We start from the raw sequence: 57,671 nt of genomic DNA, 5'->3' as shown, positions 1-57,671 counted from the left end.
TACGAAACAACCAGTGCCGTAAGTGTATAAAAACCCAGCAGCAGAATAAACTGATCGTAAGAGACGGTTATCCGGTCGATCGCATGGCGGCGGAAAGCCAGTAATTGAATACCGCAATAAAGATTCAGAAAAAGTATCCGGAATCCCTTGATTAACGCCGAGTGCTTTGATTCTTTGGGAATGCTCGTATATACATCCATTCTTCTCTCCGGATAACAATCAGTTACTACAGCGTGCTATGTACGGCATTAATTGATTTGAATATAGGTGTCGTGACTGCCGATTCCGGCAAAATTACCGCCCAGCCTCATTGGGTCTACGTTCTATTAAATCATGAAAAAACAAGGAGAATCGGCCTTAATTCAGATAATCCCCGTAAAATAAAGTTCAGCCCCGAAATGACATGCTTCATTGACCCTGTAGTATCGCTGTCAGCCTTACAGTAAAACGAATCTATGTTTATTTTGCAGAATTCATACACTTTCTGAAAACGCAAAGAAGCGGGCATTTTATAGCGTTGCTATCGTTTTTCCATTAATAATCGATACGATACACTGCCCCTATTGATTCAAATTCTCTACCGGATAGATGGATAGTCCGGATTTAACACATTCGATACTTGCGGAGCGTATTTTATGAACACAGCATTGCACGAAATTGACGAACGCACTAATTTGACTACCAGTAATAAGTTTGAACTGTTGCTGTTCAGACTGGGCGAAGCTTCCAACAACGGCCAACGGGAATTATTCGGTATCAATGTATTCAAAATTCGTGAAATTCTGGTCATGCCCACCATCACTGAAATCGCCAACGCACCTCCTGAAGTGATGGGCGTAGCCAATATTCGCGGCCAAGTGATTACCGTGATCAACTTACCTAAAGTGGTCGGCTGTACGCCGAAAAAAGGACTTCCGATCATGCTGGTCACTGAGTATGCACGCTCGACCCAGGCATTCGCCGTCGAAGAAGTCAATGAAATTGTACGTCTGGAGTGGAATCAAGTGATTGCTGCGGAAGGCAAAGGCGGCAAATCGGTCACCAGCATCGCTCGTATCGACGGTAACACAGAAAACTCCCGGCTGGCGCAAGTATTGGATGTTGAACAGATACTGCGTGATGTGCTCCCTTCGCAGATTGCGGAAATATCACTCGATAAAATCGGCCCCGAAATCAAATTGCCCGATGGACAAGTCATTCTGGCTGCCGACGATTCGCCACTGGCACGCAGCATGGTTGAGAATGAACTTAAAGCGCTTAATATTCCTTATGTCATGACCAAAACCGGACTGGAAGCCTGGAATCGCATTCAATCCATGTCGGAGGCTGCCGCAACCGAAGGCAAGACGATTCAGGACAAGGTTGCGCTGGTCCTGACCGATTTGGAAATGCCGGAAATGGATGGCTTCACACTAACCCGTAATATCAAGAGTGATCAACGATTCAAATCAATCCCGGTCGTGATTCATTCTTCATTAACGGGTGAAACCAATGAAAAACACGTCAAATCGGTCGGTGCTGATGCTTATATCGCCAAATTTGTCGCTGAAGAATTAGCGGAAACAATCCGCAAGGCATTGCGATAACAGTATTTCCCAATGATCCGCTGGCTTGCGCATTTGAATGGTAGGGTAAGTACACTGAAATCATTATTCAGCATCTTACCCTTTCACTGCCATGGTAAATCTACAGAAAAGTGAATACAGTGGAGTTCCGCTGTCTACCACGCTCAACCGCTTCTGATTGCTTTAACCATTCATCCATCAAGGCTCATCCGTAAATAGCCTTGATGCATCATTAGCCAACCGGTCAAACGGTTTGTTGTCCGCGGCGCAGCACGAAACCCAGCAATCCCAAGCCGGCTAACAGCATGGCGTAAGTTGTGGGTTCTGGTACTGGGGGGGTAGTAATGAAAGGGAATACCGTATCGGGACTAAATGAAAGCAAAAATGCTTCGTAGTGGCCTCCATGAGTTCCCCATCCAACTATTTGTCCATTATTGTTGATGGCACGGGGGATAAGATCAGTCCATCCAGATGCCACTACGATAGGCAACCATGAAAGTTCGGTTATTCCGCCATTGCTGTAAAGGAAGGCGTGACTTATATAGCCAGGTATTTGGAGTGATCCCACTACCTGTCCGGAATCATTAATATGTAAGAAATCTCAGGGTTGTTTACAGAGAGATTGATTGAAATAAGCGTTGAGTATTTCATAAGGGGTGGCATTATTCAAACTCTTATGAGGGGCTTAACGGTATTGTAGAAATTAATGAAACGGAGAAGCTGAATGCGTCGATCGGAGCAGTCTTTAAAGTGAATCTTGCTGTGCCACATGTCCATCAGGGTGCGGATAACCCGCTCAGCTTTACCGTTGGTTTGCGGACGATTGATACGGGTAAACTTCTGACCGATACCGTGCTGCCTACAAGCCTTGATGAAAGCATGGCCGTCGGTTCCTTTAAATTCTTTGCCGTTGTCAGAATAAGCATAGTCGATCTGGTAAGGACATTGAGCAACAGTGCTTGTGAGAAAGCAAGCTGCACTATGCTGGGTTTTGTTGGGAAGAATATCGGCATACAGCTCCCTGGAGAAATCATCGATAGCCACAAATAGATACTCGCGAGGTTCATTGGCAAACTGTCCTTTCAAGAAGGGAAGCCGCTTGGTATCGAAGTGAACAAGCTCGCCCGGGTAAGATTTGTTATAGCGCTTCGCTTCACCTTTGAGACGTTCCTGGATGGTTTGCTCGACCTTGGTCAGACGTTTAAGGCCATACTGCAACGTCTTGAACCGTTGGTTGGTACTGTCACGCGGAGTAAATTCCTGGAGTCTGGCGCGTTTCAGTACGTCATAAATCGTTGGACAGCTGACGTGGAAGTGTTCTGCCAGCTGAACTACCTTCCAGAACCGGGTTTGATAAAGCCGCCAAATTTCCTGGCGATCCAATAATGTTAAGCGAGTGCGTTTGTGTATATTCATCTACAGTATTCTCCTGAATACTGTAAACAACGCTAGGAATTCTTACACTTAAACTTTGGACTCAGATTTAAGCTGATCTACTACAGCCCCTAGTTTAATAGTAACATCAATAAAAATTTCCAGTGATTTTTCCTATATTTTCCTATAGTCAGCTAAACTTACTAAAACTTGAAATTCGCAGACCATAAAATGGCTTTGAAAAGGAAATGTGAAGGATCCATGCATCAAATTATTATTTCAATCTTGTTTACCCTGACGATAGTTACTTCCAGCATGGCTCACCAACACATCCGTCCAGGATTATGGGAAATCACCACTCGCTCCGATTTGTTGGCACTAGTGCCTCATATTCCTTCGGAACAGATGCAGCAATTGCATGACCTCGCCAGCCGCTATGGTTTTAAATTGCCCAAAATAGAAAACGGGGCAGCTGCAGCAAAAATCTGCATCACCCCGGAAATGGCCAAACAAGAAATTCCCGTATATTTTTACGAAAATCGTTCCGGTTGCACGGTACAGAATGCAACGCGCAAGGGTAACAATTATCAGTTGGAGCTCGTTTGCTCAAACCAATATTTTCAGGGAGATGGCGTAGCGCAAGGTACTTTCACCAGTCCTGAAAGTTTCTCAGGAAATACCGAATTCGACAGTACCGTGGGCGGCACTCCAATGCATGCAACGGCAGAAACGCAGGGGCGTTGGATTGGCGAACACTGTACTGCTGTTAATCCATTAACCGTAAGATAAAAAAGAAAATTTTACTGAGAGATTGTGATGGCATGACCACATGTCATGCCACAGGGAGCGTGAGTATTTGATACCATCGCTATTACAGTACGTGCAATGTAATGACTTGCTTTCTGCGTCGCGCGAAGAAACCCAGAAAAATCAACCCGGACAACAACATGGCATAGACTCGCGGTTCTGGGACCGGAGAAATAGACATATTGAATGCAGCGCCGCCAAAAATCGCAACATCGCCTTTGGTTGAAGCGGGATTATGCAGGCCAAGTTGTACAATTTTTAACGAATGTACAGCGGCATCCAGTTCAGTAACTACTAAAATCCTGTTTCCTCCACGGTACATATCATAGGTGCCGACATCTATGCCATCCACAAAAAACTGCGCAAAACCATCGTTATGATCTCCAGCCATAACGAAACCGACACTGTTGCTAACTACCGAAAATGAAGTAGTTGCTTGACTGGTTCCGGGTATGCCTGCGGCCGAGTCATCAAACAGCCACAATTCCCGTATTCCGCGCCCGCCTGTTGGTCCATCGCCGGTGACAGTCCAATCGATTCCGCCTTTTCCGGCATTTCTATATTCAATAACCGGATTTCCATGGATGTTCAATGGATTTCCATTGCGCTCCGCTGCACTCAATGGAATCCACTCTACGGAAAAAGCGGATGCGTGTGAACTGAGCAGCAGTAGTGCGATTACTAAAATTCGTGTCATTTTCTATCTCCGGTAACAAGGCAATACAGCTTATCAATGGTAGGCACATCAAACTTGAAGGAATTACCGCTTTTCTACAATAAAAGTTAACAAGTTTAACTACCTAAAGCTTTGAGTTTATTTTAACTGTTCAAAGGTACAGTATAGGTTTGTTATTTTATTAAAACTATAAGCAATTATTCCCTTTTTGCTAGGACATCCGTATCACTTGATCCGGTACATTTGTAATGATACCTCAAAGCTATAATGAGCATTATTAACTCGATACTTGAATCCAATTTTAAGAATACAGAGGGATTTCCCTGTTATTTCTGAAAATCAAAACAAAATTCATCCGAACCAGATAACTATACTAAATGCGCGAATTCTACCCATTTTGATGGTTGAGTTTCGACCTTGATGTATAAAGCGCAATACCCGATAAGCTTAGTGTAAAACCTGAAAATATGATTGGAACCTTGGTTATACTAATTTGCCCTATAGGGGTAATCGATTTTATTTAGACAGTGTCGCAGTCTAAGCAAGATACGAAAATTTGAAAAACTAATCTACCCTCTTTTTAAATGAAAATTATCTTGGAATTAATTATATTTATTGTTGTTTTAAATATTTTTTTCAAAATATTTGCGGAACTACTTGGCGGCATGATTAAAACAGGCATTTGAGATCAACTAATTACTTATGGTTCGTTTCTAAGTACATCAATAAAGTAAAAGTGGAAATAAAAAGCCGGTGTTCTCAATTTTATAGAACACCGGCAAAATATAAGGAGTAAAACTAATGAAACAACTGACAGACTATATTTCTGATTAAAGAAATGAGTATGACACAGAAAAATACTTCTTATTACACTTTAAGAGCTTGCACTCTAATTCTAATGTATTTTCAGAAGACTTTACTCAGCATTTGAACTCAATGCTAAATTCATGCTCGCAATAACCCCAGGCAGATAAGCAAAGGACGCGCATCGTACCCAGTGAGTACAACGATGACTATTGGTAAATCTATTGTTTTTAAATAAGGAAAACCTTTAGATCTTGATGCGGCAAAATATAATCACATTAATCTAATGCGAAGATCAATGCAGTATTGACTCCACTACACGCCGATACACAGGTGAAAGCAGCAACAAAAGCGCAAAGCCGATTGGAAAAGCAATACCCCATGAATACAGCCACTCTTCAACAAAAGCTCTGGAAAAACCAAGATTCACTGCGGTGACAGTGGCCGAAACGCAGCCGGTCATTGTCGCCGACATAATGAAACAATACAAACAATGTGCTAGAAATTTTTGTTTCATGTCAGTTCTATCAATTCATACGGAATGCTCGACGTTACGCTTTGCTGCAAAGCTTGTTCTGTAAAATCACGTAAAAATATCATAATTTAACCGCTATGGTTCTGCCGGGTGCGTAAATGACTGTTATAAATTTCCCCGCGGTAACTTTGTAACACTTCAATTGCCTCCGGCCGCATCACCTCCCGCGTCACGCGAATGCCGTTTTGCCGCAACTCCGTTTCCCAGTTCGACGAGCGTGGTCCTTCGTTAAAGCCGATAGCTTGCGCATCTTCGGAATGCGCGCCGCAGACAAGTGCAGCAACACCGCTCCATAACAACACACCTAAACACTGGCAACACGGCTCCACGCTGGTTACCAGTTCAAACGAGCCTTGACCGGCTAACTCATAACTACCCAGCAGTTGTTCCGCTAAAGCGAGTGCCATAACCTCCGCATGCAGCAATGAAGACTTTCCCGGAACAACCCAATTGACACCGGGCGCAATGAGCTCATCCGTGCGTTGATCAAAAACAGCGGCAGCAAACGGCCCTCCACCATGCTCCACGTTGGTGCGTGCCAGATCAATAACCATCGCCATTCGCTGGTTTATTTCAGGAAAAGTCTGCGGAATACCGGCAGCCCAAGTATTGAGCCAATCCGGTATTGGCAATTCGATAGTAGTCCAGTGTTTCACAACGCGCATTCAATAAAAACGCCTAGACTAGCAGATACAATTTGTTAGTCCATAGTTCAAGCAAAATTTAACCGGTTTTTACTTAAAGCATGAAACTTTACAAAGCAACGAATCACAGCTTGACAGTCCCTGACCGGATCAAGTCTACTATCAACCAGCTGTTAAATTTATTGATCCACCCTGCTGCGAAACATTTATCCCCAGTTGTCAATCATGAAGGAATCACGTGGTGTTCTCTGCACTTAAAAGCTTTAGTTTTGTGAGATTTATCGGTTATCTGGCTTTCGCCGCAAGCTGGCTGGCATTTGCGTATTTCTTGGGCCGCTTGATCCCGGATCGGCAGTTGTGGTTTGCTTTATTAGTGACACTGTTTTTTGGTTTGCCGATTTACGTTGCGGCAATTTATGCGGTGACGATTGAAAGAATTTATTTGTCCAGTCAATTTAAAAAACTGGGCATCCTGCATTGGTTTTTTACCCGGCGGATTCTGTCGTATATCGGGTGGTTGTTGTGGTCAGTTATCTTCTCCTTTTTACTGTTGTTTTATCTCGGCTCCGCTGAAAAACAGGAATGGGTTGTATTCTTTGCCGCCATTCCGGTTTTTGCCATCATTTATGCGTTTTTCTATCCCATTGCGGCACGTGAATACAAACCCTACATTGCTGTGCATAAATCACTGGCTTGGTCGCGTTGGGCAGCTGCATTAACCATGGCGGTATTTTTTGTCCTATTTGCCGATCCTAGTGATGTGAATCGCCAATATGCATCATTAACGGAAGCCATTGCGCAGGAAAGCCAGCGGCTGGATGGCACCACAAACAGCATCTTGATTCTTGAAACCAACCGGCTGCTGGGTTTCATCGAAGGCTTGAAGCGTTACGCGCTGGGCAGTCTGCATTCATTGAGCGACCCGCTTTATCTCGGCGCTGTTTTCCTCGGCAGTTTGCTGTTCTTTTATAATGTGGCGCTGGGGATATCCAGTTTCATGGTGCCCCTATCGGAATACCGTCGTGTATTTGCACCGTTGCAGGATAGTGATGAACCGCCCGCCGTTTCACCGTGGGCTTGGGCAATCACCTCGGCATTTGCCACTTTCTTTGTTTTCTTCATCTATGTTCCATCGACGGTTTATGTCGATGCTTGGTTGCGTTCCAACCCTGAGACTATCGAAGAGATTCACGCTTCAAGGCAAATTGTCGTGCAAAAAGTGGAAATGATCGGTGATGAATACTATAAGCCCGGAACCGCCGCGCAGATTGAACAAGCCTATCTCGATAGCCTCAGCAAGATGGAAGCATCGCTGGGAAAACTGCGCGAAACCACCGGCACCGGTTTTCAGCAAATGACCGACAACGTCGATGCCTATCTCGACTGGTATTACAGCCTGCCGGGGGAATATGAGCGGATTGTGGCATTGGCAACCGGCGTGCTGGAAAATTGGATGGCTGAGAAACTGCAAAATTATCTGATGAAAGGCAATGTGTTCGGTCCGGTGCAACAATCCATCGAGGAAGTTTTGCAGAGTAATCAGCAGTTACGCACCGAGCACATGCAGAAAGTGGAGCAGATTCTGGCCGAGAATCGCGTTGAGCGTCTCGATAATTCCCAGCTTGAAGTCGTACGGCACGCTTCGTTAAGTGCGCTCAAGGAGCCGCCGGCACATAGCGTAATCGTCAATCTGGAAAATCGCATGCTGATTTCCGGCGGCATTGGCACCGCCGGTGCGATTACCGGCGCCATCGCCGGTAAAATTACCGCCAAAGTGGCCGGGAAAGGCATTATCAAGCTCGGTGCGCAAGCCCTGATCAAAGTAACCGCCGGTAAAGCGGTCAGCGCTTTGGGCGGTGCTGCGGCGGGCGCAGCAACGGGAGCCGCATTGGGATCATTCATCCCCGGCATCGGCACAGCCATCGGCGCGGCTATCGGTGGTATCATTGGGGGTATTACCATTGGCTTGACCGTAGAGAAACTCCTGCTGATGCTGGAAGAAGCATTTTCACGCGAAGAATTTAAACTTCAAATCCTGGAAGCGATCGAAGAAGAGCGCATCGAATTTGAAAAATTCTTGAACACACCGGCTTTGTCGGATAAAACTCCCGGCAACACCGTTACAATAGAAACACCCTGAAGTTCAAGCCAATAAACCATAACCTTGGGATTTGAATGGAACATAACGTTGCCCTGATTACGACGATTGCAGCCGGCTTTGGCTTGGCTTTGATTTTTGGTTTCATTGCCGAAAAGCTTAAAACGCCCGCATTGGTTGGGTACCTCCTGGCCGGGATTGCCATCAGTCCGACCACACCGGGATTTGTCGCGGATGTCGAGATTGCCTCGCAATTGTCTGAAATCGGTGTCATGTTATTGATGTTCGGCGTCGGATTACACTTCTCGCTGGATGACTTACTGTCGGTCAAGCGCATCGCAGTACCCGGTGCAATCGTGCAAATGGCCGTTGCAACCGGTCTGGGCATGGCTTTGGCGTCCTGGTGGGATTGGAGTCTGGGCGCCGGATTGGTGTTGGGTTTGTCGCTATCATGTGCCAGCACGGTCGTGCTGCTCAAAGCACTCGAGTCGCGCGGTCTTTTGGAAACAATGAACGGTCGTATTGCCGTCGGCTGGCTGATCGTCGAAGATCTGGTTACCGTTATGATTCTGGTATTGTTGCCGTCGTTTGCGACCATGCTGGGCGGTACGAATGAAAGTGGAAGCCCAGCCGATCCGCTATGGCGCACCATCGGCATCACATTATTGCTGGTTTCTGCGTTTATCGCTTTGATGCTAATCGTGGGCCGCCGCTTCCTGCCTTGGCTGCTATGGCAGGTCGCTCGCACCGGTTCGCGTGAAATGTTCACCCTGGCCGTCGTCGCGGTCGCCATTTGTATCGCCTACGGCGCCGCCGCGCTATTTAATGTGTCGTTTGCGCTGGGCGCTTTCTTTGCCGGTATGGTCATGCGCGAATCCAAATTCAGTCAGCGTGCCGCCGAAGAATCCCTGCCATTGCGCGATGCGTTTGCTGTACTGTTTTTTGTCTCGGTCGGCATGCTGTTTGATCCGGCCGTGCTGATCGAAGAACCGATACGGGTTTTAGCGGTAGTCGCCATTATTATCGTCGGCAAATCGATGGCAGCCATGCTATTAGTTCTTTCTTTGCGTTATCCGCTCAATACTTCGCTGACCGTTGCCGCCAGCCTGGGGCAAATTGGTGAATTCTCCTTTATTCTCGCCGGACTGGGCTTATCGCTTGGATTGATGCCAGCGGAAGGAATGAGCTTGGTGCTGGCTGGAGCGTTAATTTCCATCGCGTTCAACCCGATTGCATTTGCCGCGGTTACGCCGTTCAGAAATTTGATATTAAAGCATTCCACTGTGGCACGAAAATACGAAAATCGCGACGATCCCTATGCGGAACTGCCGATGAGCACGGAACGTAAGTTTCTTAAGGGCCAGGTGGTGCTGGTGGGTTACGGGCATGTCGGTCAAAGTATCGCCCTGGCGTTGAACGAAAAAAATATTCCCTACATTGTTGCGGAGCAAAATCGCGAGCTGGTGCAGGATTTGCGTAAAAAAGGCACTACCGCCGTATCCGGCGATGCCACGGAACCTTCCGTGCTGATCCAAGCGCATATTAAGGATGCTGCCATGCTGGTCATTGCCACGGCGGATCCGCTGAATGTGCGGCAAATGATCGATACCGCGCGCACATTGAATCCGGATATCGAGATTGTGTTACGCAGCCGCAGCGAAGACGAGACCGCATTGCTGCGGAAAGATCAGATCGGCACGGTATTTTTTGCCGAGGAAGAGCTTGCCAACAGCATGTCGTATCACATCCTGAACCGATTCAACAAAAAATCGGAACCGGTGCCGGAATCGGCATCGTCGCATCAAGTTTGATTGTTACGTATTAACAGCTTCCCGTGAATTAAAATTTTTATGAGATTATTGCAATGACAAATCAGCGATATGCCGGTATCAATCAAGATGAAAATGAAGGACTCACGCACTTAGGCCGCATTGTACGCGACGCCTGGATATTTGGTATTCTGCCGGAAACGGAAACCTGTGTAGGCTGGAGCGGTGCACAGATGCAGACTTTGTACGAAAAAGTTCATGCGGCATGGGAACCTTACGCACATTTACCCAGCCGTTTGCCGGATGACTTGCGAGAGCGTCACATGCGGCTGTATTCCGAGGCGATAACAAGCGCCAAGGCGAAAGGCTGGGATGCCGAGTTGAAAGAAGACGATTAACTTCTCGCCGGGAAATGAATAATCCGCGCCGGACCTTCAAGCATCGTTTTATTGACCAGCAGCTGCAACGCCACGGGAAATTCACTTTGTAAGCGCTTCATCACAGCTGCCATGTTCTCGCGGTAATACACGGCATCGTACGCAACCGGTTGATCCAACGCATCACGCGCTTGCCGTTCAAAATTCCGCCACGCGATATCGACCCAGCATTTACGTTCGCCATCGATGAATACAAATTCTTCATGGTCGACGATTGCCATGTATTGCATGCTGCGGATGGGAACGAACAAATGCCGTGTCGGACAGCGCGATAATAAGGTAATCGCCAGGTTGTAAGTACTCGCCGGCAAGTGGCGCGCTTCCCGGCTGATTTCAAGATCTCGATAACAAGTAATTTCCATAATGAATGCGACACAACCTATTAAAATTTCATCGGAATGGCGCTTTGTTCATACTCAATACAACAACGAAAAAGCAGAGTGACCGTACTTATGTTACCTTAATGCCGTAGCGCAAAGAAACTCAATTTACAAAACACATTTATTTTCAGTTACTTCTACACTCTACATCGTTGATCCTTGCAATGCGCCCCACCCGTCTTGAGAAACCTGCCGCCACACGCAATAACCTGAAAACCATCGCCGCACTATTACCCTATTTGTGGGAATTCAAAGTGCGGGTGATCCTGGCGCTCAGCCTGCTGGTATTGGCCAAACTGGCCAATGTCTCGGTACCGCTGGTTCTGAAGGAAATCGTCGATGCTCTGGATCAGCCGCGCGCGGAACTGGTGCTACCGGTTTTTTTGTTAATCGGATATGGTGTTTTGCGTTTGTGCAGCACTTTGTTTGGTGAGCTACGCGACGCAATATTCGCCAAAGTGACTCAACGGGCGATCCGGCGAGTAGCGAACAGAGTATTCAGCCATCTGCATTCGCTGTCGCTGCGATTTCACCTGGAACGCCAGACTGGCGGTGTTTCACGCGATATTGAACGCGGCACTCGCGGCATCTCCTTTTTGCTGAATTTCATGCTGTTCAATATTCTGCCGACGTTACTGGAAATCGGTTTGGTGCTGGCCATCCTGATCAAGCAATACGATATCCGGTTTTCCATCATCATTTCCCTCACGTTGCTGGCTTATATCGCACTCACCTTGATCGTCACCGAATGGCGCATGATTTTCCGCCGCACCATGAATAATATGGACTCCAAAGCCAATACCCAGGCGATCGACAGTTTATTGAATTACGAAACGGTAAAATATTTTGGCAACGAAGCTTGGGAAGCGCGACGCTACGATGAGCATTTGCAATCGTGGGAAAAAGCCGCTGTCCGCAATCAAACCTCACTGGCCACGCTGAACGCCGGGCAAAGCGCAATCATCGCAATCGGTGTTACTTTACTGATGCTGCTGGCGGCTGATCAAGTCATCGATGACGTCATGACATTGGGCGATTTGGTACTGATCAATGCTTTTATGCTGCAACTGTACATGCCACTGCATTTTCTCGGTTTTGTTTACCGCGAAATCAAGCATTCGCTAGCCGATATGGAACGCATGTTCACATTATTGGATGAAAACCGGGAAATTCAGGATCAACCGGATGCCAAAGTTCTCGCTGCCGATCAGGCAACCATCCGCTTTCATCATGTCGATTTCAGCTATGAAACTAACCGTCAGATACTGTTCGACGTCAGTTTCGATATTCCCGCCGGGCAGAACATTGCCGTCGTCGGTCACAGCGGTTCTGGTAAATCGACGCTGGCACGCTTACTGTTCCGTTTTTATGATGTGCGATCGGGGTGCATTCAAATCAATGATCAGGATATTCGCGCGGTGACCCAGCAAAGCCTGCGCGCCGCGATGGGTATCGTGCCGCAGGACACCGTGTTATTCAACGACTGTATTTATTACAACATCGCGTACGGACGGCCGGAGGCCGCGCAAGAGGAAGTGTTTGCTGCCGCTCGTGCTGCCCATATCCATGATTTCATTGAAAGCCTGCCGGAAAAATATGCCACGATTGTGGGCGAGCGCGGCTTGAAGCTATCCGGCGGCGAAAAACAACGCGTCGCGATCGCCCGCACCATTTTGAAGAATCCGGTTATTCTGATTTTTGATGAAGCAACATCGGCGCTCGATTCCAATTCCGAGAAGCGTATTCAGGCGGAATTGAAACGCATCGCCCAAAACCGCACCACACTGACCATCGCGCACCGGCTGTCGACGATCGCCGATGCCGATCAGATTCTGGTGATGGATCATGGCCGCATCATCGAACGCGGCACGCATCAGCAATTGCTAGCAAGCGGTGGCACGTATGCGCAGATGTGGGAATTACAACAGCAGGAAGAAATCGATCAAAACAAAGGGAAAAACCCCACTCCCGATTAATGATCAGTGGCAAGATTATCTTTCCAATGAATAAATGCTCAGAATCTAAAAATCTCAAGAAAATTCCCAACAAAAAACCCAGCCGAAGCTGGGTTGCTTTTAACTAACACGCATAAAAATCAAGCCGCTTCTTTTTGCTTTCTTCGGTATGTCATGAAACCCATCAGGCCTAATCCTGCCAGAAGCATCGCATAGGTTTCCGGTTCGGGAACTGCGGTGATCACCGTCAAAGAAATTTTGCCACCTTCGCTGTGAAGATCGATACCCAATCCACTCCCTAAACCGGCATAAGTGAAATTGACCGTTCCAAGACCGTTTAAACTATCCGCAACCAGGAAATCCCAATGATCGCCGACTGAAGGAATAAAACCATCGATGAAATCGAATTTGAAATTGCCGCCGGTGAAGAAAGCATTGCCGTCAATATCCAGCACATCGTATTGACCGCTATTCAACCCTGCGATTTCAAAAACATAATTCCCGCTACTATGCAGATCGCCATCGATACTTAGGGTTCCCGGCGATGACCCTGGAATTACGGTTGCACTTGAACCTATAGTCACGTCGCCCATGAGCACACCTGTTCCGCTCAAGCTGCCTCCTAAAATTTCTATTGACAAGAACCCAAGCTGACCGTGATTGATAGTTTGTCCATTAGTTTGAATGTACTCTAAACCGAAGGTCCACTCTTCATGCTCATTTAGATTCATGAAGGATCCAGTATTTTTAAAGGTGCCTGAATTTGTAAAAGTCTTTGCAAACATAAAAGACGCACCATCAAAAGAACCAGAATTTGTAAGAGTTTCAGAAAATACCGCACCCGTTCCGACAAAAAAACCGGAATTGGTTATTACTGAACTTTTTAATACAAAAGAACTATAAAAATCACCAGAGTTATTAATTGAGGAAGATGAGATATTTTCTGAATTGTAAGCATCTAAATATCCAGAGTTATTTATGGAGCCGTCCCCGCTAATCTCTGCGTCGTAACCCAAATGCATAAATCCAGCATTACTAAGACTACCCAGATTTTTTATCACAGTTAAAGCATCGCTTGGGCTGTCTCCTCCTAATAACCACAACTGCCCGCCAACATTGTTTTGCAAATCCCCGTAATTCAGCAAACTCGCATTAGGATGAATAAATATAGAACCAAAATTCTCAAAAGGAGCTAAATAATTTTCATAAACTTCAGATGAGGAACTAAGATGTATCGTTCCATAGTTCGGATTCGGTGAGATTTGATCAGCAACAGCAAGCGAGGATGTGCTTGCCGCAATGATACTCGCCGCTATCAAGCTATGAGATTTGAGATTTGAGATTTGAGATTTTCTTAACATATATTTTCCTGTTTTTATTATTGTTTCAAGTGCTAATTTTACATTTTCAAGTATCAGTTATTGTTTTAAACTCTAGAATTACAGTAAATCATGCAAGCTAGAGTTTTACATTTTCTCACATTTGTGAAGAAAATTTTCAAAAGCAAATAAATAGAAGTTATTTATTTTGTTGAGCAACTTTTCTAATTTCTTAAGCGAAAATCTTGCATTAATACCTGCGCTGCCTTTTTTATTGAAGGTAGGCTATCGAAGTAAAATTCAATTCTCCAGGTTATCTAAATACATTGCTATTCATGGAAGATCATCTTTCCGATGAATGAAAGACAATACCTTCATAAACAATTTATACCTTGTTTTCGTGAAAGAAATTCTTAAGTAATACAAAAAACCCGGAAATACCGGGAAAAAACCAACCTTATCCCCAAGAATGAATTCCGGAGTGATGTGTTAACTTCCCACTCCAGAATTTGCCATCAAAAAATTGCGTAATTACATTCGAGGGAGTCATCGCAATGCTTGTATCCGTTGGTTATCTCATCATCATTATTTCTGTTTTTGGCGGCTTTGCACTGGCAGGCGGGCATCTCGCTTCGCTGTGGCAGCCGGTCGAATTGCTCATGATTGGCGGTGGTGCAGTGGGCGCTTTTGTCGTCGGTAACTCGAACAAAGCGCTCAAGGCCACGTTGAAAGCGTTACCGACCGTTTTCAAAGGCTCCAAATATACCAAAGCACTGTACATGGATTTGATGACACTGCTGTATGAAGTGCTGGGAAAAATCCGCAAAGAAGGGTTGATGTCGATTGAAGGCGATGTTGATGATCCCGCCAGCAGCCCTATTTTCACCAAATACCCGGATATTCTGGCCGATCACCATATCACCGAATTTATCACCGATTATTTGCGTTTAATGGTCGGCGGCAACCTCAATTCGCTCGAAATCGAAAGCCTGATGGACAGTGAACTGGAAACACACCATCAGGAAGGCGAAGTGCCGATTCATGTGGTCGCCAAACTCGGTGATGGATTACCGGCTTTCGGCATTGTCGCTGCGGTGATGGGGGTGGTGCATACGATGGAATCCGTTCATCTTCCACCCGCCGAGTTGGGTATTTTGATTGCTGCGGCGCTGGTCGGGACATTCCTGGGAATTTTATTGGCGTATGGATTCGTCAGTCCGCTGTCAAGCAAACTCGAACATAATCTCCATGAGTCCAGCAAGATGTTTGAGTGCATCAAAATCACACTACTGGCCAATTTGAACGGTTATTCACCGGTTCTGGCCATTGAGTTTGGCCGCAAAGTGCTATTCACGACCGAAAGACCGTCTTTCCTGGAATTGGAAGAGCATGTCAAACAAAGTAAATCAAAATAACCGCTTCGGAATGACGTTCCATTTGAATTGCGAGAATAATTATGGCTGATGATCTTTCACAACGCCCGATAGTCATCAAGCGAATCAAGAAAGTTGCCGGTGGTCATCACGGCGGCGCTTGGAAAATTGCTTATGCTGACTTTGTCACCGCCATGATGGCATTCTTCTTACTCATGTGGCTGCTGGGATCATCCACCAAGAGTCAATTGGAAGGCATCTCGGAGTATTTCAAAACACCACTCAAGGTCGCCATGACGGGCGGATCGTCCATAGGCGAAACCAGCAGCATATTGAAAGGTGGCGGCACCGATCTGACCCGGCAGCACGGCGAAGTGAAAAAAGGTGAAATTAAAGACGACATCCAAGCCAAGAAAATTATCAAGGAACGCATTGAGCGCATTAAATTGGAAGGCTTGAAGAAAAAAATCGAAGAAGCGGTTGAAAACAATCCCACTTTGAAAAAATTCGCCAATCAGCTTTTGCTGGATATCACGTCCGATGGCTTAAGAATTCAGATCGTCGATGAGCAAAATCGCCCCATGTTTGCACTGGGAAAAGCCGATTTGCAGCCGTACACCAAAACCATTTTGCGCGAGATTGGCAAAATGCTCAATGACGTGGAAAACAAAATCAGTCTCTCCGGCCATACCGACGGAAAACCTTTCCCTACCGGGGACAAAGGTTACAGTAACTGGGAATTATCGGCGGATCGCGCGAACGCTTCGCGCCGCGAGCTGATTATTGGCGGTATGGATACCAACAAGGTTCTGCAAGTAATCGGTTTATCGTCTGCGGTGTTGTTTGACAAGGAAGACCCTGTGAATCCGATCAACCGCCGGATCAGCATCGTCGTCATGAACGAAAAAGCCGAGAAAGCCGTGACCATGGATGGCCAAACCATTGATGTTGATATGCAGGCCGAGCCGAGTAAAGAAATACTGCAGAATCCATAACTCATTTAATTCTTTATCATGTTAAAACGAATCCACCCGGGTATTGCCGCATTAGTTGTTCAGATTGTGACCATTCTGACGGTTTATCTGATTATCCTGTCACAAGCTTTTCCCGGTTTGGGTGTATTTGAATGGAGTTTGGCGCAAGGATTATTGGCGGGATTACTCAGTTACTTCATTCGCATGCCGGTATGGTGGGTTGCTATTCATCTGGGTTTCATACCGCTGGTTGTTGTTGCGCTGGCATGGAATATTTCCTCGACATGGTTCCTGGTTTTTTTTCTCGGCCTATGGCTGGTCTATGGAAAAACCTATAAAACCCAAGTACCGCTGTATCTTTCCAGTCAACGTGCAAATCAAGCGTTGGAATCACTACTGCCGGGCAAAGAGCGATTTTCTTTTGTCGATCTGGGCAGCGGATGTGGCGGTCTGTTGAATAATCTAGCCAGAACACACAAGAATGGTCAGTTTCACGGCATTGAATCCGCTCCCTTACCGTTCTTGATCAGTAAATTAAGAAGCTTTCTGGGTGTTCCAAACTGCAAAATCGTGTGGGGAGATTTCTGGCAGCAGGATTTCTCCCAATACGATGTCGTTTATGTTTATCTGTCGCCGGTGCCGATGGCCGCGTTGTGGGAAAAGGCCGGTAAGGAAATGCGCCCGGGAAGTCTGTTGATTAGCAATACATTCACTATCCCGGGTGTGGTAGCGGATGAAAGTATCAAACTCGATGATTTCTCCAATTCCACGCTATATCTGTGGAAAATTTAGCTTGAGTGAAATGGTGCGCTAAGTGCGGCGCCAAGTCGTTCCTTGCGCGCCGTCTTCGAGGATGATGCCCTGTTGTTGCAGATTTTTACGAATGGCGTCGGCATCGGAGTACCGGCCTTCTTTACGCGCGCTGATACGCTGTTGAATCAGCAGCTCAATGCCATCCGGCGTCAAAGCATCCGATGATCCGGTAGCGATTGTATTCTGCAAATACTCTTGCGGATTCTGCTGCAAAAGACCGAGTAAACCACCCAGTGTTTTCAGTAGCCCGGCATTCTCTTTTGAACCCGATTTATTGATATCGCTCGCCAAATCAAACAAAACAGCAATTGCATCCGGCGTATTGAAATCATCATCCATGGCAATTTTGAATCGTTGCGCGTAGGTGTTATTCCAATCCAGTGCTATCGCATTGACCGGACCGGCATCTTTGAGTGCAATATACAAGCGATCCAACGCAAGCTTGGTATCTTTAAGATGTTGATCGGAATAATTCAGCGGACTGCGATAGTGCGCGCGCAGAATAAAAAAGCGCACGACCTCCGGTTGGTAGAATTTTAAAATCTCACGGACAGTAAAGAAGTTACCCAAAGATTTCGACATCTTTTCGTTGTCGACGCGGACGAATCCATTATGCATCCAGTAATTGACAAAAGGATGATCATGCGCGCCTTCACTTTGCGCGATTTCATTCTCATGATGCGGGAACTGCAGATCCTGCCCACCACCATGAATATCAAAGTGAATGCCTAATAACTGTTCGCTCATCGCGGAGCATTCGATGTGCCAGCCCGGACGCCCCCTGCCCCAAGGAGATTCCCAGAACGGCTCGCCCGGTTTGGCCGATTTCCACAACACAAAATCCAGCGGGTCTTTTTTATTTGAATCAATTTCCACACGCTCGCCAGCGCGCAGGTCGTTCAGGGATTTACCGGAAAGTTTTCCATAATTGGGAAAATCATGTACGGAATAATACACATCGCCATTTTTCGCATGATAAGCCAGACGTTTTTCCACCAGCGTGCTGATCATTGCAATCATATGCTCAACAAAATCCGTCGCGCGCGGCTCATGGCTCGGCGGCAAAACACCCAACGCGGCCGAATCCTCATTCATCGCTTGAATGAAACGTTGTGTCAGTGTTTCGATTGATTCATTATTTTCCTGTGCGCGCTTGATAATTTTATCATCAATATCAGTCACATTCCGCACATAGCTGACTGCGAAATTATTGGCTGTGAACCAGCGGCTAACCGTATCGAAAACCACCAAAACTCGCGCATGTCCCAAATGACAATAATCATAAACCGTCATACCGCATACATAAATTTTTACTTTTCCAGGCGTTATTGAAACAAAATCTTGTTTTTCCCGGGCGATTGAGTTATAAATTTTGAGCATAAGGTCAACAGATAAAATTGTAGAGTCAGCCATCTTCTTGATAGAATCTGGCCGTTCCCGCGCTTTTTGAAATAGCCTTCGAGTATAACATAACGTAGGCGCAAAGCCCTTACCCGCTACTTGCCAATTAGGAAACTTAACTATGCATCGCTGTCAAATTCTGATTTTTTTATTGTTAATTGCACTGTGCTTACCTGTTCACGCCTCAGAGACACGGGTTGAAATGAAAACCAATTTGGGCAGTATCGTTCTCGAGCTTTATCCGGAAAAAGCACCGAAAACCGTCGAGAATTTCCTGCAATATGTTGACGATGGATTTTACAAAAATACCGTCTTTCACCGTGTGATTGCTGGCTTCATGATTCAAGGCGGCGGATTCGATACAGCATTGAAACAAAAACCGGCACGATCGCCGATCCAAAACGAGGCCGATAATGGTTTAAAAAATGAACCCGGAACCATTGCGATGGCGCGCACTTCGGATCCACACTCGGCATCGGCGCAATTTTTTATTAATGTCGCCAATAATGCGTTCCTGAATTACAAAGCGCCGACTCAGAATGGCTACGGATATGCAGTATTCGGCAAGGTGGTTTCCGGCATGGAAGTTGTCAATAAGATTGCATCGCTGCCGACCGGATCTGGTGGCCCTTTTGGCGGTGATGTACCCAAAAATAGCGTCGTTATTGAAGATGTGATAAAACTGCCCGCGCTTGAGAAAAATACGCAATAACAAAAATCATCACTTTACATAGGATAGATATGGTCAGATTACAAACCAATTATGGTGTTATTACGCTTGAACTGGATAGCGAGAATGCGCCGGAAACCGTGCAGAATTTCTTAAATTACGTTACCAGTGGATTCTATGACAATACATTGTTTCATCGTGTTATTGACGACTTTATGATTCAAGGCGGCGGATTTGAGCCTGGAATGAAGCAAAAAAAGACACAACCACCTATCCAGAATGAAGCTGCCAACGGGCTTAAAAATGATTCGTACACTATCGCAATGGCTCGTACCGCCGATGTTCATTCCGCAACGGCGCAATTCTTCATCAATGTCACTAATAACGGCTTTTTGAATTACAAATCTTCAACACCGCAGGGTTTTGGTTATTGCGTGTTCGGTAAAGTAATTGAAGGTCAGGATGTTGTGGATAAAATCAAGAAGGTCAAAACGGGTGATCACGCAGGCCACCAGAATGTTCCACTTGAAAATGTCATCATCGAAAAAGCCGAAGTGATTTAACCGCAATCCGGCAGCCGCTCATCACGATGACATCGTGCCATTATGTCAGTCCGCGGTGCAGATCAGCTTGCAGATCCTGCACCGCTTCCAATCCAACTGCAATACGCAACAATCCATCGGTGATACCGGCAGCATCCCGTGCTTCTTGACTGATACGCGCATGGGTTGTTGTGGCCGGGTGGGTCAGCGTGCTTTTCGCATCGCCCAGATTGGCGGTAATCGATATCAAACGTGTCGAATCAATGACACGCCAAGCGGCTTCTTTACCGCCTTTGACTTCAAACGTCACAATCCCACCACCGGATTTTTGCTGACGTTGCGCTAATGCATGCTGCGGATGCGAGGCTAAGCCGGGATAAAAGACACGCGTCACATTCGGTTGTGCTTCAAGCCATTGTGCCATTTGCAACGCATTTGACGAGTGCGCTTCTATGCGCAACTTAAGCGTTTCCAAACCCTTCAGTATCACCCATGCATTGAAAGCACTGAGTGTCGGCCCGGCAGTACGCAAGAATCCATAGATTCCGCCATCCATCAGCAATTCGCGCTTACCGAGCACAGCACCGCCCAACACTCTGCCTTGTCCGTCCAAATATTTAGTCGCGGAATGAATAACGATATCGGCGCCTAACTCAAGCGGCTTCTGCAGAATAGGGGTACAAAAACAATTATCGACCGCCAGCCAAACGCCTGCTTTCTTGGCAATTTTACTGAGTTCCGCAATATCGGAGATTTCCGTTAACGGATTAGACGGTGTTTCCAAAAAAAACAGCTTGCTATTGGGCTGTATAGCGGCTTGCCATGACTTTACATCGGTCGCCGACACAAAAGTTGTGTCGATATTGAAGCGTTTCAATATGTTATTGAATAAATTGACTGTTGCGCCGAACAAACTGCGCGATGCAACGATATGATCGCCTGCCGACAATAACCCCATTGTGCAGGCCAATATGGCCGACATACCGGAGGACGTCGCGATGCAGGCTTCTGCTCCTTCCAATGCAGCCAGCCGTTCTTCAAACGCGGTCACGGTGGGATTGGTAAACCTGGAATAGATGTTACCCGGTTCATTGCCGGAAAATCGCGCAGCTGCTTGAGCGGCGCTCTCAAAAACGAAACTTGAAGTCAGATACATGGCTTCTGAGTGTTCGTTGAATTGACTGCGATGAACTCCCGTATGGAGCGCCAGCGTTTCAGGCTGTAAGTGATCTGACATAGAATGAACCTTGAGCGAAAACGATATTTATAGAAATCAGGAAAAGTTTATTATGAACAGAGAATTGGGCGACAAATAGCAAGACTCAAAATGACATGATGTTTATTAAATGCTCTGCTCAGTGCGTTATTCGGAAAAAACCAAGCTCAAATCCAATTGTGTATTGAGTTTAGTCTGTAATATCGAATGATTGGAATTGCGCTGTGATTCCAGGGTTTGTAAATATTCGGAAGTAATATCCCCGGTTATATAATTACCGTTGAAACATGAAGTTTCAAAACTTTTAACCGCAGGCAATACTTTTGAGACAGCATGATTTAGTGCATCCAAATCTTGAAAAATCAAATAATCTGCGCCAATTTCATTACAAATTTCTTCTGTCGTGCGATCAGTCGCGATCAATTCCTGGCGCGTCGGCATGTCAATACCGTATACATTCGGATATCGCACCGGGGGCGCTGCGGAAGCAAAGTAAATTTTATTTGCGCCCGCCTCGCGTGCCATCTGAACAATTTCCCGGCTCGTTGTGCCGCGAACGATGGAATCGTCCACCAACATAACATTCTTGCCTCGAAATTCGATACCCATGGCATTCAGTTTTTGCCGCACGGATTTACGTCGCTGCTGCTGACCCGGCATGATGAAGGTGCGGCCGACATAGCGATTCTTGACAAATCCTTCACGAAAATCAATTCCTAAACTGTTGGCAAGCTGTAAGGCGCTGGGGCGGCTGGAATCGGGAATCGGGATGACCACGTCAATATCCAAATGATGCATCGTACTTCTGATTTTCTCAGCCAGATGTTCCCCCATGTTTAATCGCGTTTCGTAAACTGAGATACCGTCAATGACGGAATCGGGCCGGGCTAAATAGACATATTCAAAAATACAGGGATTCAACGAAGCATGGGGGGCGCACTGCTTATTGTAAAAATTGCCGTCTTCATCGATAAAAATAGCTTCCCCGGGTTGTATATCGCGTATCAATTTAAAACCCAGTGTATCCAGCGCCACACTTTCCGATGCGATCAAGTATTCATCGCCCAATTCACTTTCTGCAGTACCAAAAACCAACGGCCGTATGCCATAGGGGTCGCGAAAGGCCAGTAACCCATAACCTGCGATCATCGCCACCACCGCATAAGCGCCTTTGCAGCGTTTATGAACACCCGCCACCGCAGCAAAAATAGTAGCGGGGTCGAGCTGGCCATTGCGCGTGCTTTCCTGCAATTCATGCGCCAGCACATTGAGCAAAACTTCCGAATCGGAATTGGTGTTCACGTGCCGCAAATCGGTTCTGAACAATTCTTGATTCAGTTGTTCCGCGTTGGTTAAATTACCGTTATGACTTAATACAATCCCAAACGGCGAATTGACATAAAAAGGCTGTGCCTCGGCTGAAGAGTTAGCTGACCCGGCGGTAGGATAGCGCACATGACCGATACCGATATTACCTGCCAATGCACGCATGTTTCGGGTACGAAATACGTCACGCACCAACCCTAAACCCTTATGCATGTGAAAAGTATTCCCTTGCGCTGTTACAATGCCGCTTGCATCCTGTCCGCGATGCTGCAACATGAGTAAACCATCATAAAGTAACTGATTGGCGGGTGATTTTGCAACAATGCCGAGAATTCCACACATAGAACTGCTCCGTTAATTTTGTTGTCCTTGGCCCATCTTAAGAATTTTCTTTTCTTTCAAAACTAATGCGTTTTGAAAGATCGGTTGGAAGCCAAGGTAACACTTGCAGTGCAATCGCCTCCAAAGGGCGGCTCAAAACTGCTTGCTGCCAAAATACCTGATTGGGAATTGTCGTTAATCCGGCAATTAAAGTCAGTAACGTTACAATCGCCATCGCCCTTAAAAGACCAAAAATAGAACCAAACAATCGGTCGATGAATCCCAACCCGATACCTTTGATCAATGAAGTCAGCAACATAGTCCCCAGTGCAGTGATCAACAGTACCGCAAGAAACGTTAAAACAAATGCAATCGAAATACGCAGTGTCTCACCGACAATTTCAACCGGTAAAAACTGTTCAAAAAACGATCCATACGCACTGGCTACTATAAAAGCAACTACCCAACCGGCAATGGATAGTGTCTCCCGGACAAATCCCCGGAAAATACTTAAAAGTATTGAAACAAGAAAAATACCGGAAACGACATAATCAAACGCAGTCATCAGTTAAAATCAATCCAATTCTCGTTGATTCATAACAGAAAAATAAAAACCATTCCATTATCAGCTTATTTGGGAGCCACTACACCGTCAAGCCCAATCTTTTTTAGTTTTTTTAGTTCGGTTTCTGCGGCGCTTCGTGTCGCGAAAGGGCCAATCCGTACACGCGTCACTTCATTATGATCGACTTTCAGTGTTTCAGTGTAAGCTTTAAACCCGCTCGATAATAGATTGGCTTGCTGCTGCTTGGCTTTTGCTTGATCGGAAAATGCCCCCAGTTGCACGACAAATGCTTTAGCTGCATCCCCCGGTACTGCTGCGGATGGACTGGCTGAAGTTGCCGCAGGTGCGGGTACGAGTGCAGGTGCTGGGGTATTCACTGCTGCATTATTTTTCACTTCAGGAGCGACAGCTACCGGACGCCGGTCAAATTTTGGTTTAATACCTGGGATTGGAATGCGTTTCTGGTCATTTGACATTCCGGAGTATTCATCATGAGGTTGCAGACCTACTTTCGATTTTCCGGGTAACTCAGGCGATGCCTCATCGTCTATACCCGAAAATTCGCGGCTCACAGGCTCTTCTTTGAGCGCCAAATCATTCCTATTGTTCTTAACCGCCGGCAAGTTGATTGCAATTTCCTGTTTTTCACTTCCGCCTTTTGGCTCATCGAATATAGCCGGCAGTACAATTACAGCAGCAAGTACCAGCATAATAGCGCCAACCAGGCGCCGCCTTGCGCGTTTCCTGAGTAATAATTCTTCTTCACTGATATTTTTATTCATTTGAAATAGCCGATTATTACCTGCTTTGTTGTGTGCTTAGATACTGCAACACCCCGCTTACCGTATAGAACGATCCGAATATGCAAATTCTATCATTTTTACCGGCTTGTTCACAGGCAAAAACAAAAGCCGCGGCACTGTCGGAAAACTGGTGAATGACATCCTTATCGCTTGAAATACCCGCTTGATGAATTTCATCAATCAAATAATCGGCCGATGCAGCGCGAGGAGATGGTATAGCCGATACCAGCCAAAAATCGATATCGTTTTTTAATGCCTGAATGACACCCTGGATATCTTTGTCTAGCAGCATGGAAAATACCGCATAAGTGCGGCCGGATGGCTTCGTAGCTGCTAAATTTTCCGCTAGAACAGCGGCTGCAGCGGGATTGTGAGCGACATCCAAGATAATCATCGGCTGTGTCGAAACCATTTGAAATCTGCCCGGTATGACCGCTTCGCCCAATCCTTGCCGGATGTCTTTCATACTGACCGGTAACAATTCGCACAGGGTATCCAATGCAGCCAGGCAAGCACTTGCATTCTGCAGTTGCTTGGCGCCCCGGAGCGCGGGGAATGGAAGAGAATGCCGCCCCCCTTTCGGTCCCCAGTAATCCCATTGCATGCCTTTATTTGAGAAACCGAATTCTTGGGTCAAACGGAAAAATTGGGCACCGGAAGTTTCAATTTGCTGATAAACAGAATCGGGTATATCAGCTTCCGCACAAATAGCCGGTTTGCCTTTTCTAAAAATCGCGGCTTTCTCAAAACCTATTTTTTCCCGCGTATCTCCCAGATAATCCATGTGATCAAGATCGATACTGGTTACGATTGCACAATCCGCATCGAATATGTTCACCGCATCCAGGCGTCCGCCGAGACCGACTTCTAAGATCGCCACGTCGACACGCGCTTGAATAAATATTTGCACCGCCGCCAATGTGCCAAATTCAAAAAAAGTCAACGACGTATCGCATTCCTTTCTGGCAGCATCGATGTGCGCAAAGGCATCACATAGGCTTTTATCAGCCACTTCATTCTTATCGATGCGGACACGTTCGTTATAGCGCAGCAAATGCGGTGAGGTATAACATCCCACTTTGTAGCCAGCGCAAAATAATATCGATTCCAGCATTGCACAAACCGAGCCCTTACCATTTGTACCTCCCACCATGATTATGGGAAATTGCGGTGTTAAAGCAAGTTTGGATCGAACCCGGTTGACACGCGCCAATCCCATTTCAATCGTTTTGGGATGAAGCGATTCCAGATATGTTAACCAATCAGCAAGCGAATCAGCTTCCATTTGGCGTGCCTGTATTAAGCAGGAAGTGAAATGATCAAACGGTATTTAAGGAATGGGCGCAGGAATACGCATCAGTTGCGTGCAGAGATTGACAATCTTGTCACGCATTTGCCGCCGGTCCACGATCATATCGATCGCACCGTGCTGCAATAAAAATTCAGCGCGCTGGAAGCCATCAGGAAGTGTCTGGCGCACCGTTTGTTCAATGACACGCGGACCGGCAAAACCGATCAGTGCGCCGGGTTCGGCAATCACCACATCGCCAAGAAAGGCAAAACTGGCGGATACACCACCCATCGTCGGGTCGGTCAGAACCGATATGAACGGTAATTTCCGATGACTCAGTTTAGTCAGCACGGCCGTTGTTTTCGCCATTTGCATCAAGGAGAACAAACCTTCCTGCATGCGAGCGCCGCCACTGGCGCTGAAACAAATAAAGGGCAGGTGGTGATCAATACAAGTTTTGACACCGCGCACGAATCGTTCGCCTACGACTGAGCCCATCGAACCACCCATAAAACCGAATTCAAATACCGCGACAACGACCGGCATCGTTTTGATGGTGCCTTGCAGCACCACTAAGGAATCTTGCTCGTCAGTGTTTTCTTTCGCTTGTGCCAGGCGATCCGTATAACGTTTGCTGTCTTTGAATTTCAGTGCATCAGTGGCAACCACTTCAGCACCGATTTCATAACGCCCTTCCGGATCAAGCAGTTGATCGAGACGATTTCTTGCCGAAATACGGTTATGAAAATCACATTTAGGGCAAACATTCAAATTCTTGGCTAGGTCCGTGTAGTATAAAACCGCTTCACAGGTGCGGCATTTACTCCACAAGCCTTCCGGCACTATTTTCTTTTCACCTGCTTCTTTTCTCTTGATCTTTGGCGGGATAATGTTCTGAAACCAGCTCATCTGTGACGTTTCCTAAAACGTGTTTTAAACATTGTTTCAATTCTCATCAATGGCTTTACGCAAGGTGCCGATCAGATTTCCTACGTTTCCGAGCAACTCAGCTTCCGGAGATTTTTCGATTTCCTCGATGATGCGGCTGCCAACCACCACGGCATCGGCCAGATCAGCGACTGCCTTGGCTGTTGCGCCATCGCGAATGCCAAATCCGACACCGATCGGCAATGCGATATATTGGCGTAACCGTGCCAGCATCGCGCTAACATCCTGAAGATTGAGGTGGGATGCGCCGGTCACCCCTTTTAGAGAAACATAGTAAACGTAGCCTCTGGCCATTTTCGCCACTTGTTCAATGCGTGCCTGCGGTGTTGTTGGGGACAGCAAAAAGATCGCGTCGATTTCCTGTTGCTCGAGGCATTGCACCCATTCGGCCGATTCTTCAGGCGGATAATCGACAATCAAGACACCATCGACACCGCTATCTTTTGCCTTGGCTGCAAAGGCTGCATAACCCAGAGCTTCAACCGGATTGGCGTACCCCATTAAAACAACCGGTGTCGTGCTATCCGTTTTTCTGAATTCACTCACCATGTGCAAAACATCATGCAGACTGACGTGATGCTTTAATGCACGCTCCGATGATCTCTGAATTGTCGGTCCATCCGCCATGGGATCGGAAAAAGGCACGCCCAATTCGACGATATCAGCACCCGATTGAACCAGTTGGTGCATCAATTGAACGGTTATTTCCGGATTAGGATCACCGGCGGTAATAAATGGAATGAGTGCTTTCCGGTTTTGATTTTTTAGTGCAGCGAATTTCGTGGCAATACGATTTATCTTTTTAGCGTCATTTTGATCGCTGAAAATATTCATTAAACTCTTTATAAAGCTCATGTGGTCATCCGCTCTCAATTCTTCTCAGAAAACTGCAAAATACTGCTACTCAAGTTACAGCGTTAAACCGGACATTTGCGCAACCGTTGCCATATCCTTGTCACCTCGTCCGGACAAATTCACCAGCAGCAGCTTATCTTTGGGTAAAGTAGGCGCATATTTGGCAGCGTAAGCCAGCGCATGGCTTGACTCCAATGCCGGCATAATACCTTCATACCGGCATAGCGTATGGAATGCTTCCAATGCTTCATCATCAGTGATTGCGACATATTCAGCACGGCCGCAATCTTTAAGCCAGGCATGCTCCGGTCCCACGCCGGGATAATCAAGGCCGGCAGAAATGGAATGGGTCTCAATGATCTGACCATTCTCATCTTGGATCAGATAAGTACGGTTACCATGCAATACGCCCGGTTTCCCCGTTGATAACGTTGCTGCATGCTGATGCGTATCAATACCTTTTCCCGCTGCTTCCACGCCAATCAGGCGCACATTGGTATCGTTAATATAAGGATAAAATAAGCCGATCGCATTCGATCCACCACCGACGCAAGCAATCAGCGCATCCGGCTGACGATTGAAATCCTCCTGCATTTGTACTTTGGCTTCGTTTCCGATCACTGCCTGAAAATCTCTCACCATCATTGGATAAGGATGCGGTCCAGCTACGGTACCGATAATGTAAAAAGTATCTTCAACATTGGTGACCCAATCGCGCATCGCTTCATTCAAGGCATCTTTTAAGGTTCGTGACCCGGATTCGACCGGCACTACTGTGGCGCCCAGCAATTTCATGCGATAAACATTGGTGGCCTGCCGTTTCACATCTTCGGAACCCATGTAAACCACGCATTCCATACCGTAACGCGCGGCTACTGTCGCACTTGCCACGCCATGCTGACCCGCGCCGGTTTCTGCTATGACTCGTTTTTTACCCATGCGCCGCGCGAGCAAAGCCTGACCGATGGTGTTGTTGATTTTGTGCGCGCCGGTATGGTTTAAATCCTCTCGCTTCAAAAGTATCTGTGCGCCCCCTAAATGCTCCGACCACCTTTTGGCGTGATAAATAGGACTGGGACGTCCGACATAATGTTTTAATTCATAAGCAAATTCTGCTTTAAATTCGGGATCATCGCGATAAAATTCATATTGCTTGCGCAAATCTTCCAAAGCTGAAATTAACGTTTCAGCGACAAATATGCCGCCATAGGGACCAAAATGGCCTTCTTTATTCGGCAGGTCATAAGCACTCACAATTGTTTAACTCCTTGCATGAAAGCAATAATTTTTTTCTTATCCTTGATACCCTTTGAGGTTTCCACACCACTTGAGACATCAACCGCCCAGGGTTGGGTTTGTTTGATCGCTCTTGCCACATTATCGGGATTTAAACCACCGGAAAGAATGAGCGGTAGAGACAATTGCTGTGGAATAAGTTGCCAATCAAAAGCGTGTCCAGTACCTCCGGGCATGTCCGCAGCATAAGTATCGAGTAACAATCCTTTTGCTGCCCCGTAACGTTGGGCGTATTGTAGCAAATCTGTATCCGGTTTGACTCGAATCGCTTTAATATAAGGCTGGGAAAATTGATTGCAGAATTCCGGCGATTCATCACCATGAAATTGCAGCAGATTGAGTTTGGCAGCACGAGCGGTTTCTTCGACCCAAGCCGAATCTGGATCGACATAGACACCGACCGTACAAATGAAAGGTGGAATCACTTCGGCAATCCGGCGCGCGGATTCCGGATCAATATAGCGCGTACTGTGTGGCCAGAAAACAAAACCGATGGCATCAACACCGTTCTGAACCGCTGCAATTGCGTCTTCACTACGGGTAATTCCGCATACTTTTACGCGCACTGACATGGAAATCTATATCGTCTTGTGTATAACTTAATTATGTATCGATAGCCCCGGAATGACCGGGAGCTGGGAAAACTCCGGCATCCCCCAGTCAGCATCGTATTTCACACCCGCCAGATACAATCCTGCAGGAGAAAATGTCGGCGCCGCATATGTCCGGTTACGGCTGTCCAGCAATGCATGCATCCATTCGACAGAATACTTGCCTTTCCCGATATAAACAAGGCAGCCGATAATATTTCTCACCATGTGATGCAAAAATGCATTTGCACATAGCTCAAAAACAAATAAATTTCCTTGTTGGGAAATAGTCAACCGGGTGATTGTCCGTACCGGAGACTTCGCTTGACACTCCGCCGCCCGGAATGCGGAGAAATCATGTTCACCCACCAGGATTGCGCCCGCGCTTTGCATTTGCTCCAATTGCAGCGGGTGATGGTACCATCCCACCTTGTTGTTATTGAGACCGGGACGAACCGATTGGTTTAATAACAAATAGATATAGCGCCGCTCTACAGCGCTATATCTTGCGTGGAATTCGCTGGATACCTCTGCCGCCCATAGAATGGCAATATCACTGGGCAAGAGCGCATTGACACCACGTATCCATGCATTGACCGGGCGTTGCGCTGATGTATCAAAGTGAACGACTTGATAAAGTGCATGAACTCCGGTATCGGTGCGGCCCGCAGTGATGATGCGAATTTTTTCCTGTGCGATCTTGGATAGGGTTGCCTCAAGCGTATCTTGAATCGAGCAGCCTTGCGGTTGGCTTTGCCATCCGCAATAACGGCTGCCGTCATACTCTAAAACCAGCGCTATCCGCACAAACTAGAATTGCCATACAGGTTGATTGGGTGCAATGTGCGTTAAGAAGCCATTACAGGCTTTTTAGCATTTTCTTTGCAGCTTTCTTCTGCTTATCGTCGCCATCTCGGATGACCTCCTCAAGCATTTCTTTGGCGCCTTCCTTATCGTCCATTTCTTGATAAGCTTTTGCCAAGTCGAGCTTGGTTTCCACTTCCTGCCATTGCTCGCTCTTTTCACCCAAATCAGGATTCTCATTCTTTTCACTCTCTTGGGTGGAATCTTCAAGATTCAAATCAATGCCGGCTAAATCGGGAATGCTGGATTCCAATTCCGGTTCAATGGCTTCATGCGCAACTTCCAGCGATGAATCAAATTCCAAGGGTTCATCTAATCCAGAGAATTTCTCACTGCTGTCAATCGCTATTGATTCGTCATCTAATGATGGCACTTCAATTTCATTCACTGTTTTATCTTCAGTAAAATCAATATCAGAATCGCCTAAATCAAAATCCAGTTTTTCATCGTCATTTAGATTGACAGAATCGAGAGATTTTTCCGAATCGTCAAAATTAATTTCCAGTGCATAATCTGAAGTGCTCTCAGGCGCTCTCAAATCTTCTGCAGCGCTCGATAATCCAGCTTCATCTCCAATCGATGATTGATTTGCAGCCACTTGATGTTTAGCATCAGTAGCCTCGTCACTCAAATCGAAATCAATCTGATTGGCTGGAGTGGTCGAATCCTGATCGGAATCATCCGATTGACCATATTCTTCTGCAAAATTATCCTGCACATTTTCATCAATGGGCTGCTCATCCTGTTGCAAATCATTTGCCGATTGTTCATCGTCAACTGGCGATTCTGAAACAGAATCATATTGCGCGACATTGTCTTCGTAATATTGAGCATCCTTATCAAACTCTTCATCCTCGGAAGAAGCATTAATATTCTGATAAGTTAAATCATCCTCTTCACGCTCTGCGGTAGGTACATCAGCGGCCGCATCCGTAGCTGCCTGGGCAGCAGTCATTGTCGCCATACGCGATCGCATGGCTGAAGAGAAATTCTCTTTCTTGTCCTCTTCTTCCTCACCGGCTTCTTCCAATTGGTTGCGGCGTCTTTTCATCATGAGCAAAATCAGCGACAACCCTAGCACCGATGCAGCAGCAATATACTCAATGTAATTGAGTAACAGATCAATCCAGGACTGACCCTCAGCATCTTCTGGCGGCAAGGGTAATGGAGTCACTGGCGCAGTCTTTGCTGCTTCGGGCGCCGGTTGAGTAACTGGAATCTCTTGCGCGGCGGTGGATTCCGATTCCTGCTTCGGACCTTTTTCAGCTACCGTATCTACTGCAGTTGCAGTTTGGATTTCCGGTTTAACAGTAGTTTTTGAAGCCGGTTCCGCTTTGAGTTGGGCTTGCGCCAGAACGGAATCCTTCAGTTCTAATAATTGCTTAAGATTATCAATGCTTTTTTCCAGCATCGCCACACGTTCATTGGCTTCCTTTAAAGCTAGGTTTCGTGCGATGGCATCCTCTTCCATCATGCGCAGACGATCGACAAGATTTGCGTCAGGAGTCTTACCGTCCTTATCCGGCAATTGAGCACCACTGGATAGTTTCAGAACTTCTTTAGATGCACTTGGCGCTGCAGCGGATTTCTTATCCAGCGTGGTTGTAATCTGACCTTGATCCGATTGGCTGATCGTGCGGGATGCCGGTGATTCTCGGCTAATATCCGCCAGTTTTCCTCGATAACTGCGCCAATCCGCAGTTTGCATTTTAATTTCTGCTTTTGCGGTTGTTGTATCAATCGATGCAATTTCGTTTTTCTCGGGTATTTTCAGAACTGCACCGGCTTTGAGCAGGTTCATGTTGTCTGCAATAAAGGCATCCCGGTTTGCATGATAGAGCGCCACCAGCATTTGATTAAGATCGACACCGACTGGTGATACCTGGCGCGCGATGGATGATAGGGTATCTCCCCGTTTTACCGGTCCATAGGATTTTTTCGTTTGCCCGGTAGCATGATTTTTTCGCTTGGGTGATGAATTTGCAGTTGGGTTATCTTTCTCAGCACTAGGTGCTCTTTCCTCATCCAGGCGGGTTGCCACTATCGCTGGAGTGGAACTGGTGCTGGCTGCCGCAAGATTTTGCGTATTGGTCTCAACCGGATCAAGCAGAACCGTATATTCACGTAATATCCGGCCTGAAGACCAGCTGAGCTCCATCAATATCATCAAAAAAGGATCGTTGACAGCTTGCGGAGAGGTCAGCTTGATATAGGGATTACCATTCGACCGTAATTCTACCGATGCTTTGACAGCCGACAGCACCGATTCATAGTTGATACCGGCTTGGGCAAACGCTTCCCGAGTGGCGACACTGGCTTTTAGAGATGCCACATCATCGCTGCTGGTAGTGACAATCTCGATTTCAGCGGCAAGCGGTTGTCCCAAAGCGGAATTGAGTGTCAGCTTACCAAGTCCTGCGGCTTGAACAACAGCCCATGGCAACATCAGAACGATTACAAGCAAGCTTACTCTGAAAGATGTTTTATACACCGAAGTACCCTCTCTAGTTTTTTTGAAAAAAGATATCGAAAGGCTAACATTGTGACGCAATCATGTAAGCTAAGATTATGCCTTAAATTACAGGCTAATTCATATAAAACAGACCTATAATTGTTAAAATGTACCTAAAGTGTGAAGAAATGAGAATTTCAATGCTGAATCAGTATGCGCAGCATTCTTCGCAGCGGTTCCGCCGCGCCCCATAATAATTGATCACCGACGGTAAAAACGGATAAATATTCTTTACCCATCGCCAACTTACGTAATCGTCCCACCGGTATCGATAAAGAGCCTGTTACGGCAGTCGGTGTTAATCTGGAAGTGGTTGCTTCTCTTTCGTTAGGAACAACCTGCACCCAATCATTGGATTGAGCGATAATTTCCTCGATTTCATCCAATGGCACATCTTGTTTTAGTTTGATGGTGAGCGCCTGGCTATGGCAACGCATTGCACCGACACGCACGCAGATGCCATCGACAGGTATTTGCTGGTCGCTGCTTCCGAGAATCTTGTTGGTTTCCGCCTGTCCTTTCCATTCTTCCCGGCTCTGTCCATTGGCGACTTCTTTGTCGATCCAAGGAATCAGACTGCCTGCCAGCGGCACACCGAAATTTTCCGTGGGGAATTTTTTATCGCGTAATGTGCCGGCAACTTCACGGTCAATTTCCAGAATGCTGGAAGCTGGATCGTTCAACAAATCCTTGGCTACGCGATGCGCTTCACCCATTTGTTGCAGTAATTCGCGCATATTTTTCGCACCGGCACCCGAGGCTGCTTGATAAGTCATGGCGCTCATCCACTCCACCATGCCTTTCTCAAAAAGCCCGCCGACGGCCATGAGCATCAAGCTGACCGTGCAATTACCGCCAATATAGTTTTTCACGCCGTCATGCAGTGCCTGTTCAATGACCGGTTTATTGACCGGATCCAGTATGATCACGGCATCTTTTTCCATGCGTAATGCGGATGCTGCATCGATCCAATAACCTTGCCAGCCGGATTGGCGTAATTGCTTGAAAACCTGATTGGTGTAATCTCCGCCCTGGCAGGAAATGATGATATCCATCGCGCTCAGTTGATCCAGGTCGAAAGCATCTTTTAATGGCGGCGTTTCCTTGCCAATTTCAGGGCCTGTACCGCCTTTTTGTGAAGTCGTGAAAAAAACAGGATCAATCAGAGAAAAATCTTCTTCTTCCCGCATTCTTTGCATCAAGACGGAACCTACCATGCCACGCCAACCAACAAAACCAACTTGTTTCATTGCTTATCTCTTACCTTAAAATTGACAACCGGTTAATCAAATAAAAACACTGCTTAAATATTAACTTACATTACAAATTGATACCCAGTGAGTAATGCGCCAATACACCGCCAATTCAATCATTCGTACATTAATCCGCTACCAAAGCGCTTTCACATCGCCGACAACACTGCATCACCCATCGCCTTAGTGCCAACCGTCTTCATTCCAGACTCATCGATATCTTTTGTGCGGTAGCCTGCAGCCAAAACTTTTTTGACAGCATTCTCGATGCGTTGCGCGGCTTCTTCCCGGTTGAATGTGTAACGTAACATCATGGCCGCCGATAATATTGTTGCCAGCGGATTCGCCAGATCCTTGCCGGCAATATCCGGCGCCGAACCATGAATCGGTTCGTACAAACCTTTATTATTTTCATCCAGCGAAGCGGAAGGCAACATGCCGATCGATCCCGTTAGCATCGAAGCTTCATCGGACAATATATCGCCGAACATGTTTCCGGTAACGATGACATCGAATTGCTTCGGATTGCGCACCAATTGCATCGCGGCATTATCGACCAACATATGCGACAGCATGACTTGCGGATATTCTTTTGCCACTTCGATAACCACGTCGCGCCATAATTGTGTGCATTCCAGCACATTCATTTTATCCACGGAGCACAATTTTCCCTGCCGTTTAGCCGCGGCTTGAAAAGCAACATGGGCAATCCGCCGTATTTCGGATTCACTGTAAATCATCGTGTTAAATCCGACACGTTGTCCGTCTCGCGTCTCAATTCCGCGCGGCTCGCCAAAATAAATATCTCCCGTCAATTCGCGCACGATCATGATATCGAGGCCCGCAACCACGTCATACTTCAAACTGGAAGCATTGGCTAGTTCAGGATAGAGAATCGCCGGGCGCAGATTGGCAAATAAATTCAGTTCTTTGCGGATAGCGAGCAGTCCCCTTTCGGGGCGTTGATGGCGTGGCAACGCATCGTATTTCGGCCCGCCAACGGCTCCGAGTAGAACCGCATCCGCTTGACTGGCCAATCGATGCGTCGCGGCCGGATAAGGTTCACCCGTGGCGTCAACCGCGCAGCCGCCGATCAAGCCGTATTCCAGCTCGATAGCCAAGCCATCCGTTTTTAAAGCATCCAGTACACGTACGGCTTGCGCGATGATTTCAGGACCAATTCCATCGCCTGCTAAAACAGCAATTTTCATCATATTTTAATTTTTAGTAATAATCTTTATATGAACAACCAGGGTTGCTCATTGCGCCGTTTCTGTTCAAATTGTTTAATCTTCTCGGCATGCTGCAAAGTGAGGCCGATTTCATCCAAGCCGTTCAGCAAGCAATGCTTACGAAAAGCATCAACCTCAAATTTAAATTCTGTGTTTTGTGGTGTGATCACTGTCTGTTTCTCGAGGTCTACCGTCAAACGATACCCTACTGCCGATTTAACTTCTTCAAACAAATGATCCATTTGCGCTGCGTCAAGCACAACTGGCAGCAAGCCAATCTTAAAACAATTATTAAAAAAGATATCGGCAAAACTGGGAGCAATGATGACGCGAAAGCCATAATCCTGAAGCGACCAAGGCGCGTGTTCGCGGCTCGATCCGCAACCAAAATTGGCTCGTGCCAGCAGTATCTGCGCCCCTTGATAGCGGGCTTGATTCAGCACAAATTCGGGATTCGGCTGGCGTTGCGCTGCATCCATGCCCGGCTCCCCATGATCGAGATAGCGCCATTCATCGAATAAGTTCTGGCCAAAGCCGGAACGTTTGATTGATTTAAGAAATTGTTTCGGAATAATGGCATCGGTATCTACATTGGCACGATCCAGCGGCGCCACCAAGCCGGTAAAAGTATGAAATTTTTCCATTTATTTGTGTGAGCAGTTGCTTGCAGCCCGTAATCTATTGATTGAATTCGCGTACGTCGACGAAATGCCCGGCAATTGCGGCAGCGGCGGCCATCACCGGACTGACCAGATGCGTTCTGCCGCCGGGTCCTTGCCGCCCTTCGAAGTTCCGATTTGAAGTTGAGGCACACCGTTCACCCGCCGTTAAACGGTCGTCATTCATCGCCAGACACATCGAACAACCGGGTTCACGCCATTCAAATCCAGCCGCGACAAAAACTTTATCCAACCCCTCTTGCTCGGCTTGTTTCTTGACCAATCCGGAGCCTGGAACGACCAGCGCTTGTTTGATATTGGCGGCAATATGTTTACCTTTGACGATGTGCGCCGCCGCGCGCAGGTCTTCGATACGTGAATTCGTACATGAACCAATGAAAATTTTATCCAGTGTAATCTGCGTGATGGGCAAATTGGCCGACAGTCCCATGTAGTTCAGCGCTTGCTGCATGTCGTGGCGCTTGACTTCATCACCAATCAACGCAGGATCAGGCACGGCACCGTCAATCGTTGTCACCATTTCAGGCGAAGTCCCCCACGTCACTTGTGGTTTAATCCGCGCAGCATCCAAAGTCACGGTACGGTCAAAAACCGCATCCTCGTCGCTAAAGAGTGTGCGCCAATAAGCAGCCGCGCTATCCCACATCTCGCCCTGCGGCGCAAAAGGCCGTCCTTTAATGTAATTAATCGTGGTATCGTCAACCGCGACCATCCCGGCGCGCGCACCGGCTTCAATGGCCATATTACACAGCGTCATGCGCCCTTCCATCGATAACGCGCGAATGGCGCTGCCCATGAATTCAATCGCGTAGCCGGTACCACCCGCAGTGCCGATTTCACCGATAATGGCCAAAGCAATATCTTTGGCGGTGACGCCAAAACCCAATTGACCTTCGACCGCGATACGCATGGTTTTTGATTTTTTCATCAACAAACACTGCGTCGCCAATACATGCTCGACTTCCGATGTGCCGATGCCAAATGCCAAACAGCCAAATGCGCCATGCGTGCTGGTGTGTGAATCGCCGCAAACGACCGTCATGCCGGGCAATGTAGCGCCCTGCTCCGGACCGATGACATGCACAATACCTTGCCGCAAGTCATTCATCTTGAACTCGGTAATTCCCAGCTCGGCGCAATTCTGATCCAGCGTATCCACTTGCAAACGCGAGATGGGGTCATGAATGCCGTGGCTGCGATCCGTAGTCGGTACATTATGATCCGCTACGGCAAGTATGGAATTCAGGCGCCAAGGTTTTCTTCCCGCCAGCTTTAAACTTTCGAATGCTTGCGGACTGGTCACTTCGTGTACTAGATGGCGATCAATATAGATCAGCGCCATACTGCCCGGATCATCAGATTCAGTATGCACTACATGTTGATTCCAAAGTTTGTCGTATAGTGTTTGCATCGGATCGGGTAAAAAATTTAAAAATCGTAAACGCGCGATTATCCCATAAAGTTTACAGATACAACAAACCCAGCTCGCCATGGGGCATTAATGGTTAAACGATTTCATTTTCCACGCGATTAAAACCAAGCCGGCCAATGCTGCTGCTGCATTGATGAAGAAAGTAATATCCGCACCCAGCCAATCCCAAGTATATCCGCTGAACACCGCACCCAATGCACCGCCTATGCCATATGCAGTACTAGTGTAAATTGCTTGACCTTTTGCTTGATGGCGCCCTTGAAAGAATTGATGAATGACCATCATGGCAGCTACATGATGCGTGCCATAAGTCGCCGCATGCAGAATCTGCGCAAAAATAATCACGACCGGCCACTCCACACACTGCCCTATCAATACAAAACGAAGAGCCGCACAGGCGAAACTAAAAATCAGAATATGTTTTAAACGAAAATGCCGCATCAGCCAGGGCATGATGAAGAAAATACCGATCTCGCAAATCACGCCGGTCGCCCATAACCACCCAACGAATCCTTTTTCATACCCATGTTCCACCAGATAAATGGAGAAAAAAGTATAGTAGGCGCCATGCGCAAACAGCATCAGCAGGCTGGACAGCAAAAACGCCATGACTTCCGGGCGCAGGCAAATCTGCCGGACCGAATGCAGTCCGGTGGTGTGACGCATGATTTCTTTTTCAGGAATGTGATAAGAAAAAATCACAATACCCAGCTTAAGCCCAAGCACAACCCATAATAGCCAGATAATTTCCACTCGTTCCAGCAAGTAACCAATCCCAACCACCGCCAAAACAAAACCCACCGACCCCCAGGAACGAATCCGCCCATACTTATCGGTATAGTTTTCCAGGTGAGAGAGCGTAATCGCTTCCATCAGCGGCAGCGAAGCGCTCCAGAAGAAACTCATCAACAACATGACAAAAAATATCCAGGCAAAGGATTCGCCCGCAAAGAAGCCGCAAAAACTCAATAAACCGCTGACCGCTGCCACCTGGACGACACGCACGCGCTTACCGGTATGATCCGCCAGCCATCCCCAAACCGCCGGTGAAAAAATCCGCGCAACCAGCAGCAATGACATCAACACGCCGATTTGCAGCGCGTTAAAAGATAGGGATTGCAAATACAAGCTCCAATACGGTGAAAATGCGCCAATGAAAGCAAAGTAAAAAAAATAAAAACCGGACAGACGCCAGTAAGGAAGTGATGGCATAGCGTGCGTAAACTGATGCAGTAATTAAACTTAGGAAGCCAACTCAAAGAAAGAAAACATAAAACGCACAGAACCGGGCCCAAACGGCGGCAATACATTCTGAGTTACCGGAATATGCTCATTCTACAAGAATTCACACTGCAAATCTTTTCTCCATCCACTGCAGAATTGCACTGTTTCTCACTCTCCCCATCGTAGATAGTTGACAATCCATAAGCCCTTCGATAGTCTCCACGCACGGATTGGATTTTGTATTTTTACGCACTCGCCATGCGCTGATTAAGCAGAAGGAAACGTTGGCAAGATGCACAACCATCACTTCACGTCCCCGTTTCTCAGCCAGTCTCAGCTTTGCGCGATACAAAAATGCATTTTTTTCATCTTTATGAACTATAAAAACTCGTCAATCTAAAAAGGAGAGCATGATGGAACTGAAAGGATCAAAAACCGAAGGAAATCTGAAAGCCGCTTTTGCCGGTGAATCTCAAGCCAATCGCCGGTATTTATATTTTGCGGCAAAAGCTGACGTGGAAGGCCAAAACGACGTGGCTGCCGTATTCCGTTCTACTGCCGAAGGTGAAACGGGCCATGCGCACGGTCATCTGGAGTACCTGGAAAGCTGCGGAGACCCGGCTACCGGCTTGCCCTTCGGCGCTTCCCGCGACAACCTGAAAACCGCCATCGCCGGTGAAACGCACGAATATACCGATATGTATCCAGGCATGGCAAAAACCGCGCGTGACGAAGGTTTTGACGAAATCGCCGATTGGTTTGAAACGCTCGCTAAAGCGGAACGCTCACACGCCAACCGTTTCCAGCGTGCACTGGATAGTCTGGCCGATTAATCTTATCGTGCCGCGATTATTTCGCTGATTCCGAAATTTCTGCGGGGTTTTCCGGCTATCCGGTCAACCCCAGCAGCCGCAAGTCTAAACTAAAACTTTGTATACGCTGATATCCCGCTATGGCAACTCGTGAAGGCAGTCTCGAAGCACCGAAACGTCATCCTATCGACTGGAAGAATCTCGACTTCTATAACGAAACCAGCTTAAATCAGGAGATGGAACGTGTTTTCGATATTTGCCACGGCTGCCGCCGCTGTGTCAATCTTTGCACGGCATTTCCGCGTTTGTTCGACCTGATTGACGAAAGCACCAGCGGGGAACTGGATAGTGTTAATAAGCAACAGTTTTGGGAAGTTGTCGATCGCTGTTATCTGTGCGATATGTGTTTCATGACCAAATGCCCCTATGTGCCGCCGCATGAATGGAACATTGATTTTCCGCATTTGATGCTGCGCGCCAAAGCGGTCAAATATAAAAAACAAGGCGCCGGTTTTCGCGACGAACTACTTTCCAGCACCGATTTAATGGGCAAACTGGCGACGATTCCCGTGGTGGTGCAAGCCGTTAACGCCATGAATAACACACCGGCTGTACGCAAAATCATGGATAGCACGCTGGGCATCCATGCCGACCGTAAATTGCCTGAATATACAACGGATAAATTTCGCGCGAACGCTAAACCAAACGACACCTTCCCCGTTAAAGACGGTGCGCGCACGCCCAGCAAAGTCGCCATTTACGCCACCTGCTATGTCAACTACAACGAACCCGGCATCGGCCACGATTTACTAAAAATACTGGAACACAATGAAATTCCAGCACGTTTAGTGGAAAAAGAAGCCTGTTGCGGCATGCCGAAACTGGAGCTGGGTGACTTGGATGCCGTGGAAAAGCTCAAAAATGAAAATATTCCACACTTGTTGAAACTGGCGCAAGACGGCTACGCCATTCTCTCGGCCGTGCCTTCCTGCACGTTGATGTACAAACAGGAATTACCGCTCATGTTCCCGCATGACGCTGCAGTGCAAGCTGTCGCTGCCGCCATGTTTGATCCGTTTGAATACTTGGCTCTGAGAAATCAGGAAAATTTACTTAAGACGGATTTCAAGAAACCACTGGGTAACGTGGCCTACCATATTCCTTGCCACCAGCGCGTGCAAAACTTCGGGAAAAAGACCCGCGATATTTTGCAACTCATTCCGGACACCACCGTCAACACGGTGGAACGCTGTTCAGGTCATGACGGCACTTGGGGTGTTAAAAGTGAACACTTTGCTGATTCGATGAAAATCGGCCGTCCGGTTTTCAAGCAAATGGCCGCCTCGAATCCGGATTACATCAGCTCGGATTGCGCGATTGCCGCGCGCCATATTGAGCAAGGTATCGGCGAAAGCAAAGCGCAAAAATTGCATCCGCTTACGTTACTTCGTCTGGCTTATGACCCTGACATCCCCGATAAACCGGCAGTTAGCGACGATCAATCCGGCAGCCACACTCCTTCACCAGGTGAAAAACAGATGACGACCACACTCACCCGCGAAAACCTCTTGACGCTGGAAGCTTATGCCAAAATCCGCAAAGACTTCCGCGCACAAATGATGGCGCACAAGAAAACACGCAAAGTCCCGCTAGGGGAAAATATCACGCTGATTTTTGAAGATGCTCTGACAATCCGCTATCAAATCCAGGAGATGCTGCACGTTGAGCGTATTTTCCAGGAAGCGGAAATCGTCCATGAACTGGAGACCTATACACCGCTGATTCCGGATGGTCACAATTGGAAAGCCACGATGATGATCGAGTACGCCGATCCGATTGTCAGAGCCGCCAAACTGGCAACCTTGGTCGGCATCGAAGACAAGGTGTGGGTAAAAGTTGCCGGACATGCGCCGGTTTTTGCCATTGCCGACGAAGACCTGGAGCGGGAAAATAGCGAAAAAACATCGTCCGTCCATTTCCTGCGTTTTGAACTCACCCCGGCAATGATTCAAGCACTGCATCAAAACGCAGCATTAAGCATGGGCGTTGATCATCCGGCTTATCAGGCCGCAATTAATCCTATCGCTGCCGATGTTCGCGCTTCGTTATTGAATGATTTAGCCACGGCATGAAACCCATCCTCATTGCGCTGATCTGCGCTTTGCTGCTGCTTGCCTGTGCTAAACCGCCATTTAAGGATGAGTTCGAGAGTGACAAACCCTGGGTTGAGCAAATGACGCACCTTCCCGCTTACCCCGAGGTGAAGAATCTGCTGGCGTTTGACGCCGGTGCCGTGACGAGCAACCAATATCTGGTCGACACCACTTCCATCCGGATTGGTCAAGATGAGGTTATCCGCTTCACGTTGGTGGTTAAATCGTCGGCGGGCGCTATGAATGTCAGCTATGAAGGCATCCGCTGCGCTACCAGCGAGAGAAAACTCTATGCGCTCGGGCGCGATGATAAAACTTGGACGAAACCCCGGGTATCGGAATGGCAAAAACTCGATTATGTCCGTCAATTTTATGCACAGCGCGAACTCTCCAAAAACATCTTTTGCCCGCATCAGCAAATTGTCAGCACTACCGAAGATGCCATTCAAGCACTGAAAGCAGGCATGCATCGAAGCATTTTCCGCTAATAGAAAATAAATCACCGCTGCCAAAACTCAGTGTTTCCTCCCGGACACTGTTGTCCTTTCTTCATTCATAAATTCATATCCATTAGAAATCAGAAATTGATTTCCCCCTATTGTTTTTGTGGGAATTAAAGATCACACTCTGTGTGGGGACATATCATATGTCACCCCTCCTCTGGATCTCGTCGAGGATTAACCCGAGAAATCACTAGAATAAGGAAGAATCACATGAAAAAAAGCTTTAGCTTGATATTGCCGGGCGCAATAAGTCTGTTTCTCCTCAGTTTCAGTAGTTGGGTCAGCGCAGAAGCCGCACCAGCCTTAAGTGAAGCACGCACAGTTGCACAATATAATTACATCATCCATATTCTTGCCATGCTGCTGATCGGTTTCGGCTTTTTAATGGTTTTTGTACGCCGCTATGGGTTCGGGGCTGTAACAGGCACTTATTTGGTTGTCGCTGTCGGCTTGCCTTTATATATATTATTCCGCGCCAATGGTATTTTTGGCCATCAGCTTTCACCGCATTCACTCGATGCGCTCCTGTATGCGGAGCTATCGGTTGCCACTGCATTGATCGCAATGGGAGCAGTACTGGGACGTTTGCGCGTTTTTCAATACGCCTTGCTCGCTTTACTGGTGGTCCCGCTCTATTTAATCAACGAATGGCTGGTACTTGATGATGCCATCGGCTATACCACCGGTTTTCAGGATTCCGCCGGCTCAATCGTGATTCATGCCTTCGGTGCTTATTTCGGGTTGAGTATGTCGCTGGTACTGACTACAGCTTATCAGCGCAGCCAGCCGATTGAATCGGATCACACATCGGATCGCTTCGCGATGCTCGGCTCCATGGTACTTTGGTTGTTCTGGCCGAGCTTTGCCACCGCCCTGGTGCCGCTGGAAAACATGCCGCAAACCGTAGCCAACACATTGCTGGCACTATGCGGCGCAACCATTGCCACCTATTTCCTCAGCAGCAAACTGCACGGCGGCAAAACATCCATGGTGGATATGGCGAATGCCGCGCTGGCGGGTGGTGTTGCCATCGGCTCAGTGTGTAATATCGTTTCGCCTACCGGCGCCTTTGGCATCGGTTTGCTGGCCGGTATCGTCTCCGTTCTGGGTTACGTTTTTCTGCAACCCGGGCTCGAATCACGCTTTAAACTGGTCGATACCTGCGGCGTGCACAACCTGCACGGCATGCCAGGGTTACTGGGCGGATTGAGTGCTTTCCTGGTCGTGCCGGATGTCGCCATCGCACAATTCAATGGTATCGTCATCACATTGGTCATTGCAATCTCGGGTGGACTACTTGCCGGTGCAATCATTAAAGCAACCGGAACCACACGCGAACCGTACGAAGACAGTGTCGAATTCACCCATCTGGCCGGACCTGAAACGGAGAATCTGCCAGAGTTGCTGGAAACCCGAATAGAAGCTTTGGAAAGTCATGCTTTGGCCGCAAAGCCGCAAATTCCCGCCGAATCATCCGAAACAAAAATACTCGTCGCAAGACTGGAGTCCCGTCTTCAGATTCTGGAAAGTAAAATCGCCGCAACACACTCTTTAAATCCTGAAGAAAAGACATAGCACCGTATTTAATTTCTTCGTATCTAACTCCCCGCTGCAAACTGCGGGGAGTTAAGTTCAGTAACAGCAATGTCCTAAATTCCGGTATCGCGATTTTCAACCGCAGCTGCATTCGGTTAATGGGATTTAAAAACCATAGTCCCGGGATAATACGCCTTCCCCCATTTGACTAAAGCTTCTAGCACCGGCCGCAGATCTTCCCCTTTTTGAGTTAATGCGTACTCATACCGGACCGGCTTTTGTTGATACGCATGCTGCGCAATAATTCCGGCAGTATCAAGTTTCTTTAACCGGTCAGCGAGTATATTGGTGGCGATTTGTTCCGGCGACGCAAGAAATTCCTGATAGCGCTTTTTCCCTAACAGCAGATCCCGGACAATCAGCAGCGTCCACTTATCTCCCAGAATATCAAGCGCGCAAGCAATAGGGCAGCACGATCGCTCAAAACTGGTTTTATTCAAATCATCCGGCATCAACCACCGCACTCCATCACGAAAACTATCAATAGTACTAATGTACTGCAATCACTTGCAATTAACAAGTCTATGAGGTAGAGTTACTTGCAATACGCAAGTTATAAACAAATACAATGAGGATGATCAATATGTTAAAACTGCATCAATTTGAACGTACCTGGGGCATTCCAAATTTGAGTCCTTTCTGCTGCAAAATAGAAACTTACTTGCGCATGGCCGGAATTGAACATGAAATCAAGTCCGCGTTGCCGATGCGCGCGCCCAAGGGAAAACTGCCGTATATCGAGGATAATGGGAGAAAGCTTGGCGATTCCCGTTTCATCATCGAGTATCTCAAATCCGCTTATGCCGATTTGGATACCTCATTGACCGCTGAAGAATTGGCCATATCCACAGCCATACAGCGCTTGCTGGAAGAGCATTTATTCTGGGTGGCGTTGTATTCACGCTGGCAATTTACTGACGAAAATTGGCAAGTGAACAAGCAGGCCATTTTCGGTGCATTACCACCCATCGTCCGGGATATCGCTGCAAGTCACACGCGCAAAAAAATTCAGCAGCAAATTTATGGGCATGGCATGGGAAGGCATCAAACGGAAGAAATATTCGCATTGGGCAAACAGGATATTGACGCATTGGCAGCATATCTCGGCCACAAACCGTATTTCTTTGGCGACCGGCCGACGACATTGGACGCATCGGCATTCGGATTATTGATCAATATCAGCGGCTGTCCCATTGAGTCTCCGCTTAAGGAACATGCCTTAATCAAAGAAAATCTTGTAGCCTATATCGAGCGAGTTACGCGCAGTTTTTATCCGGATCTACAGCATCCATAAACAGCACACAGCTGAATGCGAGCAGGCGCTTAGCCATTAGCGCGATTGCACTAGTACAAAGCGCTGATTATCTGGTAGTAAAACAGGAGCGATGGACTATGGAATCAATTACAGTCAGTAGGCTATAGTCGACAAATCAGTGAATTATATGATCCCACTGTGCAATTTCGATTGAATAGCCAAAGTTTAATCTGACAGTAAGAAACGACGATGCGGATGCGATACGAAAATTCTAGTGAGACTTATCCGGAAACCTCCTTGCTTAATACTGATTGGAAAGAGATTTGGCTGCTTATACACACAAAAATGGAGACTATTATGACAAAAAATTTTTCACCTGCTCATTTCATTGCTGTCGCAGCTATCACTTTGATCGGATTGGCACCGTTGCACTCAACCCATGCGGCATCCGTCCTTTATCAAGATCTAACCCCGACCGGTATTCTTTCCAGCCCAAGCAGTATTACGCGTAGCTTTGCGTCGGGCAGTGGTGCAGGTAATATTTCTTTCGAAATCCAAGGTTATTTGAGTCTGGATGGCTCAAGTTGCTGTACCGATACGTTCAGCTTATATAACGATAGCGATTTGCTGTTTCAAGGCACTTTTAACCTCGGCGGTGGTGGCGCGGATATCATATTTGCCAATCCGAATGGCGCAACCTACTCTGCAATCAATTTTGGTTTCTTCAATGGCGGCTTATTGAATGTATCCATTCCTGTCAATTTCACTGCCGGAAACCACGTGCTGACATTCGATTATGCCGGTGCAGATCAAGGTCTTGGCGATGAAGGCTGGGGATTAAACAATATCACTGTTGAAGGCGTTTCAGCCGTACCCGAACCCGAAACCTATGCCATGTTGTTGGCTGGCCTGGGTATGATCGGTTTTATGGCACGCCGCCGCAAAAATGATTCAGTTTAATTAGCGCAACTAAAATACTTGCAACAATTAGTTCAAACGGGAGCCTCGGCTCCCGTTTTTCATTCTAAGTTTCGTAATATTCAAAGTTCTCAGTAACTGCTTGGACAATCAGTATTTGCGCTGTTTTCTCTGACATTGTCACACAAACAGCGTGCAGCGAATCCGCTACGCCACCTTGTCAATTCGTTGTTACAAATTGCCGCCATCATCGATCCTTTAAAAAATTAATTTAAGGAAAATTAGCAATGAAAACAAAAATGTTAAAAATTTCAACATTGTTAGGCGCAGCCATTATATTTTTTGCAACATCATTATCCGCAGCTGATGCAAACGCTGCGGGCATTCGCGTCAAATGCGAGAAAAAATCAAACCGTTCTTCAATTTCGGTGGATGGACGAAACCTGACACCAGGCAGTTACTCGGCAGTCGTCAAATCGGGTGACAATAAAGCCGTCGCTGAACTTAAATCGAGTACGGGCGACGAAGTTGAGTTTGAGTTTGATTTCGATAGCGATAAGGGTGATATCGTAGCGGGTGCTGTCGCTATCAGCCCTATTTTCATCCAAGGTGGCAAAGTAACCGGTCAGATCAAAGACGCTGACGGATTCATCATTATCGAAGGCACAAGCTCCTGCCGTGTGCGCTAGAAATAGACTAAGTAATCGACATCACTCGCAATGATCAAAACAGTTCCGTGCTACTTTTCCCTCCGATAGCTTCGGAACTGCCCTTCACCTACCTTCGCAGATTATGCTTGCACACTTTCCCACAATTTCTGCAGCCGTTTAACAGACACCGGAAACGGCGTTTTCAATTCCTGCGCAAACAGCGAGATGCGTAATTCCTCAATCTGCCAGCGGAATTCATCGAGATTGTCATTCTGATGGCTGATCTTCAGATGCTTCTCGCAGTGTTGCAGATACTGCCGCCAGAGTGGTGTGATTTCAGCGCTATTTCGCTCATCACGCTCAGGATTGGCCGGTAATTTTTCCAGACGTAACGCCATACCTTTCAAATAACGCGGAAATTGCTGCAAGCGCTGCCACGCTGTTTTACTGAGAAATCCAGGATAAATCAGCTTTTCAAGCTGTTCATTCAATTCAGATTTGACGCGATCGTTTAGTGTTGACGCTAATCGTCCCAACACGAGCTGATATTCACTGCCAATCTGCTGTAACAAACGGGCAAGCGCTGCAGTGACTTCCGGTAGGCGGCTTTTTGCCCGTTGGCTGTGTGCGGCAAATTCAGCCGCTGTGCGCGGTAGTGGATCATCATGCAGCAACGCGCGATCCACGATGGCATCGAGCATATCCTGCTTTAGATCGCCCGGATTGATCCGGGTTACCAGCTGCACGCTGGCCTGCTTTAATCCCGGCAAGTTCTTTTCTATTTGTTTGAGCTGGTCTTTCAGCGTCAAACACAATAGCCGCCTGACACCCAAGCGCATCGCGCTGTCCGCAGCCTGCTGCGTATCAAAGAGCCGGATAGCGGCGTTGTCCGTTTTATCGATCAGCGCCGGATAACCGGTTAATGGTTGCCCGTTTCTTTTAAACGGCACCTCCACCGGCAAATCGCCAAAATCCCATTGCGTGATGGCATCGCGTTCAATGCCAATGTCATCGGTCCCGGCATCGCGCTTCACAAAAGTCATCTGCGCCGCTTTGCCAAGCTGTGTTTGCAATTCGGCGAGATTACGGCTCATGGCCAACTCTTGCCCGGCATCGTCCAGCACACGGATATTCATCAGCAAATGTGCTGGCATATCAGTGATATGCCAGGTTTCTGCCGGAACTGTCAATGAAGTCTTTTGCACAATAAATTTTTCCAGCACCTCCTGTAATGACATTTGCTGCCAGGCGCGGGTTTGAAGATCCAGAAATCCGGTAACCGATTCCGGCAATGGCACGAGAATACGACGGATTTGCTTCGGTAGCGCTTTTAAATACCAGGTAATTTTTTCACGGATTAGACCGGGAACCAGATAATCCAGTTGTTTGGTATCCAAACGATTCAGCAGCGGCAACGGCACGGAAACCGTCACGCCATCGAGCACATGACCGGGATCAAACCGGTATGTGAGCGGTAAAACACTGCCATCCGGCAGTGTCATCGTTTCCGGGAACTGCACTTCGGTGATATGACCGGCTTGATGGCGCATCAGCAATTCGCGCTGTAGATAGAGCAGATGCGCATCGCTTTGCTCAGCCTGCTTGCGCCATTTTTCAAATCCTGCGCCGTTGGTTATATTTGCCGGAACGATGGCATCGTAAAAAGCGAAAATTTCCTGCTCATCGACCAATACATCCTGCCGCCGCGCTTTGTGTTCCAGCGCTTCGATCTCTTCAATCAATGCTTGGTTATGCGCAAAAAAAGGCGCTTGCGTGACATATTCACCCGCCACCAGCGCCGAACGGATAAAAATCTCGCGCGATTCCTTGGGATTGATCGAACCGTAGTGAACCGGCCGTTTCTGGACAATGACGAGTCCATACAACGTCACGCGCTCGTACACTATCACTTGCGCCTGTTTCTTCTCCCAATGCGGATCGAAATAGTGTTTCTTGCACAAATTAGCGGCGATTCTCTCCAGCCACTGCGGCTCGATTTTGGCGGCGCAGCGCGCATACAGCTTGCTGGTTTCAACCAATTCGGCGGCGACTACCCACTTGGCTTTGCCTTTCTTTAACACCGAGCCGGGAAAAATCGCGAACTTGATGCCGCGAGCGCCCAGATATTCCCCTTCCTTCTCGGTTTTAAAACCGATATTGCCGAGCAAGCCGGGCAATAAAGCGCGATGGATTTCATCGTAACCCGCCGGTATTTCATTCGGTTTAAAACCCAGCTCAGTCATCAGCACATGCAACTGCCCATGAATCTCGCGCCATTCGCGCAAGCGGCGGTACGACAGAAAATGCTCACGGCATTGCGCCATCAGTTTCTTGCCGGATTTTTTGTGTTTCAGCAGATCATCGAAGAAATCCCACAATTTCAAATACGCCAGAAAATCCGAGCGTTCATCCTGAAAACGGCGATGCGCATTATCGGCAGCCGCTTGCTGCTCAAATGGGCGGTCACGCGGATCTTGCAAACTCAAGGCGGAAGCGATAATTAATATCTCATGCAGGCAATTTTCCTGCTTTGCCGCCAGAATCATGCGGGCAATCTTGGGATCAATCGGAAACTTAGCCAGCCGCCAGCCGATGTCGGTCAAATTGCGGCTGTCGTCGACCGCGCCGAGTTCCGCGAGCAACTGATAACCGTCGGCAATCATGCGCGGCGACGGCGGCTCGAGAAACGGAAAATCCTCGACATCGCCGATTTTCAACGACTTCATACGCAGAATCACCGAGGCCAGCGACGAGCGCAGGATTTCCGGATCGGTAAACGCCGTTCGCCCCTGAAAATCCTGCTCGGAATACAACCGGATGCACACCCCATTCGCTACCCGGCCGCAACGTCCGGCCCGTTGATTGGCCGATGCCTGCGAGATTTTTTCCACCAGCAATTGCTCGACCTTGTTGCGATAACTGTAGCGGTTGATGCGCGCCAATCCGGTATCGATCACATAATGAATCCCCGGCACGGTCAACGACGTTTCCGCCACGTTGGTCGCCAACACGATGCGGCGCGCGCCGTCCGGTTGAAACACCCGCTCCTGCTCGGCCACCGACAACCGGGCAAATAGCGGCAGGATTTCGATACTCGAATGAAAACGATGAAACGAATGCTTCCGCAAGGTTTCGGCGGTTTCGCGGATCTCGCGCTCGCCCGGTAGAAACACCAGAATATCGCCGGAACCCAGCGCCATCAACTCATCGGCCGCATGAATAATGGCGCGCAGCATATCGCCGTCTTCTTCATCGTCCGCAAGCGGCGGGTGATAATAAATATCCACCGGATAAAGCCTGCCACTCACCTCGATCACTGGCGCATCGTTGAAATGCCGGGAAAAACGCTGCGCGTCGATGGTCGCGGAAGTCACGATCAGCTTCAGATCCGGCCGCTTCGGCAGCAATTGCTTGAGGTAACCGAGCAGGAAATCGATATTCAAACTGCGCTCGTGCGCCTCATCGATGATCAGCGTATCGTAAGCCTGCAACAGCGGATCGCCTTGCGTCTCCGCCAGCAGAATACCGTCGGTCATCAATTTGATGTAACTGTCCGCGCCGATCTTGTCGGAAAAGCGCACCTTGTAACCGACCGCCTGCCCCAGCGGACTATTTAACTCCGCCGCAATCCGCCCCGCCACCGTCCGCGCCGCAATCCGCCGCGGCTGCGTATGCCCGATCAAACCATGCACCCCGCGCTTCAACTCCAGGCAGATTTTCGGGATTTGCGTAGTCTTACCCGATCCGGTTTCTCCGCAAATGATCACCACTTGATGATTCTCGATGGCTTGCTTGATTTCTTCGCGGCGGGTATTAACGGGCAGATCTTCCGCATACGTTGGACTAGGAAGATGGGCAAGCCGCTTGGTGACGATATCGGAAGGGAGTTTTTTCATGGAAATATCGGTGTCAGATCAGTGGCGATCGATTTTTACAAATGATCCGGAAGACTGGCAATAACTTTATTCTGTGCTTAAACTATAATGCTTGTATCTTATTTTCTCACGAACTTGATCGAGCAATTTATAAGCCGGTGGCATTGTCATATTGGATTTTTTAATTAATATTAAAATACATGATGATAATCGAACATCGCTGCAATTATATGGCATCATCTACAGAATTATTGGACAGAATGTCTTATATTTTAAGTACCTTTATCTATGCCTCAAAACCTTAATTCCGCAACGCGTCTGCACCGAGTGCTCCAACAGGCAGGGAATCATAGTGACAGTGTACAAGTCATGGAAGCCTGGGCGAAGATATTTGGCATCGTCGAGTCCAACCCCAATAAGCGCGCATTACTCGTGGCAGAACGGCTCGCCGCTATGCAACGCGAATTGGAACATGTGCAAACTCAGATGCGCCAAGCCAATTTCAGCGAATCCCTATACACCAGTGCTCTCACAAACATCGAACAAGCTTTGTCATCCATGCTCTTGAGTGGAAACTGGAGTCAAGTTAAGCAATATCTTCTGCGTGAAACATTCGTGGCACTGGCTTTTTGCACCGAAATTATTCCCGATGAAGAATCCGACATTTCGCAAGAAGCCCTTGCTGAAATCTCAAATCTCGTTGCCGATCTCCGTGCCTCATTGCTAGAGGCGGATATTTCCCCTCGCCTTCAAGAGTTAATCGAGCACCACATTTCGCTGATTGAGCGAGCGATTGCTGAGTATCCCATTGTAGGTGCCAAAGCTCTACGTGAAGCAGCGAGAGCTGGCCTTGGAGAACTAATAGAAGTACGCGAGGTGCTCAAAGAAGAAAAAGACGCCCCATCGGTAGGCAAACTCGGCACCGCATGGAAACGAGTAAATGAGGCCGCCGACATTGCACTTAAGGCCGAAAAACTTTCACAACTCGGGCAAAAGGCGTGGGCATTTCTGGAAAACTTACTTTGAAGAAAGCGCTTAATATTGCGTTCGAAGAGATGCTCCGCCTACCGGCAACACGCCCTTTGCCCTTCTTTATGTCATACACCACAACATCACGAATCACATTAAATGCCACTATCCGAATTTGAACGAGAAAGAATCGAGAAGCTCTTTGGCGAATATTGCCGGAATAAGGTTCCGCCCCATGTTCGAAACCAGATCCGAATCGAATACAAAATCAGCGGAAGTGAAGTAAAACTGCTTGAGTGCCGTCCTCGCTATGACGATCCCTCAATCTGGACTGAAATGCCAGTTGCTCGGTTCAAGAAAGACGAGAAGAACAACACATGGCTGCTGTACTGCGCAGACCGTAATAGCAAATGGCATCTTTTCGAGTCCAACGCCGAAAACAAAGACATTGAAAAACTGCTGACCGAAGTCGAACGTGACACCACGGGAATATTCTGGGGTTGAAGTGCCGTATAACCCGTAAGGCAGAAACCAAAGGTATTCTGCCGCATGTAACGCTGCGCTTGTAGATTGCAGTAACGCCAGAAACTCCAACATTCACTGGAATTGAAATTGCTCCCTTTTATGCGGTCATATTTTGTTCTGTTTCAAAGAAGCGATCCCAAACGAAAACAATCAAATCGGCATCGAGAAAACAGATCACAAATTATTGTTACCCAAGGAATCCCTGAAGAATCGGGTTTACACTACCTCCAAAGACGACTCGCTACTACAGCACTCATTAAATTTCATCATGATCATTTTTCTCGTGCGCTTCAGCAATAAATTATTTGATTGATAGTAATTTCCTATTGTTACCGGTTTCAACCGGTATCGTTAGCGTAATCCAAGCATTCCAGCCTTCTGGTCTATTCTCGGCATCAAATTCCTTATAACCTCTGAGGTTCAAATGGTATTCCTGCCTGACCGCCAAGCACGGAATCGGAAAAGGTGTATGTTGGTGTGATAAATAGCAGATTGGTACGGGCACTTACACCTGTTTCGATTCTGCCGCCAATCTCGAAATTCTTGCCTGTGGCTGTACTCGTAGAAGCGTGGTGGTAAGTAAACGAAAGAGACCAGCCCGGCTTGGTCAGTGTAGCGGCGAGACTGCCAAATTGCCCTGGTAGCCAGAAACTCGCACCGCCCTCATCGGCTTGTGTATCTGGAGATGCGGTTGCACATGCAAATGCTATCATTGGTGCAAAAATGAACGATATGATTCTGTTTCGTCTCAAAGTATCAACAAAAATCGAAAACCGACCCATTTGTAAAAGTGCACACAATCTAAATTTGCCCTAACTGATTAAACATGTTAGGCATATCAAATTGGAGGAATATTAAAAATGAAAATAGATAGTTAATTCTATTCTAGTCCCAACTACCTAGTGTGTCTTTTCAGGTTGAGTGGAATTATGTACCGCACCGTATATGACAATTTTTGAAAGAGATAACTTTATGATAGAAAATTCTGATATTTATAATTTACTACTAGCCACTGATCTCAGCAGTCGATGTGATCGCGCATCGGACCGTGCGGCGCAATTGGCCCAAGCCTGGAGCGCTAAATTACTAGTGCTACATGCAATAGATCCTACCTATGCTGTTCGCTATGCGAAGATGACGCAAGAGCTACCTTCGTGGCGACATCCAGAAGATTACCGGACAGTTGCGGCACGTCGATTGAGTATGGATTTGGCTTCCGATAATATAGACGCTGAAGTATGCGTGACTGAAGGCATTCCCTACGAAGTCGTGCTCGAGGCCGCACGCCGGGAAAATAGCAATCTAGTGATCACTGGTCTGGGACGCGATGAATCTCTCGCTCGTACTCAATTCGGCAGCACCCTCGACAAACTACTGCAAGAACTACCGGTTCCACTAATGATCGTGCGTCGCCGGGTACGAGGTCCCTATCGGCATGTGGTAGTAGCGACAGATTTTTCGCCAGCATCGCAGCCAGCCTTAGAGACTGCAATACGTTGGTTTAGTGATGCACAACTAACGTTGTTCCACGCTTATGAGGGTGCCGGTTTGGGAGGAGATATACTGGCGAATGAAGCATGGAAGACCATTGCCAACGATCAGTGCGATAGCTTTCTTGCCGAAATGGCACTTGAACCATCAGTTTTGCATCGCCTTCATCGTGTAATTGACAGAGGCCATCCGGAAGTACTACTGTGCGATTACGTAAGTCACAAGGAGATCGACCTTGTAGTGCTCGGTACACATGGCCGAAGTGGATTTCTTAAAACGATGCTCGGAAGTACAGCCGAGAATCTATTGCATCTTCTGGAATGCGATACCATGGTCGTGCGGGGCAGGTAACTTGCTACAAGATAAGCTGGAGAATATTCATTTCATGATTTGATGGTGTTAAGACGCAGGCGGATCTGTTTCTCGGTTTCAAGGATGGCAAATAGCGCGACACCAATCCCGATGACCAGCAAGCCATCCAGAAACGGTATTGCTTCCGTGCCGAATATTGTCTGTAGAGGCGGCAGGTAGGTAATGGCCAATTGTGCTACGGTAACGACAATTACTGACATCCACACCATTTTGGTGCCGCGCACCGCTTTCCAGGTGAGCGATGTGCCGTATATATTGCGAATAAAGAACAAAGTGAATATTTCCATTGCCACCAGCGTATTCACCGCGAGGGTGCGGGCCAATTCTATGCTGTAGCCCCGGTCAGTCGCATAGGAATAAATGCCATATACACCGCAAAGACACAAGATGGATACCAACAGTATGTACCACACCAGCTCACCACCCAGCAGCGGTTCTCCTCTTGGGCGCGGCGGATGGCGCATGGTGTTTTCCTCGGTCGGTTCGAAAGCGAGCGCAATACCTAATGTAATGGCGGTAATCAGATTAATCCATAAAATCTGAATCGGGGTTATCGGCAGCGTCATACCGAGCAATAACGCCACTATGATGATCATCGCTTCCCCAGCGTTGGTGGGCAATGTCCAACTGATGACTTTTTTGATGTTGTCATAGACCGTTCGCCCTTCGCGCACGGCGCTGGCAATGGAAGCGAAATTGTCATCCGCCAGCACGAGCTCGGCTGCTTCCTTGGCAGCTTCGCTGCCTTTCTTGCCCATCGCAATGCCGACATCGGCACGTTTTAGTGCGGGCGCATCGTTCACCCCATCGCCTGTCATGGCTACCGTCATGCCGTGTGATTGCAATGCCATGACAAGGCGCAATTTATGCTCCGGACTGGTGCGGGCGAAAATGTCACACTCCAATACCGCTTCTTTCAAGGTGGCGTCATTCATTCCATCTAGGTCAGCCCCGGTAAGAACCTTAGTGCGGTTTTGCAAGCCAATTTGTTTGCCGATCGCTGCTGCTGTCTTGGCATGATCGCCGGTAATCATTTTCACGCGAATACCGGCTGTGTGGCATTCCGCTACAGCTGCAATGGCCTCAACACGCGGTGGATCAATCATCCCGGTCATGCCGAGCAGAGTGAGCGTGCTTTCAATATCCGTGCGCTCCAGCACGGTATGCTCTGATTGAACGGGCTTGACAGCGAATGCCAGCACGCGCTGACCGAGGGCGGCGATGCTATCCGCCTTTTCTTGCCAATAAGCTTTGTTCAATGGCTCCACATTCCCGTCCGCAACGCTTTGAGTTTCGCACATGGCAAGAATCTGCTCCGGCGCACCTTTGATGGACACAAATGCGCGGTGTTCATGGTCATGATTCAGCGTTGCCATGAAACGGTGTTTGGCATCAAAAGGAATGGCGTCGGTGCGCGTCCAGGCTGCCTGTTCCTTTCGAATTTCAATGCCTATTTTACTGGCAAAGGCTAGCAACGCACCCTCCATCGGATCGCCTTCCACCGTCCACACACCCTCATGATCATGCAGTGCTGCGTCATTACACAGGGTTGCAGCGCGTGCGAGCTCTTCCAGAACAGTATATTCGGCGGGAGAAATTTCGGTATTTTCCAGCAATAGTGTTCCCTGCGGTTCATAGCCTATGCCTTGCAATGTAAAGAGATGTTGATGCGTTAGCACCGAGGAAACCATCATCTCATTGCGGGTCAGTGTGCCGGTTTTATCGGTGCAAATCACCGAAACGGAACCGATGGTCTCAATCGCAGGCAATCGCCGTACAATAGCATTGCGTCGTGCCATCGACTGCACACCCACCGCCAGCGTGATAGTTAGTACCGCGGGTAAGCCTTCTGGAATCGCCGCAACCGAAAGTCCCACCACTGCCATAAACATCTCAGTAAACTCATGATGGCCGACAAAATAACCATAACCAAGCAAAAACGTGGCAATTAACAGAATGAAGATGGTCAGCCACTGAGCGAATGCCCCCATCTGTTTTACCAGTGGCGTGGTCAGTGTTTCCACTTCCGACAGCAAGCCGCTGATGCGCCCAATCTCGGTGGAAGTACCAGTGGCCACCACCACGCCTTTGCCTTGACCGGAGGTGATCAACGTACCGGAAAACGCAATACAGGAACGATCACCTAACGGCGCATCGAAGGGAACTGGCTCGGTATGCTTTTCTACCGGCACGGATTCGCCGGTAAGAATCGCCTCTTGAATCTGCAAACCGTGTGTTTTCAGCAGCCGCAGATCGGCGGGAACCTTATCACCTGCTTCAAGCAGCACAATATCACCGGGCACAAGTTTTTCTCCCTCAATACTATGACGCTCACCGCTACGAAGTACCGAGGCATGGGGCGCCAGCATTTGACGAATAGCATCCATCGCCTTTTCTGCTTTTCCCTCCTGAATGAAGCCGATGATTGCGTTGGCTAGCACCACCGCCAGAATGACGAAAGTATCTATCCAATGGTCCAGAACTGCCGTGATGACTGCGGAACCGAGCAGTACATAAATTAGGATATTGTGGAATTGCAGCAGGAAACGCATGATGTCGCTGCGTTTTGGCGGATCCAGCAGGCGGTTAGGTCCATGACTGTTCAAAAGCGCCTCGGCTTCGTGCCAAGTCAGTCCTGCTGACGTTGTGTCCAGTTTTTCTAATACCGAATCAATGCAGATGTTGTGCCAAGCTGGTTGTGTTCTTTTTGTTTTTATTTCCCGCATTATTGTCCACCATAGTCAATAATATAAAACATAAGATTATTCCCAGGCATAGATCACCCCTACCAAGCCTTACCCATTGCTTAACCCGGTTTCGACGCGACTACTTGACGAGCAGCAACGGCTTTTCGGTGAGGTGAATAACCTTGCTCGCCACTGATCCGAGCAGCAGATTCTTTATCGTACCCATGCCGCGCGTACCCATCACGATCAAATCACAGTGATACTCACGCGACAAGTCAATAATGACTTCGGCCGGATTCCCTGTGCGCACATGCACATCAAACGGAATACCTGCACTCTCGAGGCGAGCTTTTGCGGGCGTCAGTAATGCCATCCCCGCTTCTTCACGCGCCTTCTTGATGCTCAGTATATCTAAAAGCGGATCTTCATTAAAAACCACTTCGTTCATTTGAACTGGCTCGCACACATTGAGTAGATGCACATGTAGCTTACTTGTATCCAGTGTATCCACTATCTCATCTATAGCACGCATCGCGTTTTCTGAGCCATCGAAAGCAATCAGAGTAATAGTCATGACGAGATCCTCTCTCTAATAGTTGTGATCAAATAAATTGAAACTTTAACGCACATTTCTCGGCCATGCTATCAATTATTTATCTTAAGAATGCCTTTCATGACTATTGTTTAGTAGTCTTACGGACTGACTGTCATCTTTATTTGGACAGCAAAGAATCATTGCAATGGAATGCAAGAACCGCGAAGCGGCAATTTTCTAGACCTGACACTATTTTTCTTGTAAAAAAGAATTCATAAAATTAATCGATGAGAATTTGTAAAGTTTATGTGAATAATTTGTGAATATATTGTGAACTTTTGATTAAGCTTGGACTCCGAATAAATTCAGAAGCTTTATTATTAATTTTTTTGGAGTGCTAAAAATGAGTAAGAATGATGTCAGTCATAACACAACGATTGCCCTTAGTTTGGCTTTGATATGTGTTTTAGCTTCAGTCAGCTTGATTGTATTTGAAGGGATGAGTACCGGTATCCTGTTTTTTACGGGGTATCTGGTAATAGCTGCGGTTAGCAGCGCTTTTAAAGATAAAAAATACTATTCGCGTAGAGCTTGGGGTTGAGTTATATCAACTAAGATTCGACCAATATTATTTTTTAATATTGGTCTTTTTTTTATTCATAAGTTGTAAGAAACCTCAGGGTTGTTTACAGATAGGTTGATTGAAATAAGCGTTGAGTATTTCATAAGGGGTGGCATTATTCAAACTCTTATGAGGCTTAACGGTATTGTAGAAGTTAATGAAAC

General features: G+C 47.5%; 52 protein-coding genes (1 of these 52 running past the window's edge). 22 read left to right on the top strand and 30 right to left on the bottom strand.

Annotation, left to right across the window (positions count from 1 at the left end):
* On the bottom strand, nucleotides 1-200 hold the 5' portion of the coding sequence (locus DU481_RS08760; protein WP_350133823.1) for a C13 family peptidase. Its footprint begins 1,204 nt before the window's first position; only the first 200 of its 1,404 coding nucleotides appear in the window; it begins with the start codon at nucleotides 198-200; its stop codon lies off the left edge, out of view.
* 435 nt (nucleotides 201-635) lie between these two features.
* On the opposite strand from DU481_RS08760, the gene DU481_RS08755 reads away from it, so the two are divergent.
* Entirely contained in the window at nucleotides 636-1,586 is a 951-nt protein-coding gene (locus DU481_RS08755) for a chemotaxis protein (RefSeq protein ID WP_090319349.1), read from the top strand.
* Between the two features lie 223 nt (nucleotides 1,587-1,809).
* On the opposite strand, the gene DU481_RS08750 is transcribed toward DU481_RS08755, so the two are convergent.
* Both DU481_RS08750 and DU481_RS08745 read right to left on the bottom strand, forming a co-directional pair.
* Nucleotides 1,810-2,154 carry a PEP-CTERM sorting domain-containing protein gene (locus tag DU481_RS08750; RefSeq protein WP_350133841.1) on the bottom strand — a complete coding sequence of 115 codons (345 nt, stop codon included), beginning with the start codon at nucleotides 2,152-2,154 and terminating at the stop codon, nucleotides 1,810-1,812.
* Nucleotides 2,155-2,231: 77 nt separating this feature from the next.
* Nucleotides 2,232-2,981, bottom strand: a complete 750-nt coding sequence (locus tag DU481_RS08745) for a DDE-type integrase/transposase/recombinase (RefSeq protein ID WP_350133821.1) — start codon at nucleotides 2,979-2,981, stop codon at nucleotides 2,232-2,234.
* A gap of 219 nt (nucleotides 2,982-3,200) precedes the next feature.
* Between DU481_RS08745 and DU481_RS08740 the strand changes: the two genes are divergently transcribed.
* On the top strand, nucleotides 3,201-3,728 hold the full coding sequence (locus DU481_RS08740) for a DUF3617 domain-containing protein (protein WP_107804074.1): 528 nt from the start codon (nucleotides 3,201-3,203) through the stop codon (nucleotides 3,726-3,728).
* 82 nt (nucleotides 3,729-3,810) lie between these two features.
* Here DU481_RS08740 and DU481_RS08735 read toward each other — a convergent pair whose 3' ends face one another.
* The 3 genes from DU481_RS08735 to DU481_RS08725 all read right to left on the bottom strand — a co-directional run bounded on the left by DU481_RS08735 (nucleotide 3,811) and on the right by DU481_RS08725 (nucleotide 6,426).
* Nucleotides 3,811-4,443, bottom strand: coding sequence for a PEP-CTERM sorting domain-containing protein (locus tag DU481_RS08735; protein ID WP_350133818.1), 633 nt, complete (start codon nucleotides 4,441-4,443; stop codon nucleotides 3,811-3,813).
* Between the two features lie 1,078 nt (nucleotides 4,444-5,521).
* Nucleotides 5,522-5,743: a DUF2798 domain-containing protein gene (locus DU481_RS08730; RefSeq protein WP_350133816.1), complete on the bottom strand. Its 222-nt coding sequence runs from the start codon at nucleotides 5,741-5,743 to the stop codon at nucleotides 5,522-5,524.
* Between the two features lie 86 nt (nucleotides 5,744-5,829).
* A complete protein-coding gene (locus DU481_RS08725) occupies nucleotides 5,830-6,426 on the bottom strand; it encodes a nucleoside deaminase (RefSeq protein WP_350133814.1) in 597 nt (198 codons plus the stop codon).
* Nucleotides 6,427-6,646: 220 nt separating this feature from the next.
* Here DU481_RS08725 and DU481_RS08720 point away from each other — a divergent pair, with 220 nt between their 5' ends.
* The 3 genes from DU481_RS08720 to DU481_RS08710 are packed head-to-tail and all read left to right on the top strand — an operon-like array spanning nucleotide 6,647 to nucleotide 10,670.
* Nucleotides 6,647-8,545 (top strand): hypothetical protein, encoded by a 1,899-nt coding sequence (locus DU481_RS08720; protein ID WP_350133812.1) that lies wholly within the window; start codon nucleotides 6,647-6,649, stop codon nucleotides 8,543-8,545.
* A 35-nt stretch (nucleotides 8,546-8,580) separates the two neighbouring features.
* A complete protein-coding gene (locus DU481_RS08715; RefSeq protein ID WP_350133811.1) occupies nucleotides 8,581-10,314 on the top strand; it encodes a cation:proton antiporter domain-containing protein in 1,734 nt (577 codons plus the stop codon).
* 53 nt (nucleotides 10,315-10,367) lie between these two features.
* Nucleotides 10,368-10,670: a hypothetical protein gene (locus DU481_RS08710; protein WP_350133809.1), complete on the top strand. Its 303-nt coding sequence runs from the start codon at nucleotides 10,368-10,370 to the stop codon at nucleotides 10,668-10,670.
* Here the strand turns inward: DU481_RS08710 and DU481_RS08705 are convergent.
* Nucleotides 10,667-11,071 carry a hypothetical protein gene (locus tag DU481_RS08705; RefSeq protein WP_350133807.1) on the bottom strand — a complete coding sequence of 135 codons (405 nt, stop codon included), beginning with the start codon at nucleotides 11,069-11,071 and terminating at the stop codon, nucleotides 10,667-10,669. The two genes, DU481_RS08710 and DU481_RS08705, sit on opposite strands and share 4 nt — an antisense overlap.
* A 182-nt stretch (nucleotides 11,072-11,253) precedes the next feature.
* On the opposite strand from DU481_RS08705, the gene DU481_RS08700 reads away from it, so the two are divergent.
* The gene (locus DU481_RS08700; protein WP_350133805.1) at nucleotides 11,254-13,065 is read left to right on the top strand and encodes an ABCB family ABC transporter ATP-binding protein/permease; all 1,812 of its coding nucleotides are present in this window, start codon (nucleotides 11,254-11,256) and stop codon (nucleotides 13,063-13,065) included.
* A 119-nt stretch (nucleotides 13,066-13,184) separates the two neighbouring features.
* Here DU481_RS08700 and DU481_RS08695 read toward each other — a convergent pair whose 3' ends face one another.
* Nucleotides 13,185-14,405, bottom strand: a complete 1,221-nt coding sequence (locus DU481_RS08695) for a PEP-CTERM sorting domain-containing protein (RefSeq protein ID WP_350133803.1) — start codon at nucleotides 14,403-14,405, stop codon at nucleotides 13,185-13,187.
* A gap of 512 nt (nucleotides 14,406-14,917) precedes the next feature.
* Here DU481_RS08695 and motA point away from each other — a divergent pair.
* The 3 genes from motA to DU481_RS08680 are packed head-to-tail and all read left to right on the top strand — an operon-like array spanning nucleotide 14,918 to nucleotide 17,502.
* Entirely contained in the window at nucleotides 14,918-15,778 is an 861-nt protein-coding gene (motA, locus tag DU481_RS08690; RefSeq protein WP_132425845.1) for a flagellar motor stator protein MotA, read from the top strand.
* A 41-nt stretch (nucleotides 15,779-15,819) separates the two neighbouring features.
* On the top strand, nucleotides 15,820-16,731 hold the full coding sequence (motB, locus tag DU481_RS08685) for a flagellar motor protein MotB (protein ID WP_350133801.1): 912 nt from the start codon (nucleotides 15,820-15,822) through the stop codon (nucleotides 16,729-16,731).
* A gap of 18 nt (nucleotides 16,732-16,749) precedes the next feature.
* Nucleotides 16,750-17,502, top strand: coding sequence for a class I SAM-dependent methyltransferase (locus DU481_RS08680; protein WP_350133799.1), 753 nt, complete (start codon nucleotides 16,750-16,752; stop codon nucleotides 17,500-17,502).
* Nucleotides 17,503-17,520: 18 nt separating this feature from the next.
* On the opposite strand, the gene cysS is transcribed toward DU481_RS08680, so the two are convergent.
* The gene (gene cysS / locus DU481_RS08675; RefSeq protein WP_350133798.1) at nucleotides 17,521-18,903 is read right to left on the bottom strand and encodes a cysteine--tRNA ligase; all 1,383 of its coding nucleotides are present in this window, start codon (nucleotides 18,901-18,903) and stop codon (nucleotides 17,521-17,523) included.
* A 142-nt stretch (nucleotides 18,904-19,045) separates the two neighbouring features.
* Here cysS and DU481_RS08670 point away from each other — a divergent pair, with 142 nt between their 5' ends.
* The gene (locus DU481_RS08670; protein ID WP_090319675.1) at nucleotides 19,046-19,636 is read left to right on the top strand and encodes a peptidylprolyl isomerase; all 591 of its coding nucleotides are present in this window, start codon (nucleotides 19,046-19,048) and stop codon (nucleotides 19,634-19,636) included.
* Nucleotides 19,637-19,665: 29 nt separating this feature from the next.
* Complete coding sequence (locus DU481_RS08665) at nucleotides 19,666-20,157, top strand: peptidylprolyl isomerase (RefSeq protein ID WP_107804063.1); 492 nt, start codon at nucleotides 19,666-19,668, stop codon at nucleotides 20,155-20,157.
* Between the two features lie 40 nt (nucleotides 20,158-20,197).
* Here DU481_RS08665 and DU481_RS08660 read toward each other — a convergent pair whose 3' ends face one another.
* From DU481_RS08660 to DU481_RS08585, 16 genes are all read right to left on the bottom strand, one after another.
* Nucleotides 20,198-21,373, bottom strand: a complete 1,176-nt coding sequence (locus DU481_RS08660) for an O-succinylhomoserine sulfhydrylase (protein WP_350133797.1) — start codon at nucleotides 21,371-21,373, stop codon at nucleotides 20,198-20,200.
* Nucleotides 21,374-21,499: 126 nt separating this feature from the next.
* The gene (gene purF / locus DU481_RS08655; RefSeq protein ID WP_350133795.1) at nucleotides 21,500-23,020 is read right to left on the bottom strand and encodes an amidophosphoribosyltransferase; all 1,521 of its coding nucleotides are present in this window, start codon (nucleotides 23,018-23,020) and stop codon (nucleotides 21,500-21,502) included.
* A gap of 37 nt (nucleotides 23,021-23,057) precedes the next feature.
* A complete protein-coding gene (locus tag DU481_RS08650; protein WP_350133793.1) occupies nucleotides 23,058-23,564 on the bottom strand; it encodes a CvpA family protein in 507 nt (168 codons plus the stop codon).
* Nucleotides 23,565-23,629: 65 nt separating this feature from the next.
* Entirely contained in the window at nucleotides 23,630-24,346 is a 717-nt protein-coding gene (locus DU481_RS08645; protein WP_350133791.1) for an SPOR domain-containing protein, read from the bottom strand.
* Between the two features lie 16 nt (nucleotides 24,347-24,362).
* A complete protein-coding gene (gene folC, locus DU481_RS08640) occupies nucleotides 24,363-25,652 on the bottom strand; it encodes a bifunctional tetrahydrofolate synthase/dihydrofolate synthase (RefSeq protein WP_350133789.1) in 1,290 nt (429 codons plus the stop codon).
* Nucleotides 25,653-25,697: 45 nt separating this feature from the next.
* On the bottom strand, nucleotides 25,698-26,567 hold the full coding sequence (gene accD, locus DU481_RS08635) for an acetyl-CoA carboxylase, carboxyltransferase subunit beta (RefSeq protein WP_090319696.1): 870 nt from the start codon (nucleotides 26,565-26,567) through the stop codon (nucleotides 25,698-25,700).
* Between the two features lie 36 nt (nucleotides 26,568-26,603).
* On the bottom strand, nucleotides 26,604-27,404 hold the full coding sequence (trpA, locus tag DU481_RS08630) for a tryptophan synthase subunit alpha (protein ID WP_350133839.1): 801 nt from the start codon (nucleotides 27,402-27,404) through the stop codon (nucleotides 26,604-26,606).
* Between the two features lie 111 nt (nucleotides 27,405-27,515).
* Nucleotides 27,516-28,715 carry a tryptophan synthase subunit beta gene (gene trpB, locus DU481_RS08625; protein WP_350133787.1) on the bottom strand — a complete coding sequence of 400 codons (1,200 nt, stop codon included), beginning with the start codon at nucleotides 28,713-28,715 and terminating at the stop codon, nucleotides 27,516-27,518.
* Complete coding sequence (locus tag DU481_RS08620; RefSeq protein ID WP_350133786.1) at nucleotides 28,712-29,329, bottom strand: phosphoribosylanthranilate isomerase; 618 nt, start codon at nucleotides 29,327-29,329, stop codon at nucleotides 28,712-28,714. Before DU481_RS08620 ends, trpB begins: the two co-directional genes overlap by 4 nt.
* A 27-nt stretch (nucleotides 29,330-29,356) precedes the next feature.
* Nucleotides 29,357-30,154, bottom strand: coding sequence for a tRNA pseudouridine(38-40) synthase TruA (gene truA, locus DU481_RS08615; protein WP_350133784.1), 798 nt, complete (start codon nucleotides 30,152-30,154; stop codon nucleotides 29,357-29,359).
* 52 nt (nucleotides 30,155-30,206) lie between these two features.
* Nucleotides 30,207-32,675, bottom strand: a complete 2,469-nt coding sequence (locus tag DU481_RS08610) for a FimV/HubP family polar landmark protein (protein WP_350133782.1) — start codon at nucleotides 32,673-32,675, stop codon at nucleotides 30,207-30,209.
* A gap of 185 nt (nucleotides 32,676-32,860) precedes the next feature.
* A complete protein-coding gene (gene asd, locus DU481_RS08605) occupies nucleotides 32,861-33,973 on the bottom strand; it encodes an aspartate-semialdehyde dehydrogenase (RefSeq protein ID WP_090319711.1) in 1,113 nt (370 codons plus the stop codon).
* A 152-nt stretch (nucleotides 33,974-34,125) separates the two neighbouring features.
* Complete coding sequence (gene leuB, locus DU481_RS08600) at nucleotides 34,126-35,187, bottom strand: 3-isopropylmalate dehydrogenase (RefSeq protein ID WP_350133838.1); 1,062 nt, start codon at nucleotides 35,185-35,187, stop codon at nucleotides 34,126-34,128.
* 26 nt (nucleotides 35,188-35,213) lie between these two features.
* Nucleotides 35,214-35,852 carry a 3-isopropylmalate dehydratase small subunit gene (gene leuD / locus DU481_RS08595; protein ID WP_350133780.1) on the bottom strand — a complete coding sequence of 213 codons (639 nt, stop codon included), beginning with the start codon at nucleotides 35,850-35,852 and terminating at the stop codon, nucleotides 35,214-35,216.
* Nucleotides 35,853-35,886: 34 nt separating this feature from the next.
* Complete coding sequence (gene leuC / locus DU481_RS08590) at nucleotides 35,887-37,299, bottom strand: 3-isopropylmalate dehydratase large subunit (RefSeq protein WP_350133779.1); 1,413 nt, start codon at nucleotides 37,297-37,299, stop codon at nucleotides 35,887-35,889.
* A gap of 87 nt (nucleotides 37,300-37,386) precedes the next feature.
* Nucleotides 37,387-38,532: an MFS transporter gene (locus tag DU481_RS08585; RefSeq protein WP_350133777.1), complete on the bottom strand. Its 1,146-nt coding sequence runs from the start codon at nucleotides 38,530-38,532 to the stop codon at nucleotides 37,387-37,389.
* A 425-nt stretch (nucleotides 38,533-38,957) separates the two neighbouring features.
* Here DU481_RS08585 and DU481_RS08580 point away from each other — a divergent pair, with 425 nt between their 5' ends.
* From DU481_RS08580 to DU481_RS08565, 4 genes are all read left to right on the top strand, one after another.
* Complete coding sequence (locus DU481_RS08580) at nucleotides 38,958-39,377, top strand: rubrerythrin family protein (protein WP_090319722.1); 420 nt, start codon at nucleotides 38,958-38,960, stop codon at nucleotides 39,375-39,377.
* Nucleotides 39,378-39,496: 119 nt separating this feature from the next.
* Nucleotides 39,497-41,488: a DUF3501 family protein gene (locus tag DU481_RS08575; protein ID WP_350133775.1), complete on the top strand. Its 1,992-nt coding sequence runs from the start codon at nucleotides 39,497-39,499 to the stop codon at nucleotides 41,486-41,488.
* Nucleotides 41,485-41,997, top strand: coding sequence for a CNP1-like family protein (locus tag DU481_RS08570; RefSeq protein WP_107804047.1), 513 nt, complete (start codon nucleotides 41,485-41,487; stop codon nucleotides 41,995-41,997). The genes DU481_RS08575 and DU481_RS08570 overlap by 4 nt, the downstream gene beginning before the upstream one ends.
* Nucleotides 41,998-42,222: 225 nt before the next feature.
* Nucleotides 42,223-43,587 carry an ammonium transporter gene (locus DU481_RS08565; protein ID WP_350133773.1) on the top strand — a complete coding sequence of 455 codons (1,365 nt, stop codon included), beginning with the start codon at nucleotides 42,223-42,225 and terminating at the stop codon, nucleotides 43,585-43,587.
* Between the two features lie 116 nt (nucleotides 43,588-43,703).
* Here the strand turns inward: DU481_RS08565 and DU481_RS08560 are convergent, their stop codons facing one another.
* Nucleotides 43,704-44,060, bottom strand: a complete 357-nt coding sequence (locus DU481_RS08560) for a winged helix-turn-helix transcriptional regulator (RefSeq protein ID WP_350133772.1) — start codon at nucleotides 44,058-44,060, stop codon at nucleotides 43,704-43,706.
* A gap of 131 nt (nucleotides 44,061-44,191) precedes the next feature.
* Here DU481_RS08560 and DU481_RS08555 point away from each other — a divergent pair, with 131 nt between their 5' ends.
* The 3 genes from DU481_RS08555 (at nucleotide 44,192) to DU481_RS08545 (ending at nucleotide 46,470) form a co-directional block, all read left to right on the top strand.
* Complete coding sequence (locus tag DU481_RS08555) at nucleotides 44,192-44,902, top strand: glutathione S-transferase family protein (RefSeq protein ID WP_350133770.1); 711 nt, start codon at nucleotides 44,192-44,194, stop codon at nucleotides 44,900-44,902.
* 318 nt (nucleotides 44,903-45,220) lie between these two features.
* Complete coding sequence (locus DU481_RS08550; protein ID WP_350133768.1) at nucleotides 45,221-45,823, top strand: PEP-CTERM sorting domain-containing protein; 603 nt, start codon at nucleotides 45,221-45,223, stop codon at nucleotides 45,821-45,823.
* A 245-nt stretch (nucleotides 45,824-46,068) separates the two neighbouring features.
* Entirely contained in the window at nucleotides 46,069-46,470 is a 402-nt protein-coding gene (locus DU481_RS08545) for a hypothetical protein (protein ID WP_350133767.1), read from the top strand.
* Nucleotides 46,471-46,571: 101 nt separating this feature from the next.
* On the opposite strand, the gene hrpA is transcribed toward DU481_RS08545, so the two are convergent.
* The gene (gene hrpA / locus DU481_RS08540; protein WP_350133765.1) at nucleotides 46,572-50,327 is read right to left on the bottom strand and encodes an ATP-dependent RNA helicase HrpA; all 3,756 of its coding nucleotides are present in this window, start codon (nucleotides 50,325-50,327) and stop codon (nucleotides 46,572-46,574) included.
* Between the two features lie 348 nt (nucleotides 50,328-50,675).
* Between hrpA and DU481_RS08535 the strand changes: the two genes are divergently transcribed.
* Both DU481_RS08535 and DU481_RS08530 read left to right on the top strand, forming a co-directional pair.
* Nucleotides 50,676-51,332, top strand: coding sequence for a hypothetical protein (locus tag DU481_RS08535; protein WP_350133763.1), 657 nt, complete (start codon nucleotides 50,676-50,678; stop codon nucleotides 51,330-51,332).
* 102 nt (nucleotides 51,333-51,434) lie between these two features.
* Entirely contained in the window at nucleotides 51,435-51,779 is a 345-nt protein-coding gene (locus DU481_RS08530) for a DUF3024 domain-containing protein (protein ID WP_350133761.1), read from the top strand.
* A gap of 425 nt (nucleotides 51,780-52,204) precedes the next feature.
* Here the strand turns inward: DU481_RS08530 and DU481_RS08525 are convergent, their stop codons facing one another.
* Nucleotides 52,205-52,513 (bottom strand): transporter family protein, encoded by a 309-nt coding sequence (locus DU481_RS08525; protein WP_350133759.1) that lies wholly within the window; start codon nucleotides 52,511-52,513, stop codon nucleotides 52,205-52,207.
* Between the two features lie 232 nt (nucleotides 52,514-52,745).
* Between DU481_RS08525 and DU481_RS08520 the strand changes: the two genes are divergently transcribed.
* Nucleotides 52,746-53,642, top strand: coding sequence for a universal stress protein (locus DU481_RS08520; protein ID WP_350133758.1), 897 nt, complete (start codon nucleotides 52,746-52,748; stop codon nucleotides 53,640-53,642).
* Nucleotides 53,643-53,674: 32 nt separating this feature from the next.
* On the opposite strand, the gene DU481_RS08515 is transcribed toward DU481_RS08520, so the two are convergent.
* Both DU481_RS08515 and DU481_RS08510 read right to left on the bottom strand, forming a co-directional pair.
* On the bottom strand, nucleotides 53,675-56,389 hold the full coding sequence (locus DU481_RS08515; protein ID WP_350133756.1) for a cation-transporting P-type ATPase: 2,715 nt from the start codon (nucleotides 56,387-56,389) through the stop codon (nucleotides 53,675-53,677).
* Nucleotides 56,390-56,489: 100 nt separating this feature from the next.
* The gene (locus tag DU481_RS08510; RefSeq protein WP_090319757.1) at nucleotides 56,490-56,924 is read right to left on the bottom strand and encodes a universal stress protein; all 435 of its coding nucleotides are present in this window, start codon (nucleotides 56,922-56,924) and stop codon (nucleotides 56,490-56,492) included.
* Between the two features lie 364 nt (nucleotides 56,925-57,288).
* Between DU481_RS08510 and DU481_RS08505 the strand changes: the two genes are divergently transcribed.
* Complete coding sequence (locus tag DU481_RS08505; protein ID WP_107804457.1) at nucleotides 57,289-57,486, top strand: hypothetical protein; 198 nt, start codon at nucleotides 57,289-57,291, stop codon at nucleotides 57,484-57,486.
* Nucleotides 57,487-57,671: the final 185 nt, after the last annotated feature.

This window comes from Nitrosomonas sp., assembly GCF_040240425.1.
Lineage (GTDB): Bacteria > Pseudomonadota > Gammaproteobacteria > Burkholderiales > Nitrosomonadaceae > Nitrosomonas.
This window is presented reverse-complemented; position numbering and strand designations above follow the sequence as displayed.

Coding starts and splice junctions, on each gene's coding strand:
- DU481_RS08695 (WP_350133803.1), bottom strand. CDS start 14,405: ATGTTAAGAAAATCTCAAATCTCAAATCTCAAATCTCATAGCTTGATA.
- DU481_RS08680 (WP_350133799.1), top strand. CDS start 16,750: ATGTTAAAACGAATCCACCCGGGTATTGCCGCATTAGTTGTTCAGATT.
- purF (WP_350133795.1), bottom strand. CDS start 23,020: ATGTGTGGAATTCTCGGCATTGTTGCAAAATCACCCGCCAATCAGTTA.
- folC (WP_350133789.1), bottom strand. CDS start 25,652: ATGGAAGCTGATTCGCTTGCTGATTGGTTAACATATCTGGAATCGCTT.
- DU481_RS08550 (WP_350133768.1), top strand. CDS start 45,221: ATGACAAAAAATTTTTCACCTGCTCATTTCATTGCTGTCGCAGCTATC.
- DU481_RS08705 (WP_350133807.1), bottom strand. CDS start 11,071: ATGGAAATTACTTGTTATCGAGATCTTGAAATCAGCCGGGAAGCGCGC.
- leuC (WP_350133779.1), bottom strand. CDS start 37,299: ATGCAAACACTATACGACAAACTTTGGAATCAACATGTAGTGCATACT.
- DU481_RS08620 (WP_350133786.1), bottom strand. CDS start 29,329: ATGTCAGTGCGCGTAAAAGTATGCGGAATTACCCGTAGTGAAGACGCA.
- DU481_RS08700 (WP_350133805.1), top strand. CDS start 11,254: ATGCGCCCCACCCGTCTTGAGAAACCTGCCGCCACACGCAATAACCTG.
- cysS (WP_350133798.1), bottom strand. CDS start 18,903: ATGCTCAAAATTTATAACTCAATCGCCCGGGAAAAACAAGATTTTGTT.
- DU481_RS08510 (WP_090319757.1), bottom strand. CDS start 56,924: ATGACTATTACTCTGATTGCTTTCGATGGCTCAGAAAACGCGATGCGT.
- DU481_RS08530 (WP_350133761.1), top strand. CDS start 51,435: ATGCCACTATCCGAATTTGAACGAGAAAGAATCGAGAAGCTCTTTGGC.
- DU481_RS08645 (WP_350133791.1), bottom strand. CDS start 24,346: ATGAATAAAAATATCAGTGAAGAAGAATTATTACTCAGGAAACGCGCA.
- DU481_RS08525 (WP_350133759.1), bottom strand. CDS start 52,513: ATGATAGCATTTGCATGTGCAACCGCATCTCCAGATACACAAGCCGAT.
- DU481_RS08570 (WP_107804047.1), top strand. CDS start 41,485: ATGAAACCCATCCTCATTGCGCTGATCTGCGCTTTGCTGCTGCTTGCC.
- DU481_RS08565 (WP_350133773.1), top strand. CDS start 42,223: ATGAAAAAAAGCTTTAGCTTGATATTGCCGGGCGCAATAAGTCTGTTT.
- hrpA (WP_350133765.1), bottom strand. CDS start 50,327: ATGAAAAAACTCCCTTCCGATATCGTCACCAAGCGGCTTGCCCATCTT.
- DU481_RS08580 (WP_090319722.1), top strand. CDS start 38,958: ATGGAACTGAAAGGATCAAAAACCGAAGGAAATCTGAAAGCCGCTTTT.
- DU481_RS08740 (WP_107804074.1), top strand. CDS start 3,201: ATGCATCAAATTATTATTTCAATCTTGTTTACCCTGACGATAGTTACT.
- DU481_RS08545 (WP_350133767.1), top strand. CDS start 46,069: ATGAAAACAAAAATGTTAAAAATTTCAACATTGTTAGGCGCAGCCATT.
- DU481_RS08745 (WP_350133821.1), bottom strand. CDS start 2,981: ATGAATATACACAAACGCACTCGCTTAACATTATTGGATCGCCAGGAA.
- leuD (WP_350133780.1), bottom strand. CDS start 35,852: ATGGAAAAATTTCATACTTTTACCGGCTTGGTGGCGCCGCTGGATCGT.
- DU481_RS08670 (WP_090319675.1), top strand. CDS start 19,046: ATGCATCGCTGTCAAATTCTGATTTTTTTATTGTTAATTGCACTGTGC.
- asd (WP_090319711.1), bottom strand. CDS start 33,973: ATGAAACAAGTTGGTTTTGTTGGTTGGCGTGGCATGGTAGGTTCCGTC.
- DU481_RS08650 (WP_350133793.1), bottom strand. CDS start 23,564: ATGACTGCGTTTGATTATGTCGTTTCCGGTATTTTTCTTGTTTCAATA.
- DU481_RS08755 (WP_090319349.1), top strand. CDS start 636: ATGAACACAGCATTGCACGAAATTGACGAACGCACTAATTTGACTACC.
- DU481_RS08555 (WP_350133770.1), top strand. CDS start 44,192: ATGTTAAAACTGCATCAATTTGAACGTACCTGGGGCATTCCAAATTTG.
- DU481_RS08520 (WP_350133758.1), top strand. CDS start 52,746: ATGACAATTTTTGAAAGAGATAACTTTATGATAGAAAATTCTGATATT.
- DU481_RS08660 (WP_350133797.1), bottom strand. CDS start 21,373: ATGTCAGATCACTTACAGCCTGAAACGCTGGCGCTCCATACGGGAGTT.
- DU481_RS08515 (WP_350133756.1), bottom strand. CDS start 56,389: ATGCGGGAAATAAAAACAAAAAGAACACAACCAGCTTGGCACAACATC.
- leuB (WP_350133838.1), bottom strand. CDS start 35,187: ATGAAAATTGCTGTTTTAGCAGGCGATGGAATTGGTCCTGAAATCATC.
- DU481_RS08725 (WP_350133814.1), bottom strand. CDS start 6,426: ATGCGCGTTGTGAAACACTGGACTACTATCGAATTGCCAATACCGGAT.
- DU481_RS08575 (WP_350133775.1), top strand. CDS start 39,497: ATGGCAACTCGTGAAGGCAGTCTCGAAGCACCGAAACGTCATCCTATC.
- motA (WP_132425845.1), top strand. CDS start 14,918: ATGCTTGTATCCGTTGGTTATCTCATCATCATTATTTCTGTTTTTGGC.
- DU481_RS08560 (WP_350133772.1), bottom strand. CDS start 44,060: ATGCCGGATGATTTGAATAAAACCAGTTTTGAGCGATCGTGCTGCCCT.
- DU481_RS08715 (WP_350133811.1), top strand. CDS start 8,581: ATGGAACATAACGTTGCCCTGATTACGACGATTGCAGCCGGCTTTGGC.
- DU481_RS08665 (WP_107804063.1), top strand. CDS start 19,666: ATGGTCAGATTACAAACCAATTATGGTGTTATTACGCTTGAACTGGAT.
- DU481_RS08710 (WP_350133809.1), top strand. CDS start 10,368: ATGACAAATCAGCGATATGCCGGTATCAATCAAGATGAAAATGAAGGA.
- DU481_RS08730 (WP_350133816.1), bottom strand. CDS start 5,743: ATGAAACAAAAATTTCTAGCACATTGTTTGTATTGTTTCATTATGTCG.
- DU481_RS08585 (WP_350133777.1), bottom strand. CDS start 38,532: ATGCCATCACTTCCTTACTGGCGTCTGTCCGGTTTTTATTTTTTTTAC.
- motB (WP_350133801.1), top strand. CDS start 15,820: ATGGCTGATGATCTTTCACAACGCCCGATAGTCATCAAGCGAATCAAG.
- DU481_RS08505 (WP_107804457.1), top strand. CDS start 57,289: ATGAGTAAGAATGATGTCAGTCATAACACAACGATTGCCCTTAGTTTG.
- DU481_RS08535 (WP_350133763.1), top strand. CDS start 50,676: ATGGAAGCCTGGGCGAAGATATTTGGCATCGTCGAGTCCAACCCCAAT.
- DU481_RS08735 (WP_350133818.1), bottom strand. CDS start 4,443: ATGACACGAATTTTAGTAATCGCACTACTGCTGCTCAGTTCACACGCA.
- accD (WP_090319696.1), bottom strand. CDS start 26,567: ATGAGCTGGTTTCAGAACATTATCCCGCCAAAGATCAAGAGAAAAGAA.